Raw genomic sequence first — 56,424 nt, 5'->3', positions numbered from 1 at the left:
GCTGGGTTCGCACAATCGGGTGCTGAGCTTCGAGGCGTCACTTTGCGAAGAGGCGACGGCAATTTCAGTGGCTGCGCCGAAAACGGCATGGCCTTCCTTTCTACCGGAATTCAGGGTCGAATCCGAGCGAACTGTCGCCGCGCCGGATATCGAGCAGGTCGAACAGCTCCTGCCTAAGTTGAAGCAGGATTTTCCAAACATCTATCCCTGGCTGGCAGCGCTCGAACACCATGTGACAGGTCCTGCGCGTGAGCCTTCGCTGTTCCTGGCCGGGCGACGAGCTGGCGTATGGGTATACAAGCGCGACTACGCCCTGGATTCACCCTTGAGTCTGGGCGATGCGATCAAGCGTGTCGCCGTACCGGCTTTGCGGCAGATTGCTGAGATCGAGCAGCGCGGCGTGCATGTGCACGTACTCAATGGTCCCTTGTGCGCTGCGGATGGCCGTTCTGGTTGTCGCTTCTACGGCGGTTACCTGGAGGGCCTGCTGGGTGCGGCGGTGGCGGGCAAGAAAGTACGTGTGAGGCATCTCAGTTGCAGAAGTGCCGGTGCGGCGCATTGCAGCCTGGAAATCGCGCATTGACTTAGCGGTATCCTGCGCATCTTCGATGATGCTGGAAGGGGAACACCGTGGCGACCACGCGCGTACGCTGCCATTGGGCAGCCGATGGCGAATTGATGCAGGCGTATCACGACACCGAGTGGGGTGTACCGCTGCACGACGACCGGATGCTGTTCGAATTCCTGTGCCTGGAAGGCGCGCAAGCAGGTCTGTCGTGGCGCACTGTGCTGCACAAGCGCGATCACTACCGCCGCGCATTCCATGACTTCGATCTTGCCCGTGCCGCCGCATTGAAGGATCGCGATCTGGAAAAGCTGCTGCTCGATCCGGGCCTGATCCGCAACCGCCTCAAGATCACTTCCGTGCGCGACAACGCCAAAGCGGCCCTGGACGTGATCGACGAATACGGCAGCCTGGATGCGTACCTGTGGTCTTTCGTCGATGGCAAGCCGGTTCGCAATACCTGGCGTACCCGCCAGGACGTTCCGGCCAGCACGCCGGTTTCGGACCACATGAGCAAGTCACTGAAAAAGCGCGGCTTTCGTTTCGTCGGCAGCACCATCTGCTATGCCTTTATGCAGGCGACCGGCATGGTCAACGATCATCTGGTGGAGTGTTTTAGGCATAAGGCATGTGCTGCGAAGGGCTGAGGTGAGAGGCGCTCCGCCGCGTTAGAATGCCGCCATCCGTTGGCCTACCGAGATCCGCACATGAAGCCGTTTCCACTTCCCAGCAAACGTCGTGGCAGCGGTTCCGTGTTCCATCCATGCGTTGCGCTACTGCTGCTCCTGCCATGGGCAGCCCACGCCAAAACCGGTGACCGCAACCAGCCGATGAACACCTCGCAAGTCTCCGTCAACGGCTTCAACGCGCCCAATACCATCACCACCCTTACCGGCAATGTCGTGGTGACCCAGGGCACCATGAAGGCTACCGGAGACGTCGCACAGATTTATCTGGATGGGCAAAGCCAGGTCAGCCGCATCGTGATGAAAGGCCGTCCAGCACATATCCAACAGTTGGATGACAACGATCATCTGATGACCGGTGAGGCGCCCACGCTGGATTACGACAACATCAACGGCATCGCCGTGCTGCAACCGAACGCCGTGGTCACCCAGCAAGGCATGGGTGACGCGCATGCTGACAAGCTCACCTACAACACCAACACCACCTATTTCACCGGTACCGGCAACGTGAGCATGACCTACCTGCCCAAGCAGCGGCAGAACGCGAATGCACCGCAACCGGCACCCGCGCCGGCATCCACCACGGCGGCGCCGGCCAAGTAATCAGCGCCGCCGCGAGCCGCGTAGGCTGTCGATCGAGAAACTGGCTATCTCGCCGCCACCTTTTGCGCGGCGGGATTGGCCCGGTGCCGGGCCCCAGGCGTGGGCCGTCACGACTTCCCAGGTGGCGGGAATGCGGCTATCAACCCGCATCGCCTCGTACGCGGCCAGCATGGCCTGAAAGTGGCGTTTGCCGGTAAGGCCGCGTTCCCGGCCGCGATCGGCGTGGGTGGCGCCAAGGCCTTTCAGTTCGCGCAGCAACGCCTTCGGTTCGCTATAGGTCAAGGTAAAGCGATCCACATCCAGCACCGGATCGCGCAAGCCGGCCGTGATCATCGCGTCGCCGAGATCATGCATATCCAGAAACCGGCTCACGTGCGAATGCTGATCCACGGAGGCCCATGCTGCACGCAACTCACGCAGCGTGTCAGGGCCGAAGGTGGAGAACAGCAGCATGCCGCCGGGCTTCAACACGCGCACGCACTCGCCGAACAGTGCGGGCAGATCGTCGATCCACTGGAAGCACAGATTCGAATGCAGCACGTCTACGCTATGGTCGGGAAGCGGCAAGGAAGTCGCTTCGCCACACACGCGTGCGAACGGCTTAAGCCAGCTGGCGTGCGACTTGGCCGTGCGCAGCATCGGCAACGCCACATCCATGGCGATCACTTGCGCCTTGTTGTAGCGCTTCTTCAGCAGCGCGCTACCGCGGCCGGTGCCCGCGCCCACGTCAATGACGTGTTCGGGCTGCTGCAGATAGAAGTCCAAACGTTCCAGCAACAACTGTTGTACTTCGCGCTGCAGTGCATCGTGTTGCTCATACGTTCCGGCAGCGTGGCTGAAGTTGGTGCGCACGCGCTGCGCATCGATGTGGAAATCGCTCATGCGTTCTGCTCCAGCCATGGCCGCAGCGCTTGCGCGACGGCATCTGCATGGCTCAGGAAAGGCGCGTGTCCGGCACGTGCAATCACGTGGAATTCGCCTTGGCTGGCCTGTGCAGACCATTCCATCGCGGAAGGATGCACCAGCCGATCGAGACGGCCGGCGCTCCACCAACTGCCATGGGGTTTCAAATGTGAAAGGCCGGCGCGCAAATCGGTCTCGTCCAACAGGCGGATACCTTCCTGCAATACACGTAGATCCGGCTCGCCGCGTGCAAATACTTCGGCGCGCAGCTTGCGCAGTTCGCCACGTGGATCGGGGCTGCCCATCACCTCCAGCGCAAGGAAGCGCTCGATGGTGGCGTGGTAATCCGTTTCCAGATCGGTGGCGAGCTGGCGCACCAGTGAAGGATCACGCCCTTGCGGCCAGTCGTCACCACTCACGAAACGCGGCGTCGCGCAAAGCATGGCAAGACCGCGCACCTGCTGAGGAAAATCCAGTGCGCCCTGCAGTGCGATCAATCCGCCGAGTGACCAGCCCAGCCAGATCGCCGAAGGTGTGGCCTCGGCGATGGCGCGTGCGCACGCCTGCGGCTCCAGCGGCAGGCCACAATCGCGCGAAAAGCCATGGCCTGGCAGGTCCACCAGATACATCGTGCAGTGTTCGCGCAACACCTCGACCAGCAGGTTGAAGATGCCGCCGTGCATCGCCCAGCCGTGCAGCATGACCAGCGGGATCGAGCCGCTGCCTTGGGTTTCGATATAGAGGCTCATGCACGGATGTCTTCCGGAGAGGATTGCGGTGAGGGGGACGACCCGGAGGGGAGCAGCGCCTTATCTACGGCGCCACGTTCATCAAACACGAAGCAGTCGCCCTGCCAGTGCGTGCCGCCCACTTCCTCGAAGTACTTCAGAATCCCGCCTTCCAGCTGGAACACGCGTTCCATGCCGATGTCCTGCATATACAACGCAAACTTCTCGCAGCGAATCCCGCCGGTGCAGTACGACACGATGGTTTTCTCCGCATAGCGGGCACGATCGGCTTCCACGGCAGAAGGGAGTTCCGTGAAGCTTCCAATGCGATAATCCACGGCCTGCGGAAACATGCCGACATCTGTTTCGTAGGCATTGCGCGTATCCAGCAATACCACGTCGCGTCCCTCGTCATCATGTCCCTGGTCCAGCCAACGCTTGAGCGTGGCGGCATCCACCGCGGGCGCGCGGCCGCCTTCAGGACGAATCGTCGGATGACGCAGCGTGATGATCTCCTTCTTCAGGCGCACGCGCATGCGTTGGAACGGGACGTCGTCGGAGAGAGATTCCTTGCCCTGCAAGCCGGCAAAGCGTGGGTCGTAGTGCAGCCAATGCATGAAGGCATCCACCGCCTCACGCGAGCCGGCAAGAAACAGATTGATGCCTTCCGGCGCCAGTAGAATGGTGCCTTTCAGCGCCAGCGCATGGCATTGCGCCAGCATGCGCTCACGCAGCGCGGGCAGATCGTCCAGGCTGACGAAGCGATAGGCAGAGATATTCAGGGTCGACATAACAGGGAATAGGCGTGCGAGGCGCAATTATACCGGGGCACCAGCCAGCCGCAGGGACGCCAGCGCTTCCAGCAATTGGTCCACATGCGCTTCTTCATGGGCGGCAGACAGCGTAATGCGCAGACGCGCCTGACCTTGCGGCACGGTAGGCGGGCGAATGGCCACGACCAGCAGGCCTTTTGCTTCCAAGGCTCGCGATGCTTCCAGGGCGCGTTGCGCATCGCCGAGCAGCAAGGGCTGAATCGCCGTGCGCGAAGCCATCAGCGGAAGACCGAGTTGCTCGGCGCCCTGGCGAAAGCGCTGGATCAACGCGTTGAGTTTTTCGCGGCGCCAGTTTTCCGTGCGCGCAAGGGTCACGGCGCAGTGTGTTGCCGCTGCCAGCGCAGGTGGCATGGCGGTGGTGTAGATATACGTGCGGGCGAATTGAACCAGGCCATCGATCAAGCTGGCTGGGCCGGCGACGAACGCACCGCTGCATCCAAGCGCCTTGCCCAGGGTTGCCATCAGCACGGGTACATCGCGCTCGCTCAAGCCTGCTTCCGCCACGCTGCCGGCGCCATCGTCGCCAAGCACGCCAAGTCCGTGCGCGTCGTCCACCATCAGCGTCGCACTTTCGCGGGCGCACAACATGGCAAGCTCAGGCAGCGGCGCGATATCGCCGTCCATGCTGAATACGCCGTCGGTGGCGAGCAGGGCACAAGCTTCGTCATCGCTGTGCAATTGGCGCGCGGCGGCGTCGACATCGGCATGCGGATAACGCTTCAACGTCGCGCCAGCCAGTTGCGCGCCGTCGAGCAGGCAGGCGTGGTTGAGCTTGTCCTGCACACACAACTCGCCACGTTGCAGCAGCGCCTGCGTCACGCCGAGATTGGCCATGTAGCCGGTGGAAAACAGCAGTGCGCGCTCGCGGCCGGTCCATTCGGCCAGCGCCTCTTCCAGTTCGGCATGTTCGCGCCGATGGCCGCAGATAAGGTGCGCGGAGCCACTGCCGACGCCACTCTCATCAGCCGCCTGCTTCCAGGCGGCGATCAGGCGGGAATCCTGTGCCAGCCCTAGATAATCATTGCTGCAGAAAGCCAACAGGCGCTGCCCGTTGCTTTCGACACAAGGCCCTTCGACGCGGGTAATGGTGCGCAAGCGACGTTGTAACTGTGCCTGCGCGCGCTCCGCCGTTTGGACGGCTAATCGTTGGAGCAGATCAGGCCGCGGCACTGCAGCCACAGCCCTGCCCGCAGCCGCCCGCTTCCACTTCGAGAATATCCGCATGCACGGTGTCGGTATCTTCCGTGATTTCCAGTGCATGCAGGTCGAGACGACGGAACAGCGCGCGGTCGTGTTCCACATCCGGATTGCCGGTGGTCAACAGTTTTTCGCCGTAGAAAATCGAATTGGCGCCAGCGAAGAAACACAGCGCCTGCACGGCATCGTCCATCTGCTGGCGGCCGGCGGAGAGGCGCACCATCGATGCGGGCATCAGGATGCGTGCCACGGCGATCGTGCGCACGAACTCGAACGGGTCCAGTGCCTCGGTGCCGTGCAGCGGGGTGCCTGGCACCTGCACCAGCTGGTTGATCGGCACCGATTGCGGATGCTCTGGAAGATTGGCCAGCGTCTGCAGCAGACCAGCGCGTTGCCCGCGCGTTTCGCCCATGCCGACGATGCCGCCGCAGCAGGTTTTCAGGCCGACCTGGCGCACGTGTTCCAGCGTATCCAGGCGATCCTGGTACTGGCGCGTGTGGATGACCTCGCCGTAGAACTCCGGCGCGGTATCCAGGTTGTGGTTGTAGTAGTCGAGGCCGGCCTGCTTCAGCGTCTGCGCCTGTTCACCGGAGAGCATGCCCAGCGTGGCGCAGGTTTCCAGGCCCAATGCTTTTACCGCCGAGACGATTTCCGCTACCTGGGCCACGTCGCGGTCTTTCGGGCTGCGCCACGCGGCGCCCATGCAGAAGCGGCTGGCACCGGCGCTCTTCGCGGCCTGCGCGCGGGCGACCACGCTTTCCACCGACATCAGCTTTTCCGTCTTGACACCGGTGTGGTACCTCGCGGCCTGTGGGCAGTAGCCGCAGTCCTCCGGGCAGCCGCCAGTCTTGATCGACAGCAGGGTCGATACCTGCACCGCGTTCGGATCGTGATGCTCGCGATGCATGCTGTGTGCGCGGTGCAGCAGCTCGTTGAAGGGCAGGGCGAACAGGGCGACGACTTCGTCGCGGGTCCAGTCGTGGCGAAGGGCGGCTGCAGTCATGGAAAGGCTCCGGTAAACCGGCGACAGTGTGGGAGCCGTTCGACGGGCTGTCAACCTGATCCGCGGATGTATGGTTGACAGAGTGGATGAGCCCTGGACCCGTTAACATCCGCAGACCATCCATCGAAGGAGTCGATTCATGAGCGCAGCAGGTCAGGGCAGTGCCGGGAATGTCATCGCCGCCATCTGCAGCCTGTTCATTCCGGGACTGGGCCAACTGGTGCAGGGGCGTTTTCTGAAAGCCGTGCTGATGTTTGTGCTGGCTGGCGTGCTCTGGATTTTCTGGATGGGCTGGATCATCCATTTGTGGTCGATCCTCGACGCGGCGATGTTCAAGCCGAACCACTGAGCGGACACCTTGCGCATGGATGCGCCAATCCGCTGGGTCTCCAAACTCCATCACTGGCTGCTGCCATGGCGTTGCCTGTTGTGCGGCGACGCCGGTGCAAATGGCATAGACTTGTGCGCCGATTGTGCCGCTGAGCTGCCACGCAATACGTACTGCTGTCAGCGCTGCGCCTTGCCGCTATCGATCTCAACGCCGCTGTGTGGGCGCTGCCAGCGCAAGGCGCCGCCTTGGGATGCAGCTTGGGCACCTTTCCGTTATGCGTGGCCGCTTGACCGCTTGGAAACACGTTTCAAGTTCAGCCGCGACCTGGCCGCCGGGCGTGTGCTTGCCACGATGTGGCGCCGCGCGCCGCGGCCACGCGAGTTGCCGCAACTCATTCTTCCCGTACCGCTGCACCATCGCCGTCTGCGGGAGCGCGGTTACAACCAGGCGCTGGAGATGGCGCGACCACTTGCGAGCGTTCTCGGCATTCCTTGCCGGCACGACATTCTGCTACGCATGCGCCATACCGATGCCCAAACAGGACTGGACGCAGTCGAACGTCGGCGCAATCTTCGTGGTGCCTTTGCATTGCGTAACGCTGCCATATTGCCTGCGCATGTGATTGTTCTTGATGACGTGCTCACGACTGGCGCCACCCTCGCGGAGTGCGCTCGGACTTTGAAGCGTGCCGGCGTAGAGCGTGTGGATGTATGGGCACTTGCTCGCGCGCCCATTTCCGGCAATGGGATGTGAAGGCAGGCAAGATCGATCCTGTCTTATTGTTGATCGTACTTATCGTGGCACCGAGTCATTTCGAGTTTTCTGTTCCTCAGAAAATCAAATGATTCCTATGTAGGTGCAGTGTGTAGACATTACATAGTTGTGAGCTTTGCGACGCAAAGATGCAGCGCATATCGCAACACTCATATATGTAATCGTGGCCGTATGACTCCCAAAGCAAGATCAAAGACGTGCGCGTCATGCCACGCTCCGTGTGTGCTCGCCAAGTATCCAAGGCATCCGATATGGCGGAGTCAATCTAGAAGTGCATCATCGATTTGGTCTGCCAGGTCGTGGCCTCCTAGTGCACGCATGAACATCTCCGCCGGACAGCGATAATCCAAGGTTGCCCGAGGACGAAGGTTTAATCGACGTGCAATCGCATCCAATTGGCGCTGCATGTAAATCGATAGGTCTTCTCCTTTAGGCAGGTATTGGCGCAACAGACCGCTTGTGTTTTCGCAGATGCCACGTTGCCAGGGACTAGGGGGGATCGGCAAAGTAGATCGCCAAGCCGGTTCGACGCGACAGGGTTTTGTGCAGCGCCATTTCCTTGCCCTGATCGTAGGTCAGGCTTCGGCGTAACGAAGCGGGCAGCGGCGCGAACGCGCGGCTAAATCCTTCCAGTGCTTCCTGCGCTGAACTACCGTGCAATTTGACCAGCTTCAAGAACAGCGTCTGGCGATCCACGAGCACGCCAACCAGCGCCGTGCTACGCGTACCTTTGATCAGATCACCCTCCCAATGCCTTGGCAATAGCCGTTCATTCGCTTCGGGCGGTCAATCATGGATGCTCGGTAAATCGGGCATCTGGCCCCGCCGATCGCTCCCTTGGTCGCGAGGACGACGCGCGCATTTGTGGTGTCTAAGTAGCGCTACCAGGGCTTGGCGCAGATGCCCACGTAGCGCGGCATAGATGGCGGTGTAAATCGTCTCGTGGGACACGTGCCAATCCGGTTGACCAGGATACTGGTGTCGCAGTGTGCGGCTGATCTGTTGCGGGAACCAGCCCTTGCCTAACAGGCGTTCTACCCACCGCCACAGGCGTGAGGTCGGCGGCAATTTGCGCGGGCGCCGTGGCTTATGGCACATCCGCGCCGCTCGGTGGCGGGCACGTTGCGCGTCATACGTCAGACGCGGCCATCCCATGAACGGACCATCCATGAGCTCACGATGGGGCGTTTCGCGCCAATTCCCGTGAAATGGTGCCGGGCGAACGCCCCAACCAAGCCGCTAGCTGACGAGCGCTTTCTCCGCGTACTTTACCGACCATGATCGCGCTACGTTCTTCGGCACTCAAATGACTGTAACCACGTCCCATGCAGCACCTCATTCGAGGTGTTGCACTTGAGTCTAGAGATCGCCACGTTTCTATGTCACGAATGGCATACGCTTTGCGATAGTGCGCTCACTTGGCTGCAGGCTCGCTCCCACTGGCCGGCAAGACGAAGGACGAACCCACAAGCTGATCGACGATGGCACCGAAGCGTGCGAGGGGACATTCGAGCTGCCTGTCGCATGCCGGCAAACGCAACGGCGTCACGACTTCAGCAGTGGAATGTTCCACGTTGCCGTTGCGTAGGGCGGCAAGCGTCGGCTGGGCGACGAAGAGACGAACTGTGTACTGCCCATCGCGTTCCACCAACTGGTAGATGAGCGCACCCGCGGGAGGGTAATCGTCCGTCTGCGTGGCGTTATGCCAATCGAGTTGCAGCAGGCCGGCCGCGCTGGCGAGATCCGTATCGTGCCCAACCAGGATGATGGAGCGTTGGTGGCGCGATGCCAATGTCGGCAAGTCCGACTTTGCATGCGCTGCCGCACGCAGGGTCGCGGCAATGTGGGCCAGCATATTGCCACCACGCGCGGCGGCTGCATCGGGCACTTTGGCGGAGAAGGCAAAAGCATCGTTGTGCAGCGTGATCATCTGCGCCACGGCACTCGCATCCGCGCGTCCCCAACCCACTTGCGCCGGGGGCATGCCTTGCACGTATTCGAGCATCAGGTTTTCCGACAGCGTGCCGGCTTGCTTGAGCGCCTTGGCTGGTGGTTCAAGCAGCGGCACCTTCTTGCCTTGGGACTTCGCTTGCTCCAGGCACGCACGATCCGTGCAGCCAAGCAGCACGTTTTGCAGCGTTGTCATGGCAGACGAAGAAAAGGCCGGAGATCCATCGTCCGGCGCTTTCTTCTCCTTGCCGATGCCATGGAACAGCGGATCGGTCTGATCCGCTGCGAGTGCGTCATAGCCACTCGCGCAATCCGGAGCGAGTCCATGCATCAACGCCGCAGCGCTGTCGCGGTTGCGCGGCGTGCTGTCCGCCACAACGCGCAGGTTGTCGCACGTGAGCGTCAATCCTTCGGATGTCAGGCGCTGGCGATACCAAACACCCCAGGAGCGCATCAGTGCAACGCCATGCTCGGTGAGCTGGCCGGGTGCGACGTCCCATGCCGGCCATGCTTGCGATGCATAGACAGCAAGTTCCTCCGGCCCTGCGGTAGGTGAGCGGATGCCATGGCGCACCAGCACCACCTCCTGCACGACATGCGCCGCGCCGAAGGTGGCGTGGGCCATGGCAAGACGCGGCCCCGTCATGACGGTAAGACAGAACGCGGCGACAAGTAGCTGACGATGCATGGGAGCTCCTCGTAATCAGAATCGCGCCGCGGTGTACTCCCGCTTCCGCCTCACGCGGTTCTACGCAGAAAACATTTGTTCAACGGTGCGCGCTGCTCGGCGAACAGACGCAACAGACGGCGGTTCCCATGGCGAATGAACAGCCATGGGTATCGCAACCACTGGCCAGTGGCGGAACCTAGCGTGGCCGTGTGACGGTGATATGAAAAGGTGAAGCGAATCAGCGAACGGCCAGCGCCAGCGCAATGCCGATCCACAGCGACAAGCCTACCCAGTTGTTGTGCCGAAACGCCGCCAGGCAGGCATCGCGTTCGCGGTTGCGAATCAGCCATTGCTGCCAGCCGAACAAACCTGCAGCCGCCGCTACGCCCAGCCAGTACGGCCAGCCCAAATGCGCGCGCGTACCAATCATGACCAGGGCAACCGTAAGCGTGCCCATCAGTACACCAATGATCAGTAGATCGGCATCGCCAAACAAAATGGCGGTGGAACGTGCACCGGCTTTGATGTCCTCTTCGCGGTCGACCATCGCGTATTCGGTGTCATAGATCACCGACCATAGGATGTTGGCGATAAACAGCAGCCAGCCAACCGGCGGCACGGTGTTTTGCACAGCCGCGAAAGCCATCGGAATCGACCAGCCGAATGCGGCACCCAGTACCACTTGCGGCAGATCGGTATAGCGTTTGGTGAAGGGGTACAGCGCGGCCAGCGCGGCGCCGATGAAAGAAAGCTTGATCGTCAGCGTATTGGTCAGCAGCACCAGCAAGAAGGCAAAGACCAACAGGCTCGCAAAAACGATCAACGCTTCGCGCGGCGTCACGCGGCCGGAGGCAATCGGCCTGCCTTGCGTGCGGGCTACCTGCGGATCGAGATGGCGGTCGGCGTAGTCATTGATGGCGCAACCGGCTGCGCGCATGGCGAAGACACCCAGCGTAAAGATGAGCAGCGGTTTCCATGGCGGGAAATCCCCGGCTGCCAGCCACAGCGCCCACCAGGTCGGCCATAGCAACAGCAGGGCGCCGATGGGGCGGTCCATGCGGGTGAGCACCAGGAGGTCGTGCGCCTTCTGACGGTGCTGGTCGGGCAGTTTCTGCAGCAGCCAGTCCAGCACGCGTGCGGCACGGGTGGAGCTATCGGCCGGGCGTGCGGGCTGTACGCGCTGAGGGGGAACGGCGGCACGTGCGCGGTGCGGGACGGGTGCGGGAGACGTGCGCCGTGGGCGCTTGCGGGAAGTCGGGGCCATGGCGGCAAGTGTAACGTGCCGTCTTTACCCCGAAGCTATGCTCCACGCCTCGCGTCGGCACGTAGGTTAGGGGCAGCCCAAATCACGACGCTCCGGATGGATGGAAAAACATCCATTTCGCACAGGTAGTAAAGTGTTTGCCCCATGGGGGCAGTCCAGGCATGCGCAGCACAACGGGGGTAAGGTCGTTCATGGGCACATCTATCGGTCATATTGCTCTCATCGTGCGTGATCCCGCACGTACGGCGGAGCTGTTCGCCGGTGTGCTCGGCGCGCAGGTGGTCGCGGATTGTCCGGACGGTGGCGGGCATTCGCAAACGTTTGCAAAGTTCGGAGGCGTATGGTTCCTGCTGAGGCAAGGGGAAGGCCCATCGTGCCGCAATGGTGACCACATTGCGTTTGAAGTCAGCCGTGGCCAGTTGCGGGATTGCGCCGACAAGCTGGCCACCTTCGACGTCGAGCATTTCATGGCGCGCCAGGACACCGCGCTCTATTTCACCGATTACGACAACCACGTGTTCGAGCTGGATGCCGGTGGCACCATGGATGAAGCGCTCAGTGGCTTTCTACGCGCATAGCAGCAGGCGATAGGCGGGATTGTCGCTCTCATCCACATACGGATAACCCAGCGCCGCAAGAAAGTCCTGCAGCAACGCCAGCTCGTTCGCCGGCACCTGGATACCGACCAGAATGCGCCCGTAATCCGCACCGTGATTGCGATAGTGGAACAGACTGATGTTCCAGTCCGGATGCATGCGATCAAGAAACCGCGCCAATGCACCGGGACGTTCCGGGAAATCGAAGCGATAAAGCCGTTCGTCGCGCGCCAATGGCGAGCGGCCACCGATCATGTGGCGCAGATGCAGCTTCGCCAGTTCGTCGTCGGTGAGGTCGAGTACGCCAAAATCGTTGGCGCGGAACGCATCTGCCAGCGCCTCGCGTTCACCGCGCTTGGCCGTCTGTACACCGACGAAGATATGCGCGGCCTGCGCATCGCCGATGCGGTAATTGAATTCAGTGATCGAGTGCTGCCCCAGTGCAGCGCAAAAACGGCGGAAGCTGCCACGCTGTTCGGGAATAGTCACCGCGAACACGGCTTCACGCTGTTCGCCGACTTCCGCGCGTTCGGCCACAAAACGCAGGCGGTCAAAATTCATGTTGGCACCGGAAACGACAGCTACCAATGAACCTTCGCATGCCCCATGCGTGGCGACGTATTGCTTCAAGCCGGCCAGTGCCAGCGCACCGGAAGGCTCGGGAACGCTGCGGGTATCCTGATAGATGTCACGGATCGCGGCGCAAATGGCATCGGTATCCACGCGCAACACGCCGTCGAGGTACTGCTCACACAGGGAAAAGGTCAGCGCGCCCACCTGCTTCACGGCGGTGCCGTCGGCAAACAAACCCACTTCGTCCAGCGACACACGTTGGCCCGCCTCGAGCGCGCGCGCCATCGAATCGGCATCACTAGCTTGTACGCCGACTACCCGCACATCAGGACGGCGCGCCTTGATCACGGCCGCCATGCCGGCTGCCAGACCACCGCCACCGATGGGTACGAATACCGCATGCAACGGTCCCCTGTGCTGATCCAGCAATTCCAACGCGATGGTGGCCTGGCCGGCGATCACATCCAGATCGTCGAACGGATGCACAAACGTGGCGTCGCGCTCTTCGCGCAAGCGTTGCGCTTTGGTTTGTGCGTCGCTGTAGGAGTCGCCATGCAAGACGACTTCCGTATAAGCACCCCCGAAGCGGCGCACCGCATCAACTTTTACTTGCGGCGCAGTGACCGGCATCACGATGGTTGCCTGGATTTTCAGGCGCGATGCGGCCAGCGCCACCCCTTGCGCATGATTCCCGGCAGAAGCGGCGATGACGCCACGCGCGCGTTCCGCGGCATCAAGTTGTGCCATGCGGTTATACGCGCCACGCAGCTTGAACGAGAAAACCGGCTGCTGGTCTTCGCGCTTGAGCAGCACATCTGCGCCCCATCGGGCCGAGAGCAGCGATGCACGTTCCAGCGCCGTGTGTTCTGCCACTTCGTACACGCGCGCCACTTCGGCGCGCCGTAACACGGATGCCGCGGTCGGCGTCGATTCCTTGTCCGCCAGCTGCGCGTTCATACGTGAGTCGCGTGTTGAACCTGCAATACGTCCACCAATTTGCGCGTCTGCTGCAGAATCTGCGTGAGCGCGGCGTTGTCGCCGCGCACGGTGAGGATCAGGTGCGATACCGCCGGATCGGCCGTGGGGGCAACCGTCAGCGTGTCGATGTTGTGTCCGCGTGCGGCAAACAGGCCTGCGACGCGAACCAGGGCGCCGGCTTCGTTTTGCAAAAGAATGGATAGCGTGTGTTGCATGACCTGTTCCTGTGTAGCGGTGTTTTCAGCGTGGGGTGAATTCAGAACGCATCCGAGGCAGCGGCTTCGCCCGTTTGCGCTACCTTGCGCGCAGGAATGAAGTCGCCGGTGATCATTTGCGAGTAATTGGCGCCGGGGCCGACCATCGGATACACGCCGGCATCCGGATCGATCATCACTTCAAGAAACGCCGGTCCTTCGAATGCCAGGAATTCGGCGATGGTGGCGGCCAAGTCTTCACGGCGTTCCAGGCGGCGTGCCCAGCCAAAACCATCGGCCTCGGCGGCGCGCACGAAATCCTTGCGATGCAAGCTCTTGTCGGAAGAGGCGAAGCGCCCTTTGAAGAACAGCTTCTGCCACTGCCGCACCATACCGTCGCCGACGTTGTTCAACACCAGCACCTTCACCGGCAGGCCGTAGGTGGTGACGGTTTCCAGCTCGCCCAGGTTCATGCGGATGCTGGCATCGCCGTCCACGTCGATCACCAGCGCATCGCGCCGTGCGAATTGCGCGCCGACGGCGGCGGGCAGGCCGAAGCCCATGGTGCCCATCGACCCGGAGGTGAGCCAATGCCGTGGATCGCGGAAATCCAGGTATTGCGCCGCCCACATCTGATGCTGGCCCACGCCGGTACTGATGATGGCGCGGCCCTGTGTATGGCGGTTGATTTCCTCCAGCACGGCGTAGGGCTGAATGAATGAGCTGTCGCGGTCGTAATTCATCGCGTGCATGCGCTTCAGCGCAGCGATATGCGCGTGCCAATCGGCCAGCATCGGCTGATGGTCATGCGCCTTGCCGTACTGCATAAGACGCTGTAGCGCGCGATCCAGCGGGCCGACGTGATGCCAGTCGGCCGCCTTCACCTTGTTGATCTCGGCCGGGTCGATGTCGATATGCGCAATGAACTTCGCCCTGGGAGCGAACTGCGAGGGCACACCGGCAACGCGATCATCGAAACGCGCGCCCAGCGCAAACAGAAAATCGCAATCTTCCACCGCGTAATTCGCATACGCCGTACCGTGCATGCCCAGCATGTGCAATGCCAGCGGATGCGTCGTATCGACACTACCGATACCCATCAAGGTGGTGGTGACGGGCAGCTCGAAGCTTTCGGCAAAGTCGCGCAACAGCGTGGATGCACCGCTGGCGATGACGCCGCCGCCGGCGTAGATCAGCGGGCGTTTTGCCTGCAGCAGCGCCTGGAAGAACGCAGCGCAGTCGGCGTCGCTGAGCGTGGCCTGTTCGATGGCACGCAGGCGTGCACGATAGCCGGGTAGCGGTAACTCTTCCTTGCCGTCAAACACGACCATGGCGTTCTGCACGTCCTTGGGCACGTCCACCACGACCGGACCGGGCCGCCCGCTGCGCGCGATGGTGAATGCCGTGCGCAAGGTGGCTTCCAGTTTCTCCGCTTCGGTCACCAGGAACACATGCTTGGCACAGGAACTCATGATGTTGCTGATGGGTGCTTCCTGAAAGGCATCGCTGCCGATGGCTTGCGTCGCTACCTGGCCGCAGATCACCACCATCGGGATCGAATCGGCGGTGGAATCGCGCACCGGTGTCACCATGTTGGTGGCGCCCGGACCGGACGTGACGATGGCCACGCCAACCTTGCCAGATGCACGTGCAAAGCCTGCCGCCATGAAACCGGCGCCTTGCTCGTTGGCCGGCACGATCAACGGCATCGGTTCGCTGCCATCAGGCCGCAAGTGCTCTGCGTTATGCCGGAACACCGCGTCGTAGACGGGCAAAATAGCACCACCGGAATAGCCAAAAAGTACCGCTACACCTTCATCCGCCAGCACTTGTACGACGACGTCCGCACCGCTCATGGCAGTACCTGCCAGCGGATGGTGCGCGATGGCCTGTTCGGCCTCGGCGACGGGTGTTGGTTTCAGCAATGGCATGTTCACGTCGATCCTTGGTGATATTTGAAGCGTGTGGTGCGGTGGTAAGCGAAAGGGTCTTCAGGAGATGGGCCGATCAAACGCCGACGGGCACGCCGTACATCTCCACGATGCGTTCGTCCTGCGCCTTGGCGGAAAAGAGTTCCCACTCGATGCCATTCACGTCCGGTGTGCTGGTGAAGCCTTCCGCGCCGTCGTCCTCGAAGCCGATGTGTCGCAACTGGCCGGCACGTTCGGCGTTTTGATTGATCGAGAAATTCAGCAGATCGGTGCGCCACATGGCGTACTTGCCCTCGACCACGACAGTCGGTTGCTGGCCGAGGCGCACGCTGTAGTCGGCGATGGACGTGCCGAGGTCACGCACTGCAAGAGCGATGTGGAAACGTTTCATGGATACCTTCCTGTAAGGAACCATGCGGCGCTCACTGGCCGGAGCAGGGGGAGAGGAGTGAGCGCCGCATGGTGTTTAACCGACCTTCTTCAGTGCCGGCTGAGCCTTGGCACCGGTCTGCAGCCAAGCCATGCGCGCGCGCAACTTGGCGCCGACCTGCTCGATCGGGTGATCAAGATCGGCCTGCTTCCACTTCTTGTAGTTCGGCAGGCCGGCCTGGTATTCGGCAACCCAATTGCGCGTGAAGGTGCCATCCTGGATGTCCTTCAGCACCGCCTTCATGCGCTCCTTGGTGCCGGCATCGATCACGCGCGGGCCGCTGACGTAGTCACCGTACTGCGCGGTTTCGGAGACGAACTCCAGCATCTTGGTGATGCCGCCCTCGTAGAACAGGTCAACGATCAGCTTCAGTTCGTGCAGCACTTCGTAATAAGCGATCTCGGGCTGATAGCCGGCTTCCACCAGCGTTTCGAAGCCCTTCATCACCAGCTCGCTGGCGCCGCCGCACAGCACTGCCTGTTCGCCGAACAGATCCGTTTCGGTCTCTTCCTTGAAATCGGTCTTGATCAGCATCGCGCGCGCGCCGCCCAGGCCTGCGGCGTAGGCAGTGGCCTTTTCTTCGGCGTGTCCGCTCACGTCCTGGTGCACGGCGTAGATGCAGGGTACGCCGCGGCCGCGTTCGTATTCAGTGCGCACCAGGGCGCCCGGGCCCTTCGGCGCGACCAGCACCACATCGATGTCGGTGCGCGGTTCGATCAGTTTGAAGTGCACGTTCAAGCCATGCGCGAACAGCAAGGCTGCGCCGGACTTGATGTTGGGCTCGATCGATTCCTTGTACAGCGTGGGCTGCACCATGTCCGGCGTCAGCACGGCGACCAGGTCGGCATCGCGCACGGCTTCGCCCGGCTCGACTACGTGGAAACCGTCAGCAACGGCCTTGTGCCAGGTGGGACCGTTCGGGCGCAGGCCGACGACGACATCCAGGCCGGAGTCTTTCAGATTGAGCGCGTGGGCGCGGCCCTGGCTGCCGTAGCCAAGGACGGCGATGCGCGCCTTGGCGAGCGTTTCGGTGGTGGCGGTGGTGCTCATGCGGTGACTCCTGCGTCGGTATGGGATGGCGTGGATGATTGGGTTGTGCGTGTGGAAGGGTGCGTGGTGGCGCCCTCGGAGGCGGAGCCCACCAGCTGTGCGTATTTGGCGAGTGCGCCGCGCGTGACTTTCGGTGCCGGTGGCTGCCAGCCGGCGCGGCGTGTCGCGAGATCGGCGTCGGTGGAAATCGTGCGCGACTGTGCGTCGATCACGATGCGGTCGCCTTCGTGCAGCAAGGCGATCGGTCCGCCGCGCGCCGCTTCCGGTGCGATATGGCCGACCATGAAGCCGTGCGTGGCGCCGGAGAAACGGCCGTCGGTGATCAGCGCGACGTCATCACCCATGCCGCGGCCGATCAGTGCAGCGGTGACGCCCAGCATTTCGCGCATGCCGGGGCCACCGGCGGGGCCTTCGTTGCGGATCACCACCACGTCGCCCTTTTCCAGCTTGCCGGCTTGCACGGCGGCGAAAGCTTGTTCTTCGCTTTCGAACACACGTGCGCGTCCTTCGAAATGCGTGGCACCTTTGCCGGCAAGTTTCAGAATGCAGCCTTCCGGTGCGAGATTGCCGTAGAGAATCGAATAGCCGCCGCGTGGTTTCAGCGGCTGGCTGACCGGATGCACCACGTCTTGCTGCGCAGCACGCGGTGCGGCAGCACATTCTTCGAACAGGCTGCGGCCGGTGACGGTGGGAATGTCTTCCAGCATGTTCGATGCGATCAATTCTTGCGCGACGCGTGCGCTGCCGCCCGCGCCGAACAGTTCCACGGCGGTGTAGCGACCGCCCGGCAACAGATCGGCGATCACCGGCGTGTGCACGGAAGCCGGTTCGAAATCCTCGATCGTCCACGGCACATTCGCTTCGCGCGCGATCGCCAACATGTGCAATACGGCGTTGGTCGAACCTGCGGTCGCGGCGACCATGCGCGCCGCATTGCGGAACGCTGTCTGGCTCAGGATATCCAACGGTTTGCGCTGCTCACGCAGGCAATCCATCACCAGCTCGCCGCAGCGATACGCCGCATGCGCTTTCGCCGGATGCGTGGCGGGAATGTCGTTGAAGCCCATCGGCGACAGGCCCAGCGTTTGCAGCACCATCGCCATGGTGTTGGCGGTGAACTGGCCGCCGCAGGCGCCGGCACCCGGGCAGGCATCCTTTTCCACCGCGGTCAGCTCGGCATCGTCGATCTTGCCGGCGCCATGTGCGCCGACGGCTTCGAACACCTGCTGGATGGTGATCGGGTGATTGTTGTGATTGCCGTGCGCAATGCTGCCGCCATACAGCGCGACAGCAGGAATATTCAAACGCGCCATCGCCATCGCGGCAGCGGGAATGGTCTTGTCGCAACCGCACAGCACCACCATCGCGTCGAGGCAGTGGCCGTCCACGGCCAGCTCGATGGAATCGGTGATCACCTCGCGGCTGATCAGCGAGGCGCGCATGCCGGGCGTGCCCATGGCAATGCCGTCGGTGACGGCAATGGTGTTGAACTCGATCGGCGTGCCGCCCGCCGCGCGGATGCCTGCGGAAACGTGTTCCGCCAATTCGCGCAGATTGAGGTTGCACGGGCTCACGTTGGACCAGGTATGCACCACGGCCACCAGCGGCTTGGTGATATCGCCATCCTGCAGGCCGGTGGCGCGCAGCATGGCGCGCGCCGGGGCGCGGTCGGGGCCGGTTTTGATCAGATCGCTACGCATCATGCCCTCGCTCAACCGCACGCACGCAGGCCGCACAGAAAGGCGGGCGTGGCAACGTCATCAAGCGCTGCGATCACGGCATCGCGGATCTCTGCGGTACCGCTCTTGCCACCGATGTCTCGGCTGTGCGGACCGTTGCTCAGCACGTGATTCACCGCCGCTTCGATGGTGGTCGCTTCGATCTCCAGGCCCAGCGAGTGGCGAAGCAGCAGTGCGGCGGACAGGATCGCACCGACCGGATTGGCAACGCCCTGGCCGGCGATATCGGGTGCCGAGCCATGAATCGGTTCGTACAAACCGACCTTGCCTTCGCCCAACGACGCGGACGGCAGCAGGCCCAGCGAGCCGGCCAGCGCGGCGGCTTCGTCGGTGAGAATGTCGCCGAACAGGTTTTCGGTGACGATCACGTCGTAGCGCGAGGGCTGTGTCAGCAGCAGCATCGCCATCGAGTCGACCAGTTGGTGCTCCAGCTTCACATCCGGATATTCGGCAGCGATACGCGTCACCGTGCTGCGCCACAGGCGCGAGGTTTCCAGCACGTTGGCCTTGTCGACGGAAGTGACATGCTGACGGCGTTCGCGCGCGAGTTCGAACGCGCGGCGCGTCACCCGCTCGACTTCGGCGACGGTGTATTTGCACTCGTCGGTGGCGGTATCGGTGGTGCGCGTCTTCGCACCGAAGTACGCGCCGCCAGTCAGTTCGCGCACGAACAGCACGTCGACGTTCTTCAGCTTTTCGTTCTTCAGCGGGGATAGCGAGGCCAGCGCCGGATGTACTTGTAGCGGACGCAGGTTGGCGAACACGCCTAGCGCGGCACGAATGGCGAGCAAGCCTTGCTCGGGACGTACTTTCGCCTGCGGATCGGACCACTTCGGCCCACCCACCGCGCCAAGCAGCACGGCGTCCGCCTTCTTGCAGGCTTCCAGCGTGGCAGCCGGCAGTGGTTCGCCGGTGGCGTCGATGGCGCAACCGCCGATCAGATGCGATTCGAATTCAAAGGTGTGGCCGGCGCGTTCGGCGACGGCTTCCAGTACGGCAACGGCCGCGTCGAGAACTTCCGGACCTACGCCGTCGCCGGGCAGGGTAACGATGCGCGCCTTCATGCCGCCTTCTCCTGTTGATGTTCGTAGTGAGTGATTGCGTCGTTGTGTTGGAGCAGGAAACCGAGCTGATCGACGCCGTTGAGCAGGCAATGCCGCGCGAACGGTTCGAGCTGAAAGCGGATGCGTCCGCCATCCGGCAGTTCGATCGCCTGTTCGCGCACATCGATGGAAAGCTCGACGCCGGGGTTTTTCAGCAGCCAGCGGTGCTCGGCTTCGTCCAGCACGATGGCCAGCAGGCCGTTCTTCAGCGCGTTGCCGCGGAAGATGTCGGCGATCTCGCTGCACAACACGGCCTGGATGCTGTAATCCAACAATGCCCACGGTGCGTGTTCGCGCGAGGAGCCACAGCCGAAGTTGCGGCCGGCAACAAGGATCGAGCAGCCCTTTGCTTCCGGCTTGTTGAGCGGGAAATCCGGGTTGTCGCTGCCATCCTGGCGATAGCGCCAGTCGTTGAAGCAGAACTTGCCGAGGCCAGCACGCTCGGTGGTGGTCAGGAAGCGTGCGGGGATGATGCGGTCGGTGTCGATGTTTTCGTCCAACAGCACGGCGGTGCGCGAGTGGATGCGGGTTACCGGCTTCATGCAGCCACCTCCGTCAGATATTCGCGTGGGTCGGCGATCGCGCCGGCAATCGCCGACGCGGCGGCGGTAGCGGGGCTGGCCAGCACGGTGCGTGCCCCTTTGCCCTGGCGACCTTCGAAGTTGCGGTTTGACGTGCTCACCACCAGCTGACCCGGCTGCGCCAGATCGCCGTTCATGGCGATGCACATCGAGCATCCGGGAATGCGCCATTCCGCACCGGCAGCCAGGAACACTTCGTGCAGGCCTTCCTTCTCCGCGTCGCGACGCACGGCTTCGGAGCCTGGAACGACCAGCACACGTACGCCCTTGGCAACGTTGCGGCCGCGCATGACATTGGCGGCTTCGCGCAGATCCGACAGGCGCGAGTTGGTGCAGCTGCCGATGAACACCACGTCCACGGCGGTGCCCTGCATCGGCTGGTTGGCCTTCGCCTGCATGTAATCCAGCGCGCGTTGCTCGACGGCATTGCGCGCAGCGGGCACGGGCTTGTCCATGGCGATCGCCATGCCCGGATGCGTGCCGTAGGTGACGGTGGGACGGATCTGGCTGGCGTCGAAGCGCACTTCGCGGTCGTACTTGGCGCCTTCGTCGCTGCGCAGCCCGCGCCAACGCTGCACCGTGGCATCCCATGCGGCACCTTGCGGCGCACGCGGCCGACCTTTCAGCCACGCAAACGTGGTTTCGTCCGGTGCGATCAAACCGGCACGCGCACCGGCTTCGATCGACATGTTGCACACCGTCATGCGCTCTTCCATCGACAGCGCTTCGATCGCTTCGCCACGGTACTCGAGCACGTAGCCGGTGCCGCCGTCGACGCCGATCTCGCCGATGATGTGCAGGATCAGATCCTTCGCGCCGACACCGCGCGGCAGCTTGCCGTCGACGTGGATGGCGAAGGTTTTCGGCTTGCGCTGCAGCAGGCACTGCGTGGCCATGACGTGGCCGACTTCGGTGGTGCCGATACCGAACGCCAGCGCGCCAAACGCGCCGTGGGTGGAAGTGTGGCTGTCGCCGCAGACGATGGTCATGCCCGGCTGCGTGGCGCCCAATTCGGGGCCGATCACGTGCACGATGCCGCGGTCGCTGCTGTCCCAGCCATACAGCTGCACACCAAATTCGCGGCAATTCGCTTCCAGCTGTGCGACCTGCGCTTTGGCTTCGGCATTCGCATACGGGCGTTCGCCATTCGGCGCAGCCGGCAACGTGGGCGTGGAGTGATCCAGCGTCGCCAGCGTGCGATCCGGACGGCGGAGTTGCAAACCGCGCGAGCGCAGTTCGCTGAAAGCCTGCGGCGAGGTGACCTCATGCACGAGATGCAGGTCGATGTACAAAACTGCCGGCGTATCGGCGCTTTCGGGCGCTACGACGTGAGCGTCCCAGATCTTCTCGAATAACGTGCGGGCGCTCATGCCGCCTCCTTTGCGGTAGTGGTTTCAACGTGGGTCAGCCAGCCGTAGCGGTCTTGCGTGCGACCGTCGAACAGGCCGAAGAAGGCATCGCGTAGCGTGCGCGTGATCGGGCCGGGCGTGCCGTTGCCGACCGCTTTGCGATCCACCGAACGCACCGGCGTGATCTCGGCGGCGGTGCCGGTCATGAATACTTCGTCGGCGCTATACAGTGCTTCGCGCGGCAGGTCGCGTTCTTCGACGACGTAGCCCATGTCGTTGGCGAGCGTGATCACCGAGTCGCGCGTGATGCCGGCCAGGATGCCGGCGCTCGACGGTGGCGTGAGCAGCTTGCCGCGCTTGATCAGAAAGAGGTTTTCACCGGCACCTTCGCTCAGTAGGCCGTTGTAGCCCAGTGCAATGCCTTCGTCGAAACCGCCGCGGCGCGCTTCCATGCCGATCAGCTGGCTGCTCAGGTAATTGCCACCCGCCTTCGCCCAGCTCGGGAAGGTGTTCGGTGCAGGGCGATTCCACGAGGACACGCATACATCTGCGCCACGCTCGGCAGCTTCGCCCAGATAGGCACCCCATTCCAAAGCCATGATCGCGACGTCGACGGGCGCGCCGTCCCTGGGGAGAACGCCGAGCCCGCCGGCGCCGCGAAAGACAATCGGTCGTACGTAAGCGGATGCCATCCGATTGGCGCGTATGACTTCCAGACAAGCTTCGTTGATCTGTTCTTCGCTGTAGCCGATCTCGATCTCGTACACGCGTGCCGATTCGAACAGGCGGCGCGTGTGCTCAGCGAGGCGGAAATAGGCAGGCCCTTCCGGTGTTGCATACACGCGCTCGCCTTCGAATACGGACGAGCCGTAGTGCAGGGCGTGCGTGCTGACATGAACGGTGGCGTCGGCCCAGGGCTTGATGCGGCCGTTGTGCCAGAGGAATGCAGTGCTCATGCGGAAGTCTCCTGTTGCACGCGTCCATGCGCGCGACGATCAGGATGCAGCCCTCCATGGCTGCGTTCTGCCGTAAAGGAATGTTGTGGGTGTTGCTTGGGAACCTGGCGCTCGATGCGATTGATGATGGCGAGCGCAGCGTGCGCGGTGGCCTCGATGATGTCGGTGCTGACGCTGCTGCCGTTCCATTCGCGCTGGGCATGGCGCGCGGTGAGCTGCGCCTGGCCTTGGGCATCGCCGCCTTCGCTGATGGCACGCACGTGGAAACCGGTGAGTTCCATGTCGGTGCCGGTGGCGCGTTCGATCGCGCGCAGTACCGCGTCGACCGGGCCATCGCCGATGGCGGCTTCGCCGACCTCGCGGCCGTCATCGTGACGCAGCTTCACCGCTGCCGTGGCATTGCTGCCCAGGTGCGAGCTGGTGTTGAGGTGGGTGAGGTGCCAGGGACCCGTGGCGTCCGGGTCTTGTCCCAGGGCCAGCGCTTCCAGATCCTCGTCGCGAATGTCGCGTTTGCGGTCGGCCAGCGCCTTGAACCGTTTGAACACGCTGTCCATGGCTTCGTCATCCAGCTTGTGCCCCAACGCTTCCAGGCGCTGGCGCAGTGCATGCCGGCCCGAATGCTTGCCCAGCACCAACGTGGTCTCGGCAATGCCGACATCCTCAGGCCGCATGATTTCGTAGGTGTTGCGATGTTTGAGCATGCCGTGCTGATGGATGCCTGACTCGTGCGCGAAGGCGTTGTCGCCCACCACGGCCTTGTTGCGCTGTACCGCCTGGCCGGTGACCTGGCTCAGCAAGCGCGAGGTGGGATACAGCTTGTGCGTGTCGATGTTGGTGCGCAGACCGAAGCGTGGTGCACGCACTTTCAGTGCCATCACGATTTCTTCCAGCGCAGCATTGCCGGCACGTTCGCCAATGCCGTTGATGGTGCATTCCACCTGGCGCGCACCGCCGCTGACGGCGGCCAGGCTGTTGGCGACAGCCATGCCCAAGTCATCGTGGCAATGGGAGGAAAACACCGCCTTGTGCGCATCGCGCACGTGTTGGCGCAGGTAGGTGAACAGCTCGTAGATCTCGGAGGGCGTGGTATAGCCCACGGTGTCCGGAACGTTGACGGTGGTGGCGCCGGCGGCAATGGCGGCGCTGAAGACTTCGACCAGGAATTCCGGCTCGGTACGCAGTGCGTCTTCGGCGGAGAACTCGACATCTGCGCAGTATTTGCGTGCGTGCAGGATGGAGGCGACGGCAGTGTCCAGTACTTGCTGCTTGCTCATGCCCAGCTTGTGCTCGCGATGCAACGGACTGGTGGAGAGAAACAGATGAATACGCGATCGGTGCGCACGTTCCAGTGCGCGTGCGGAGGTGTCGATATCGCCGGTTTGACATCGCGCCAAGGCACACACGGTGGTGTTGCGCAAACTTCGCGCGATTTCCTCGACGGCGGCGAAATCATCCGGCGAGGCTTGTGGAAAACCGGCTTCCAGGACGTCCACACCGAGCGATTCCAGCGCTTGTGCCATGCACAATTTTGCGCGCCTATCCATGGAAAATCCGGGGGCTTGTTCGCCGTCGCGCAAGGTCGTGTCGAAAATGCGTACGCGATCTTCGGCGCTTTCCGTACTTTCTCCGGGGTCATTCGGTTGTGCTGTTGCAGAGGTCATGGCCTGGCTCCGTTTAGGTGATGACGAGGGCGATAAAAAACCCCGCATCCTGGTGGGTGCGGGGTTCTTTGGGGTATCTAGGTTAGTTTTGCTTTACCTTGACACGCGCCCTCAGCCCGCACCTCCGTTGGTAATGAGGAGTACGAGTACAAGGGAAATAAGAAGGAGGCCGGTAAGCGGCAGCATGTCGATCAACGTCGGTGGACGGATCGCAGCGATGTATTCGCGGTGGCTGTTGCGTTGCGGCATGTCGTCGACCGTACGGCATGCTACGCGAACGTGTCAACTATTTTTTTATGAGAAATTTTCCAAATTGTCGATTCGCGCGTGTATGGATGGCTAAACGTCCATATGTATCAAGCACTCGCGCCGCGTTTGGTTTCATGCGCAACCAAGAGTTGTTGCATTGGAAACTAAAATGCGAAGCGCATTTATCGGCATAAGAAGGCAGCGAAGCGATCTCGCTACATCGCTATCGGCGTCACGATGAAGGATTCAGGCAGGCACGAAGCTTTCATCGGATACCGGCGATGGACACGGATCGGCGCGAATTTTGCCTACCTGAGCATCAATCCGTTGCCTATATGCTCCCCTCTCCCACATCGACGGAGCGAACCATGGCAACGAATCTCAAAAACAAAGTGGCCTTCGTGACCGGGGGCGCCCGCGGCATCGGCGCGGCCATCGTGCGCCGCCTTGCACGCGAAGGCGCGGTGGTTGCATTCACCTATCGGGGCTCGATCGACCAGGCGACAGCGCTGGCGGCCAGCATCAAGGAGGCGGGCGGGCAGGCCTTGGCGATCCAATCCGATGCAGGCGATGCCGCTGCACTGAAACAGGCGATCCATCAAGCGGCAAGCCACTTCGGCAAGATCGACATCCTGATCAACAACGCAGGCGTGCTGAAGTTTGGCCCCATCGATACGTTGTCGCTGGAAGATTTCGACCAGACGGTCGACGTGAACGTGAGGGCGGTGTTCGTCGCGAGCCAGGCGGTGCTGCCGCACATGGGCGCAGGCGGAAGAATCATCAATATCGGCAGCACCAACGCCGACCGCATGCCGTTTTCCGGTGGCGCCGTCTATGCGATGAGCAAATCCGCCCTCAAGGGTCTCGTGCAAGGCATGGCGCGCGATCTTGGGCCGCGCGGCATCACGGTCAACAACGTGCAGCCCGGCCCGGTCAACACCGACATGAATCCCGAAGAAGGCGATTTTGCGAAGGAGCTCCACGGCATGATGGCGCTGCCGCGTCATGCCGAAGCGGACGAGATCGCAGGCATGGTGGCGTATGTCGCAAGCCCGGAGGCAGGGTTTGTCACCGGGGCCAATCTGATGATTGATGGCGGGTTCAGTGCCTGAACGTCCTGCGTTCCGTAGGTTGGGTTAGCGCAGCGTAACCCAACAAATGCCGCCAGAAATGTTGGGTTACGCTGCGCTAACCCAACCTACGGTTGCCGCATTCAGTTTTACTGTGCGCTCAACCGCGCTAACCGCATATCCAGCCAGCGCTGCACATCGGGCCATTCGCTGGCAATGATGGAGTAACACACCGTGTCACGCAGCGTGCCATCCGGCCGGCGCTTATGGGCACGCAAGACACCATCCTTGTGCGCACCCAGGCGCTCGATGGCCCGTTGCGAATCCTGATTTCGGCCATCGGTATGGAATTCCACCGCCACGCAGCCAAGCGCCTCGAAGGCGTGCTTCAGTAGCAGGCGCTTGCAGGCGGTGTTGAGATGGCTCTTCTGCCAGCGCTTCGCGTACCAGGTGTAGCCGATCGCGATGCGCGGCAGCTCCGGTGCGAAGTCGTAGAAGCGGGTGGTGCCGATGATCTGGCCACTGGTCTTCTCGCGCACCGCAAACGGCAGCATGGCATTGGCCACCAGGCCGGCGAGCGCCTTTTCGATATACGCCTTGGCCCCGCCCGGCGCCGGCGCACTGGTGAACCACAGGTTCCACAACTCACCGTCCGCCGCCGCGGCTTCGAGGTCGGGTGCGTGGAGCAGGGCGAGAGGCTCGAGCAGGACGTGATCGTCCTGGAGCGTCGTCGTGGCGAGGTTCATCAGGCGTCCAGATCGGGAATGAGCTTGCTTTCCAGTCGCGCAATGGCGTCCTTCAGCAACAGCTTGCGCTTCTTCATGCGGGTGATCTGCAGCTCATCGCAGCCGATCGAGTTGGACATTTGCTGGATGGCCACGTCCAGGTCGCGGTGTTCCTGGCGCAATTCGGCCAGCAGATGGGCGATCTGGGCGGGGTCCTGGGCCTGCATGGCGGCGTTGCACGGGCGGCGGCGAAAGAAGCTGCAATTGTAGCGCGCCCGGATATGACCGGCAGGATGGGTACAATACGCGTCTGCCCGCCGTATCCCTGTGCCGCCCATGTCCGCCCATCCCGAGGCTGTTCCCGATCTTGCCCGCAAGCAGGCCTATGAGGCTGCCAAGCTGGCCAAGCGCCTGCGCCATCAAGTCGGCCAAGCCATTGCCGACTTCAACATGATCGAAGACGGCGACAAAGTGATGGTGTGCCTGTCCGGCGGCAAGGACTCCTACACCATGCTCGACATCCTGCTGTCGCTGCAGGCCAAGGCGCCGGTGCGCTTCGAGCTGATCGCGGTGAATCTGGACCAGAAGCAGCCGGGCTTCCCGGAACACGTGCTGCCGCAGTATCTGGCTGAGCGTGGCGTGCCGTTCCACATCATCGAGCAGGACACCTACAGCACGGTCACCCGGGTGATTCCGGAAGGCAAGACCATGTGCAGTCTGTGCTCACGCCTGCGCCGCGGAGCGCTATATAGCTGGGCGGCGCAGAACGGCGTTACCAAGATCGCGCTTGGTCATCATCGCGACGATATTCTCGCCACGTTCTTCCTCAACCTGTTCCATCAGGCCAATCTCAAGGCGATGCCACCCAAGCTGCGCTCGGACGACGGTCGCCACGTAGTGATCCGTCCGTTGGCGTACTGCAAGGAAAGCGACATCGCCGAATATGCCGAACACAAGCAGTTTCCGATCATTCCCTGTAATCTCTGCGGTTCGCAGGAGAATTTGCAGCGCAAGGCGGTCGGCCGCATGTTGCAGGATTGGGAGCGTCAGTTTCCTGGGCGCAGCGAAACCATGTTTCGTGCACTGGGCAACGTGTCGCCCTCGCAATTGGCGGATCGCAAGCTGTTCGATTTCGCTTCGCTGGGTTCGCGTGACGGCGCCAAACGCGCCGACGCGCATGGCTGGCTGGCGGGAACCGAAGGCGATAGCAACTAGCTCAGGCGGACGTTTGGACGTCCATATCCCTTTCCTCATTTTTGTAGTCGAGTAGACCCGTGTCCCATTTCGCATCCGTAGAAATGACCCCAGGCGATCCGATCCTGGGCCTCACCGAAGCTTTCGTGGCCGATTCGCGTCCCGGCAAAGTCAATCTGGGCGTGGGCATTTATTACGACGAAACCGGCCGCATCCCCGTGCTGCGCGCGGTGCGTCAGGTGGAGGAGGCGCTGGCGAAGGAATCGCTGCCGCGCGGCTATCTGCCCATCGACGGCTTGCCGGCCTACACGCAGGCCACGCAGAAACTGGTGTTCGGTCCGGAGTCGCCGTTGCTGGCGGCTGGCCGTGTAGCCACCTCGCAGACCATCGGCGGCAGCGGCGCCCTGCGCGTGGGTGCGGAGCTGCTGAGGAAGGCACTCCCCAACGCCAAGGTGGCGATCAGCAGTCCGAGCTGGGAAAACCATCGCGTGGTGTTCAACGCGGCCGGTTTCGACGTGGTGGATTACGCCTATTACGACGCCGCCACCAACGGCCTGGATTTCGCCGGCATGCTGGCGGATCTGAACAAGTTGGAGCCGGGCACCGTAGTGCTGCTGCACGCCTGCTGCCACAACCCCACTGGCGTGGATCTGTCGTTCGAGCAGTGGAAGCAGGTCGTGGCGCTGGTGAAGGATCGCAATCTGCTGCCCTTTATCGACATGGCTTACCAGGGTTTCGACAAGGGCATCGATGCGGATGCCGCGGCGGTGCGTTTGTTTGCCGAATCAGGCATCGATACCTTTGTGGTCGCGAACTCGTACTCCAAGTCGTTCTCGCTGTATGGCGAGCGCGTGGGTGCGCTGTCGGTGGTTGGTGCGACGCGTGAAGAAGCGCTGCGCGTGCAGTCGCTGGTCAAGCGCATCATCCGCTCCATCTACTCCAGCCCGTCCACGCACGGTGGCGCGTTGGTGGCCGGCGTGCTCAACAGTGCCGAATTGCGTGCGCTGTGGGAGCAGGAGCTCACCGAAATGCGCGAGCGCATCCATGCGATGCGTGCTGGCATGGTGGATAAGCTCGCTGCGAACGGTGCGCCGCAGTTCGGTTTCATCCAGAAGCAGGCCGGCATGTTCTCGTACTCGGGGCTCAGCAAGGCGCAGGTGGACCGTTTGCGCGAAGAGCACGCGATCTATGCGATCGGTACCGGCCGCATCTGTGTGGCGGCGTTGAACCGCAACAACCTCGACAACGTGGTTGCGGCAGTCGCTGCGGTGATTCGCTGAGCTCAGTCGTGCCGATAGCCGCTCCCTCCCCTTCGTGTAGCAGGGGAGGGTTGGAGTGGGGTGTTGTAGCCCCCACGCTTGCGGCAAGTCCCAACAACCCCCTCCCAACCTCTCCCTGCAAGCAGGGGGAGGGGCATATCTATCGGACCAACGCATGTTTTTCCGCAACCTCACGCTGTTCCGCTTTTCCCCCTCCGTTGCCGAAGACCTGGCCCGCCTCGATGAAGCGTTGAACGATCATCGCTTGCGCCCCTGTGGCCCGCTGGAAATGGGGACGCGCGGTTTCGTACCGCCCGTCGGCCGTGGCGACGATGCACCGATGACGCACGTGGTGAAGGCGTGCACGCTCGTCACTGTCGGTAGCGAAGAAAAGCTGCTGCCTTCTGCCGTGGTGAACGATGAACTGCAGCGCAAGGTGCAGAAGATCGCTGACGAAGAAGGCCGCAAAGTTGGCGGACGCGAGCGCAAGCGGCTCAAGGAAGATCTGCTGACCGAGTTGCTGCCGCGCGCTTTTGTACGCAGCTCGCGCATGTCCGCCTATGTCGATCGCAAGAACGGCTGGCTGGTGCTCGATACCAGCAGCCGCAAGAGCGCCGAGAATGCGCTCACACAGGTGCGCGAGGCGCTCGGCAGTTTTCCCGCGGTGCCGCTTGCACCGGAAGAAGGTCCGCGCGTGCTGATGACCGACTGGCTCGCCAGCGGCAATCTGCCCGGTGGCCTCGTGCTGGGCGACGAGTGCGAACTGCGTGATCCGGCGACTGCCACGGGCGCGATCGCACGCTGCCGCCGTCAGGATCTCGATGCCGAAGAAGTGAAGGAACATCTGCGTAACGGCAAGCAGGTATTCCAGCTTGGCCTCGTATTCGATGAGCGCATCAGCTTCGTGCTTGGCGAAGATCTGGTGGTACGCAAGCTGAAGTTTCTCGATGCGGTGGTGGATGAGCTGGGGGATAGCCAGCAGGACGCCGCTGCGGAAATGGATGCACGCTTTGCACTGCTGACGCTGGAGCTGGAGCGGCTGCTGGGCAAGCTGGAAGAGTGGTTCGGGTTGCCGCGGCCGGAGTAAGCAACCTCACCGATTTGTAGGTTGGGGTGCAAACCCCAACGTCGCCGCGCCTCTGGAGGTAGCAATGCTGGGGTTTGCACCCCAACCTACGCGGCTAGGAGGCGGCAGTTTCTGGCGAGCCCCGGCCCTTCACCCCGAAGGGAAGGGCGGGTAAAGACCGTCCCACACCCCCTGAGACGCGCGCCAGATCGCGCTTCCTGCCGATGGGTCAAAAAAGCCCTTGCGCGCAGCCCCGGCACCCCACATTCTGGCTGTACCCAGGCCCTCCCCGTTGGCCTCGGGGGCAGTATTGAAAGGCTTAAATCATGGCGTATCTCGACGGCGACTGGCTGGAGCTGGCGACACCCAGCGGCAACACTATTCGTGTGCTCAAAGCTTCGCATCCACGGGCGCGGCGGCTGCGCTTGACGGTATCGACGAAGGGTGCACGCATCACTTACCCGCAGGGTACGCATCCCTCGCAGGTCAATGCGTTTTTGCGTCACAACGCCGACTGGCTGGAGCGGAAGCTCGGCGAACTCAATCTTGTGATCGAACCGTTGCCGCCACTGCGTGTCGGCACGCCGATCGAATTCCAGTTCCGCGGCGAAGCAACCGCGCTGGATTGGGCCGAAGGCGCCTACCCGCGCGTGGTCGCCCATGACGGTGGCATCACGCTGGAAATCCCGCGCCCGCACAGTCGTGCGTTACCTGTTGCGCGCGGCTTGCTGGCGTCATATTTCGAAACGCAGATCCGCCGCGACGTGTCGCGCTGGCTTGCCGGTTATGTCCCGCAACTCGGGTTGGCGCCGACGGCATTGCGCATCCGTCCGATGAAGAGCCTGTGGGGCAGCCTGGATACGCGTGATCGCATCAACCTGGATCTCGCGCTTGCCCTCGCACCTCCCGCCGCGTTGCGCTACGTGCTGGCGCACGAGCTGTGCCATCTGAAAGTGCGCAATCACTCGCCGCGTTTCTGGGCGCATGTGGAATCGATCTTTCCAGACTGGCGCGAACAGCGTGATTGGCTGCGCCAGAACGGCGCCTTGTTGAAAGCGGAACTGGATCGCCTGATCGCCGACGTCGCCGACTGAGGAAGGCCATGCGCCACTTCTTCTGCAAATTGCATGGCCCGCGCGCCACCTTCCCCGCCGACATCACGCCCGAGGAACGGGCGCTGATGAAAGAGCATGCCGATTACTGGCGCGAACAAATGAGCAAAGGCTATGCCGTCGTCTTCGGTCCCGTGATGGACCCCGCAGGAGCGTACGGCATTCTCGTCATGCAGCTGCCCGACGACATGGCGCCGGAGCCGCTGGTCGATGGCGATCCAGTGATGAAAGCCGAGCGCGGATTCCGCTTCGAAATCCACCCGATGCATGCCGTACTTCCGCCGCCGGCATAACGCGCGATGCCGAGCTCGCCCGCGCAATGGATCAATGTTGCATGGGTGCTATGGCTGGCCTATTGGGCCATCAGTGCACTGCGGGTGAAACCTGCCGTACGTGTCGAATCAACCGGCTCACGCTGGGGAAGGCATGTGCTATGGCTGATCCTCGCCGTGCTCATGTTGCGTCGATACCCGTCGCTGGATGGCACATGGCTCAATCAACGCTTCGTACCGGATCAATGGTCGGTAACGTGGCTGGGTTTGGGCGTGACGGTGCTGGGTTTGGGCTTTGCCTGCTGGGCACGCGTGATATTGGGGCGTAACTGGAGCGGCATCGTGCAGCTGAAGCAGGATCACGAACTGATCGTGCGCGGGCCGTACAGCTTGGTGCGGCATCCGATCTACACCGGTTTGCTGCTGGCGTTTTTCGGCACGGCGCTTGCGATCGGCGAGTGGCACGCGCTTATCGGCGTGGTCCTGCTCGCCGTTGCGTTCTGGCGCAAGTTACGGCTTGAAGAATGCTGGCTGTGCGAATTATTTGGCGAGCAATATCGCAACTACATGCGGCACGTCAAAGCGCTCGTGCCCTGGGTGATTTGACACGTTTGCAACTTCACCCTCGCTCCACGGCTATATCCGTAGCGTTTCGTCATTGAATGGTGATTCGTCTGCATGGCGGATGCCACATCGACGCAAAGTCCGGTGATGAACAAGCAAACACTTGCAAGCCCGCGTATCAGACCTGCCGGCGTCGCGCCTGCCGATACGCTGACGCCAGCGGACCGCTATCAGGAATTGTTCGTCGATGTGCAAATGACCCACGTGTTTGCCGACAGCAAGACCTTCGTCGACTGCGCACCGGTGGGTGAGCCCGAACATATTCTCGCGATCTACCGTGAACAGCGCGGCCAGCCGGATTTCGATCTGGCCACCTTCGTCCATGAGCACTTCGAAGTGCCTGTGATACACGCCAGCCACTATGTGTCCGTGCCCGGTCAATCATTGCGCGAACACATCGATGGCCTGTGGGACGTGCTGTCGCGGCATCCCAACCTGCACCCCCACAAGTCTTCGTTGTTGCCTTTGCCAAATTGCTACGTGGTACCGGGCGGACGTTTCACCGAGCTGTATTACTGGGACTCGTATTTCACCATGCTTGGTCTGGCGGAAAGCGGGCGCCACGATTTGCTCCATGACATGGCGAACAATTTTGCGTACTTGATCGACGCCTATGGCCACATTCCCAACGGCAACCGTACCTATTACCTGAGTCGCTCGCAGCCGCCGGTGTTCGCCTTGATGGTGGGGCTGTTCGAGCAGCATGGCGTGAGCGAAGCGATCGAGTGGCTGCCGCAACTGTGCAGGGAATACGACTATTGGATGGAAGGCGCCGAAGCACTGCGTCCCAACGATGCGTATCGCCATTGCGTGCGCCTGGATGATGGCAGCCTTCTCAATCGCTACTGGGACGATCGCGATACGCCTCGTGAAGAGGCGCATCTGGAAGATGTGATGACGGCACGCCGCAGTACGCGACCCAGCATGGAGGTGTATCGCGAACTGCGTGCCGGCGCCGCATCAGGCTGGGATTTCAGTTCGCGCTGGTGCGACGAAGGCAGGCTCGAAACCATCCGTACCACGGCGATCCTGCCGGTTGATCTCAATGCCTTCATCTATTACCTGGAGCGCCAGATTGCCGTGCTCAGCCGTGCCGATGGACAACGCAAACAGGCCGATGCCTTCGAGGCGCGCGCACAGCGCCGTCACGATGCGATCAACCGTCTGCTATGGAACCGCGCCGCCGGCAGTTTTCTCGATTACGACTGGCAGCGCCATGCGCCACGCGAAGCGATCAACGCGGCGGCGAGCGCGCCGTTGTACGTCGGCCTTGCCAGCCCAGATCAGGCGCTGCAGGTGGCAGAAGCCTTGCGCAGTCAGCTGCTGGAGGAGGGTGGCCTGGGTGCGACCGCGGAGGAAACTGGCGAACAATGGGACAAGCCGAATGGCTGGGCGCCGTTGCAATGGCTGGCGATTTGCGGCCTGCGCCGTTACGGCTTGCATGATCTGGCTGAAGACATCGCGCATCGCTGGCTGCAAACCGTGGGCAGCTTGTACGAACGCGAAAGCAAGATCGTTGAAAAATACGTACTGATGATGCCGTCAGGCGGTGCAGTCGGCGGCACAGGCGGCGAATATCCGTTGCAGGACGGTTTTGGCTGGACGAATGGCGTCACGCGACGTCTACTGCATGAGAAGCCGGAGCATCCGGCAAACGAAGCGTGTGCCGCAGCGACGGCGTAGATTCCTGACATCGTTCCCGCTTATGCGAGAACGATGTTGGTTGGCCTCAGATCGCTCGTGGACCTGGCCATTCCGGCCGGGCTTCCGCATCCTCGATCGTCATCGTGGCACCCTCCGCGGCACGTACGGACACCGCGGCTGGATCGAAGCCTTCCAGGCAAAACACGTTGACGCCATAGTGGTCGGGCGCGGCGCGCTTGCGGTGAAATACGTAAATGCCGCAATGCTTGCAGAAATAGTGCTTCGCCCGCCGCGTATTCCATTGGTACAGCGTGAGCGCCTGCTCGCCTTGCCGTATCAGCAATGCATGTTCCGGCACCTTGAGCATCAACGCGTTACGCATCTTGCACAAGGAGCAATCGCAGGTCGTGAGTTCCGTGACCGTTGCCGTCACGCGGAATCGCACTGTGCCGCAATGACAGGAGCCCTCGAAGGTCTGCATGGCTAATGCGCCAGCATGAAATTCGTCAGCACCTGCGCGAAGGCCTGCGGCTTTTCCATCTGCGGCATATGGTTGCAGCCGTTCAAGATGCTGGTGCTGATCGACGGCGTATTGGTAAGGCCGGTGCGCAGGCTCTCGAGCGCGGAGATGTCGATGATTTTGTCGTCGTGGCACCACATGCCGAGTACCGGCATGGTGAGTTTGTCGAGCCGCGTCTGCAATGACAGTACCTGCGAGTTCTCGCGCAGTTCATTGAAAGTGCTGTCGATGAAGGCGCGGTTCTTGATGTTTTCCTGCACGAACACGTCGATGAATCGGCCCGGGATAGACGGTACGTGTTCGAATGCCCACGCATTGGCGCTCAGGAAACCGGCGCGGTCGTTGTAGTCGAAGATGTTCTTGCCGCTCATCACTTCCTTGGCGAATGCGTTTTCCTTGAACTTCAGGCCGAGCGAATCGACCAGTGCCAGCTCCGCAACGTCCTGCGGATGCTCGGCGGCATACACGCCGGCAACGGCGCCGCCCATCGAATGGCCCACGATCAGCGAGTGCTGCAGATGCAGGGTCTGAATGAAGTCATTCAGGCGCTCGGCCTGGTTGTCGATGTTGTAGCTGGCACCGGGATTGCGCGATGACTCACCCCAGCCAGGAAGGTCCGGAATCACCACATGGAAATGCGCAGTGAGCAACGGCGCCACGGGCAGCCATACTTCCTTGTTCGCCGCAAACCCGTGTAGCAGCACGATGGTGGGACCCTGGCCGCCTTCGTAATACACCCAGCGCGTGTCGCCGGCTTGAACGGCTTTCTTCTCCAGCTGTGCCGCGGTCGCTTGGCGCCAGAAGTTGGCTTGCACCAGCCATTGCGGTGCAAACAGATAGCTGCCGCCGCCCACGACGATGATAAGCAGCGTGATGATGACGATGAATTTCAGGCGACGGATCAGCAGGCGTTGCCAGAGGGGGCGGGTGGTGCTGGTGCTCATTGGACTCATATCCGAACCATGCAAGAGACATTACCCCCTTCCCCTGCATGGCAGGGGAGGGAGCCATTCACGGCAAGTTTGAGGCACGCGCTAGCGTTTTCCAGCCTTCGCAAACAATGCCTCCACCGCCTGCTGCGTCAGCGGGTGGTAACCGTTCTTCGCCCTCGCATACACCTGCTCGGCAAAGGCCAGGCCATCCGGCGTTTTGCTCAGCGCGCGGTAGACCGGCATGGTGAGATACAGGCGGCCGATGCGTGTCATATGTTCCGCGGCAGCTGGCCAGGTGGCTTTGTCGCCGGCAGCGATGGCGTGCACGTACCAGCGCATGCCGATTTCGGCGTTGGGCGTGCCGGTGAGGTGCCAGGCGGAATCGAGTTCCTGCATCTTGGCGAGCGGCGGCGTGTCCGGCAGGCCATCCAGGAAGTACATCCACTCCTGCGTATTCCAGTCCTTCGCATCGAGCTTGTCCGCGCTCAGGGTGCCGGCGAGGAAGGCGGTGCGCTCCTTGTCGATCGTGTCGAAGCGCGGTGAGTCGGGGATCGGTGCGTTCTTGGGCACACCGGTGCCGTACACCCATGCCTTCACGTCGTCCCAGCTCATCTTGCCGGGGTATTTGTCGATCAAGTTCGGCTTCAGATAGTCGAGCATCTGCTCGGTGGTGATGCTCTGGAAAGCGAAGTGATCGAAATAGCCCTTCAGATAGTTGTCGAAGGTTTCGCGGCCAAAGCGTTGCTCCAACGTGCGCAGGAACCATGAGCCCTTGCTGTATGCCACGTCGGAAAGCGTGTCATCCGCATCAATGTTGCCGGGCTTGGGTGCCAGGCGCTGCGCATTCTCCGGCATCTCGCCGAGTTCGCGCTGCAGCGCATGGATGCTGAGCAAATCTTCTTCATCGGCCTGGCGCTTGCCGTACAGCGCTTCGGTGATGCGGCCCTGGACATAGGTGGTAACACCTTCGTTGAGCCAGATGTCGCGCCATGATGCCGCCGTGACCAGATTGCCGGACCAGGAATGCGCCAGCTCGTGCGCCACCAGCGAGACCAGGCTCTTGTCGCCCACCAGCACGGTCGGCGTGGCGAAGGTCATGTTCGGATTTTCCATGCCGCCGTAGGGAAAGCTCGGTGGCAGCACGAGCAGGTCGTAACGGCCCCAGCGATACGGACCGTAGAGTTGCTCGGCCGTGGCAATCATCTTTTCAGTGTCTTCGAATTCATGCGCAGCCTTGCCGACCACGGAAGGCTCCGCATACACCGCCGAACGTGGACCGGTTTCCTTGACTGAAAGATCACCGGCAGCAATCGCCAGCAAATAGGAAGGAATCGGATGCGTTTGCTTGAAGGTGAACTCGCCATCCAATGGATGCTGCGGATCATTCGGCGCGCTCATCGCCACGCGCATGTCTTTCGGTGCCGTGACTTGCGCATCGTAAGTAAAGCGGATGGCCGGCGAATCCTGCAGCGGCACCCAGGAGCGCGCATGGATGGATTCGGATTGCGAGAACATGAAAGGCAGTTTCTTGTCCGCGGTTTGCGCGGGCGGCAACCATTGCAGGCCGCTGGCATTCGGTGAGGTGCTGTACGCGATGCGTATTTCGTGCGGATGTTGCGGCGTTTGAATCGTGAGCTTGCTGCCGAGCTGCTTGTCGCGTGGCGCCAGCGCGTATGTCAGCGGCGCCGTCTTGCCGGCGGCATCGACCGATTCAACACTGGCAATGCTCAAGTCGCGCGTATCCAGCACCAGCACGGCGGCCTTGGGATCCTTCCAATTCAACGTCAGCGTGGCTTCGCCCTCCAGCTTGCGCTGCGGAAATTCGATCTTGAGCTTCAGGTCGAGATGGGTGACGCGAACCTCATCCGGCTGTGCATAGGAGTAGGGGTCGTTGGCATAGGCGGCCACCGGCAGGACCAGCGCACCAAGGGCCAGGGTACGAAGCGGAGACATCGTGCGGCTTCCAGGGGAATCGGGAGCGGCGAGTATGCCACCGCTCCCCCGTCCCGGCCCATGGCGGAGGTTGGTTAGGGCAATTCCTTGGCGCTATGCGGATCTTCCGAATAAGGATGCATGGTGGCCAGGTGCCCGGGCTGCGATTTCACCCGCTCGATCCACGCACGCACGTGTGGATAGGTTTGCAGCGAAAAGCCCGCCTCCTCCGCGCGGCTGCCATAGGCAAACACCGAGATGTCCGCGATGCTGTAACCGTGTTCGGTGAGGAACGGGCGGCTTGCCAGTTCGCGATTCAAAATATCCAGCGAACGTTCGCCCGTGCTGCGCTTCATCTCCACCAATACCAGCGCACGTTTTTCCAGTTTGCCTGTGAGTGTCCAGTAGCGCAGCGAGCCGATCACCGACTCCACCCGCTCCTGCTCAAAACTCAGCCATTGAAGCACTTTTGCCCGGCCAAAAGCGTCATGCGGCAGGTACGGCGTATCCATCGCCAGATAAAACAAAATGGCGTTCGATTCCGCCATCGTGCGTCCATCGTCCAGCTGGATCGCCGGCACGGTGCCGGTGGGGCTGATGCGCTGGTATGCCTCGCTGCGGCCCTCGCCTTCAAAGATGTTGACCGTCACGGTGAGATAGGGGCGCTGAAGGTGCTGCAGCAGCTGGCGTACTTTCCAGGCGTTTTCGGAAGGTGCGTAGTCGAATAGGGTGAGCATCGAACATGACCTTTGAAGGGGAGCGACCCACTATGTCGAAGAGTTTTCGCGACGAATATCCGTTCCTTGTTCGCTTCGATCAGCAATAGCGATCGGCCAGCCGATCCGTCGCCTGCACCAGGACATCCACAATGGCCGGTTCCGACGCCGCATGCCCGGCCACGACGATATGGAACTCCGCTTCCGGCCAAACTGCCGCCAGATCGACGGCGTTTTTTACCGGGCAAATGATGTCGTAGCGGCCGTGCACGATGGTGGTGGGAATGTGGCGCAGCTTGGCGACGTCACGCAGCAGCTGGCCGGATTCGAGGAACGCGTGATGGCGGAAATAGTGCGCTTCGATGCGTGCGAGACTCAGCGCAACGTCCGGTGCGGCAAAGCTTGCTTCGGTTTCCGGGCTTTCTTCCAATGTGATGCCGCCGCCTTCCCATGCACCCCAGGCCTTGGCCGCTTCGAGCCTTACCTTTTCATCGCCGCTGGTCAGCCGCTTCCAATAGGCTTCCAACATCTGGCCGCGTTCTTCGGCGGGTATCGCCGCCGCATAACGCGCCCATTTTTCCGGCAGGATCCACGATGCGCCGCCCTCTTCGTAATACCAGCGGACTTCTTCCGGACGGCACAGAAAAATACCGCGCAATACCAGGCCCAGCACTCGCTCGGGATGCGTTTGCGCGTAGGCGAGCGCCAGCGTGGAACCCCAGGAGCCGCCGAACACCACCCAGCGTTCGATACCCATCTGCTCGCGAATGGCCTCGATATCCGACACCAGATGCCAGGTCGTGTTGTCGGTAAGGTCGGCGAATGGCGTGGAACGTCCCGCGCCGCGCTGATCGAACAGCACGATGCGATAGCGTTGCGGATCGAAGAAGCGCCGGTGATACGGCGACAATCCCGCACCGGGACCGCCATGTAGAAAAATCACTGGCAAGCCTTGCGGATTGCCGCATTCTTCGACATAGAGCGTATGCCGGCCATCCACCGCGATGCGATGCGTGCGATAGGGTTCGATCTCGGGATACATCGTGTGCATGATGGGGAATGTCCTTGGGAGTGCGAGGCACTCAGTCTGCCGAAAGCGCGCGTGCCGTATCCCACATGCCGCGTGTGATGGGGCGATTCGCGTGCGGTGTCTGCAAAACGATCAGCGTGGTAGTGCTGACGCTTGAGTGAATTTTCAACAAGCGGTCGAGCACGGATTCCAGATGCGTGATCGACATGGCCACCACGCGCAGCAGTGCGGAATCTTCGCCGGCAAGACGGCGGCAATCCAATACTTCCGGAATGTCGGTAACGAGTTTGCCGATGCGCGAGCAGATACCGCCATCGCAACGCACACGCACCATCGCTTCGATGCCAAAACCCATGCGCTTGGGCTCGATCACCGCACGATAGCCGGCGATGATGCCGGCTTCCTCCATGCGCTTGATGCGCTCGGCCACGGCTGGCGCGGAAAGCCGCACCTTGCGGCCCAGTTCGGCGTAGCCCATGCGGGCATCGTGCTGCAAGGCTTCGAGTAGCTGCCAATCCTTGGCGTCCCAATCAGGTTTCGATTCGTAGGTCATAAGCCTGGATTGATACTTTGATCGATGGCGAAACATGGGGGATGACTTCGGATGCATTATTCATCAGCAGCCGGCCCAAGACTAGGATTTATCCCATTCCTGCTCCCCTTATGCACGGATCGACCCATGAACAGTACCGAACGCCTTGATGGGCGTGCGCTCGTCTACATTGCCATCGCGCTGCTTACCTGGTCGTCCGCCTATGCGGCGATTGCGTATGCGCTGGCTTCCTTTACACCGGGCGAGGTAGCGCTCGCGCGACTTGCCATCGGTTCGTTCTGTTTCGTCGCGCTGCTGTGGATGCGGGGCGCCGCGCTGCCTCGGCGCAGCGATTGGCTGCAGCTGGCCGTGCTCGGTGTATTCGGCCTTACGGCTTATCACCTGTGCCTCAACTATGCCGAAACGCGCATCGCCAGCGGTACGGCGTCGATCCTGATCTCATTGGTGCCAGCGGTAACCGCTGCGTTGTCGGCGTTCTGGATCGGTGAGCGCATTAGTGCACGCAGCGCGATGGGTCTGGGTGTGGCGCTGATTGGCGTCGTGCTGGTGGTGCTTACCAGTGGCAAGGAAGTTCGTTTCCAGCCGATGGCGGCGCTGGTGCTGATCAGCGTGCTTGCCTCGGCGGTGCTGTTTGTAGGACAGAAGCCGCTGTTTGCGCGTAACGACATGATCGGCGTGACGACATTCGGTTTTCTTGCCGGCACGCTGGGTGCAGTACCGTTTGGTCTCGGATTGCCACACGCGTTGGTGGTGGCACCGTGGTCGCACATTGCCGCGCTGATATGGTTGGGTATCGCACCAACCTTCGTGGGCTATCTCACTTGGAATGCCGCGCTGAAACGCGCGCCGGCTTCGCAAGTCACCAGTTTCATCTATTTTTCGCCACCGATCGCGGTGCTGATCGGCTGGGTGTGGTTGGGTGAGCAACCCGGTTGGCTGACCTTGCTGGGCGGCGCGATCACCATCGGCGGCGTTGCACTGGCCAATGCCAGGCGTCGCGCACCGGTTGCCGCGATACCGGTCGCTGCCAAGGAGTGTTGAATCGTGACGTATCCTGCAGGGATCATCGGCGCCTGATCGAACCACTTCCGGGAGACAGAGGATGTATACGCTCTACATCGCCAACAAGAATTATTCCTCCTGGTCTCTGCGCCCGTGGGTATTACTGACGGAGCTGGGCATTCCGTTCGATGAAAAACTGGTGCCGTTCCTGGGCGGCACCTCGTCAAGCTGGGATGCGTTTCGCAACTTTTCCCCCACCGGCAAAGTGCCGTGTCTGCACGATGGCGATACGGTGGTGTGGGAATCGCTGGCTATTGCCGAGTACATCGCGGAAAGCCACCCGCGTGTGTGGCCGTCTGATGCACGCGCTAGAGCCTGGGCGCGTAGTGCGGCATCGGAGATGCATGCCGGCTTCCAGTCATTGCGCTCGCAGTGCCCCATGAACTGCGGCATCCGCATGCGTTTGCGCGAGATATCACCCGCGTTGTTGCGTGATGTCGACCGCATGCAGGAGTTGTGGAACGAGGGTTTGCAGCGCTTTGGCGGGCCGTTTCTCGCCGGCCATGCGTTTACCGCCGTGGATGCGTTCTATGCGCCGGTGACGTTCCGTATACAGAGTTATCAGCTTTCCATCGACGGTGTTTGCGGAGCTTACGTGCAGCGCATGCTCGCTTTGCCGTCGATGCGCCGCTGGTACGACGATGCGCTGGGAGAAACCTGGCGCGATGCCGATCACGAGCGAGAAACATTGCAGCAGGGCGTACTGTTGGAAGATCTGCGCGCAGCGTGAGGTCCGCTGTTTTGGCTTGATTTAATGCATCGCTGCATTTGCCCAATCAGGGAGAGACGATGCTGGTGGGCGGTATGACGTTCTAATCTGAGCGACGTGCTTAGAGCAGCTAACAAAACTATCGCGTGTCGATAGCACTCACCTGACGACCGCGCTACGTTTTGTTAGAACTTGTATCCGCGATGGATCGCCACGATGCCATTGCTCAGATTGCGCACTTCCACGCGTTCGAAACCCGCGCTTTCCATCATGCCCTTGAGCGTGTCCTGATCCGGATGCTTGCGAATCGACTCGGCCAGATATTGATAGCTGTCCGCGTCGCGGGCGAACAACTGGCCCAGCCGCGGCAGCACCTGGAAGGAATGGAAGTCGTACAGCTTGCTGAAAAGCTCGTTGCGTACCTTGGAAAATTCCAGCACCAGTGCGCGACCACCGGGTTTGAGTACGCGGCAGATATCGGCCAGCGCCTTGTCCTTGTCGGTGACGTTACGCAGGCCGAAGGCCATGGTCACCGCGTCGAAGCTGTTGTTGGGAAAGGGCAGTGCCTCGGCGTTCAACTGTGCCCAGCGCAAACCGGAGACTACGCCGCGGTCGGTCAGGCGGTCGCGGCCGACGTTGAGCATGGCTGCGTTGATGTCGCCCACGACCACATCGCCCTTGTCACCCACGACGGGTTTGATCAGTGCCGCGATGTCGCCTGTGCCGCCGGCCAGGTCCAGCACCCGGTCGCCGGGGCGCAGGCCACTGATGCTTACGAAGTAGCGCTTCCACACGCGATGGATGCCGAACGACATCAGGTCGTTCATCAGGTCGTAATTGCGGGCGACCGAGGTAAATACCTGGCCGACCAGCTTTTGTTTTTCCGTGACCGGCACGTCGCGGAAACCGAAATGGGTAGTGGGCTGTTCGCTCATGCGCGCATGGTACAGGATGCGTGCAGTGAATAAATCGGCCTTATCTGTCATATAGACAACATGAAGTAGCCTGATGACGCCGGCCGGCGTAGCCTTCGTGCCGACTTCACGACAGGACGAGAACATGAAGCCCTCGATTTCGCTGTTCTGCAGCATCAGCCTGCTCGCTTGCACTGCCGTTGTAGCTCAGGGTGCAGCACCGCAAGTCATCACCGCGGCCGGTAATTACCATCCATTGCCCAAGGCGGCCTATCAGCCCGATCCGGCCAATACGTACAAGGTGGTGTTCTCGCTGACCAAGGGCAGCGAGAAGCCTGGTGAGGTCAACCCGGCGCTGGAGCGCGTCGCACGCACGGTGAACCTCTACGCCTCAGCGGGTGTGCCGCTCGATCATCTGAAGTTCGTCGCGGTGGCGTATGGCCCGGCGACGCCGATCGTGCTCGACGACGATCACTACAAGGCCCAGTTTGGCGTGGCCAATCCCAACCTTCCGGTGATCGCGCAATTGCACAAGGCAGGCGTGGACGTCGCGGTGTGCGGCCAGGCCATGGCCGAGCATCACTATCCGAATGAGTGGGCGGCGAAAGACGTGACGGTCAGCCTCTCTGCGCTCACCACGATTACCGAGCTGGAACAGCAGGGCTATGCCCTGATGCCGCTCTAAGCCGGGGTATCGATATGTCGTTGTGTTGCAGAAAGCTGTCGCTGGCGGCGCTGCTGGCGGTTGCCTGCGGTGTTGTGTACGCCTCCCAGCCGGATTACCTGCCACCGTGGAATCCACCACCGACGGGTGGTGTCTCATTCGCGGTACCGCCGTTCGACGCCATTGCCGACCTGCATGGCGACATCGTCGATCCGCAGTTGACGGTGTTCTTTGCCGGTAACCAGTTCATGGTGGTGCACGATCTGGTGGAAGCGTTCAAGCAACGCTATCCGCAGTATCAGCGTGTATTCGTGGAGACCTTGCCACCGGGCATTCTGGCCAAGCAGATCGAAACCGGCTCGCTGGTGATGGGCAATCTGCGTATTGCACTGAAGCCGGATATCTTCACCAACGGCAAGGGTTCGATTGCTGAATTGCAAAAGCAGCACCATTGGTTTGCCGATACCGTCGATTATGCGCGCAATCCGCTGGCGATCATGGTGGCGCAGGGCAATCCCAAACATATCGAAGGCTTGAAGGATCTCGGCCGAGCCGACGTGCACGTCAGCATGCCCAACCCGCAGTGGGAAGGCATTGCCAAACAGATCGAAGCCAGTTATCGCAAAGCCGGTGGCGATGCGTTGGACCAAGCCATCATGGCTAACAAAGTGAAGGACGGCAGCACCTATCTCACGCGCATCCATCATCGCGAATCGCCGTTGCGTATCCTGCAAGGCGAATCGGATGCCGCGCCGGTGTGGTCGACCGAAGCGTATTTCCAGCAGCAAATCCTGCATCGTCCGGTGGAAACGATCACGATACCGGTGCAGCAGAATGTCACGGCCACCTACACCGCGGCGCGCATGAAAGACGCACCGCATGCGCAGGCGGCCAGGGATTTTCTGAGCTTTATGGCTTCCGCCGAGGTCCAGGGAATCTATCGCAAGTACGGCTTTCAGCCACCGCAGCCATGAGCGTGTTTCGCATGGTTGTGTTTGCGTGCTGCGCGCTAATGATGAAGAGCGCGTTTGCGGATACGCCGGACGGCGCCGCCATCGCCAGGCAAGGGAATGCTCGCGGTGTTGCGCCATGCATGGCTTGTCATGCTGCCGATGGCGGCGGACAGGCGGCAGCTGGTTTCCCGCGCCTGGCAGGATTGCCTCAGGCCTATTTGCGCAAGCAGCTGGATGATTTCGCCCATGGCTCGCGCGTCAACGCCACCATGCAGCCGGTTGCAAGTGGATTGAGCGATGCCGAGCGCGATGCTCTCGCGGTGTATTACAGCAAGTTGCCGGTGCCGTCCGCAGCGCCAGCAACACCACCATCGGGGGATAGCGCAACGCTCGCGCAATCGCTCGCTAGCCGTGGGCGCTGGTCGAAAGACATGCCTGCCTGCGAGCAGTGCCATGGTCCTGGCGGTATAGGCGTCGGCGATCACTTTCCGCCATTGGCCCGGCAGTCGGTGCTTTATCTCAGCAATCAGCTGCATGCCTGGCAGCAAGGCGCGCGGCGCAATGATCCCTTGCAACTGATGCAAACCGTCGCCGGCAAATTGGATGATGCGGACATCGCGGCGATCAGTGCATGGTATGCCGCGCAACCGGCAACGTTGATGAAGGAGCCGCAGCCATGATGCGGTGGCGATGGATATGGGTTACGGCATCGCTTGCACTTGCGGCGTGCCATCAACCGGAACAACAGGCGGCTCCCGTCGTGTCTCACCCACCCGCCGCGGCAACTTCCGCACCAAAAGCGGCCAGCCACTTCGAGCCGCCGCCGGATTCATCGATTCCCCAAGATGATTTCGGCAAGCAGATAGCACTGGGCCGGCAGATCTTCACGGATACCGGCCGCTACGCCAAAGCCTATGTCGGCAACACGTTGAACTGCGAAAACTGCCACCTCGATGCCGGCCGTCTCGCACACAGCGCGCCGATGTGGGGCGCCTATCCCATGTATCCCGCCTATCGCGCCAAGAATCGCCACGTCAACACGTTTGCCGAGCGCTTGCAGGGCTGCTTCCAGTACAGCATGAACGGCAAGGCGCCACCATTGGGCGATGACGTGCTGGTTGCGCTGGAAGCGTATGCGTATTGGATGTCGAAAAACGAACCTATCGGTGTAGCACCGCCGGGACACGGCTATCCGAAATTACCCAGGCCAACACAAGCGCCCGATTACGCACGCGGCGAAGCGGTATTCAAGCGCGATTGCGCGCTATGCCACGGCGACAACGGCCAGGGCCAGCGTGTTGCAGACCGCACGGTTTTCCCCCCGCTATGGGGCGCGCAATCGTTCAACTGGGGTGCCGGCATGGAGCGGCTCGACAACGCTTCCGGCTTCATCAAGGCCAACATGCCATTGGGCCGTGGCAATACGCTTACCGACCAGGATGCATGGGACGTGGCGTATTTCATGAATGCGCACGAGCGCCCGCAGGACCCGCGCTTCAAGGGTTCCGTCACGGAGACGCGGAAGGCGTATCACGACACGCCGGATTCGCTGTATGGCGTGACGGTTAACGGGAAGGTGCTGGGCGAGTGATCCCGGACTCCGGTTTGCTCCGCCTGATTGAGCATCGTGAAGACCAGGCTGTCGCGAAAACGGGACTTTTCATGGAATCTCCTCGGCTCAAGGTACGAGGAGATTCGACTTCTTGCGTCAGCTATTTTGCGTGGAACCATCGGGATGCTGCAGATGCCATTCGCCATCCGCGCCCATTGCGTAAGATTCACCTCTAACCCAGTTTCCTGTTACTGAAAAAATATTGTCAGTGCGTAAACTAGGCTTTCCATCACGATATGTTATCGTCTCTTCCTTCGCGACATTGGGGTATTCATTGTAATAATCTGCCAACGATTTGGTTGGATTGCCATTTTTGTCTAGTTCTGTTCTGGTTAATATCTTTGGTTCACCATTAATAAGATCGTATTTAGTCTCAATTTTTCCTTCGCCTCCATAAGGTTGGTCAGACATTTTGCTATAGGTAACGTAAGGTGGATGGTCTGTTTGGCGCGTCCACTCGCCATTTTGGAAATCGGGAAGGCTTTCCTGAGAACTGCCGCCACCAAAAATTCTGATAATAGGCGCGGTGAGCCAGTCCCAGAAGTTTCGTGGGTCACGATTGTCACCCCACTGGTCATTATTTGTTTGAGTAAAATTGGTCGGATTATGCGGTTCTAATCTTGTATCGGGAGACCCGGTGCCTTGCTTAGTCGACGACGGCGGTTGCAATGTTGTATCCACAAGGGAGGCGATGTGAGGGTTTTCTGGGATTTGCATAATATTATCCGTGTAAGAATGCTGAAAATTAATCTGATTTAATAAGCGTTATTTTAATTCCTGTGCCTATTTGGATGGATGGAATCATATAAATTCAATTTATGGTGGTGGCTGTAACTATTTGCCCCCGTTTTGGCAATTTGCGCCTGGTCACCGGCGATGGTCCGTATGAGTGATCCAGCGAAGCTGCGACGGAAACCTAATATGACGCTCGCGCTACGGATCCAAAGACAGTGCGGCGTCACCTTGGAAACCCGGGTTGCGATCAAGAATCCGCCGGCGTCTTCGCCGTGCATTAGATAAGTAACGCTTGCCTACTGGTCGCGCAGTGCAAATAGCGCAAAGACTTACAACAAAATACGACGAAAGCGCGCGCAAAAATCGTCTTTCGTTGCTTTTGTGTGTTGACGCAATCTGGTCGCGGGGAATCCTTCCACTCTGTCGAGGACGCACCATGTCTGTTCTTTCCCGCCATCCTGCCCGTAAAACGATCCTCATTGCCGTAATGGCCTTGAGCATGACCACGCTCGCTTTCGCACAAGAGGCTGCACCTGCTACCGGACTGGGGCAAGCGTGGCCGAATGCCACTGACGTCAGCACCAATGCGCACTATCACGTGTACCGGTTTGAGCGCGATGGCGTTAAGTACATCCAGGTCAACGATCTGCAAGGGCAGGTACGTGCCGCCGTCGCCATCACCCAAGACGCCATGTTCGCATTACCGGTGGGCACCGATGCTCAGCATGTCACCATCCTTACCCAACCTGCACCGCAAGATTCAACGCAAGTGGTTTACCAGGACAGCAATATGGCCGTGGCAGCGGTTCCTCAGGAGGATGGGAGCGTAAGCATCATGGCGATGATGGCGGACTGTACCGATCCTGGGCAGTGCACGTTGAATCGGGTGGCTCAGTAATGGTCCGGTGCACAACGCTTCATGCCCCTCATCTGGCCCACAGTCGAACGGGTGCCATCTTGGCACTCTGACTCAAGTCTCGTGAGGTGATATCGCTCAGCAATGCGGTAAAGCGGACCCCTGAAGCCGTCGTACGAAAACGTGCATCTCCGTGGAACAAACGCGCCAACAGTCGTAACTCGCTATCGGTTTTGATCCCAGCCCCCAGTTTCGACGCCACGTTTTGACGCGCCCTCGCTTGCAGAATGCCATACGCCGCTTGCGATGCCTCCAGCATGCCATCCATACGCAAGGCCACCCACGGGGCGCCATGATGCCGTCCCGTGCGCAGGGCGAGATGGACACCGATGCAGGCAGGCGAGGCGCTCATCGTCGCCGCCGCTTCGCAGGCCATGCGATATAACACGGCCTGCAAGGCTTCGCTCAGAAAACGCAGCCGGCGCCCCGGCGTGTCGCAGGAATAGGAGATACCCACCTCACGCAACGCGTTGCCAATGGTTTCCTCCAGGGCCGCCGCCAGCCCGCGCTCCCGCCATGCGCTGGGGTGAATGCTTTCGGCAAGCTGGTAGACCTCCCGCTGCACGTTCCAGAAGTCCTGGCTGTAGTCGTCGCGCAGCGCTTCCGGGATAAAGCGCTGCATGATGCGGGTGTAATCCATACGCAGGATGCCCACGACGCACTCCAAGGCTTGCGAGGTTTGCTGCAAGCGATCTTCACCGGATGCCAGGCTCCTCTTCGCGACCTGTCGGGTCTGCAGGGTTTCGTGCTGAAGTTGTTCGAACATCCACATTTGCGTGGACAGGCGCGCGCCAAACACGTAGAGGCCGGTGATAGCGAAAGCGAGTACCGCTTGGATCTGTTGCACGCCGGGATCTGGCCGCCACTCCACGAGCAAACAGATACTGATAAGACAAAGCGTTGCTCCAAATACACAGGCTCGCCATCCGTGCTTGAGCGTCAATCCCAGAGCTGGGAAAAAGAGCACCAGCATCACGGCAGGTTTGATAGCTTCATCGACAACGCGATGCAGCATCGTCAATACCACGAACAAAGCGGCGGCGATGGCAACATCCCGCATCGCCGAATTTGTTGCGATTACTCGCCATGAAGGCAACGGACGTAACGCTTCACGTGGATGAATCCGAGCTATGACCACCCATGGCGCCACCATAAGCAAGGCCATATAGAAATCAATAAAGAGCGAAAAGGCGATGCCTGTCGGAATGCGATACTGACCGCTTCGCAAATGAACCGTGGAGACGATTGCAGAGCCTGCTGCTGCCCACAGCAGAGACAATAAAATTATGCAATAGAGAAGCTTTTTGATATCCACCAAATCAGGGCGAGGGAAAAGTACGGCGCGCTCGCGGAACCACCATATCACTGGCATGGCCAGCATGATTGGTGGCACCGAAGCGAGCAGCGCCCACGTCAATCCAAAATCGTCCACATGCGCAAGGCAGCGATAAGCGAGCGGTACCAGTTCACCCGCCACCAACGCAGGCCAATAGCGATAAGGCACCAGCAGAAGACAGGCGATACGCAGCCCCGACGCGAACGACCAGGGCGCGTTCGCCAGCGTTGTCGTCACGATCAGATACGCCAACGCGTAACCCACTGCTACCCCGATATGAACGAGCCAACGATGGTTCTGCCACTTTTCCTCGATAACGCTGCTCAGCATGTTTCCCTTGCCCCCAACGAAGCCATGTCACGTGTGATGTGCTCCCCCGGCATGGTGTTTGGACCATGCGATGGCACAGCCAGAACGGGCTGTGATCATTTTTCAAGCATAAGGCGCCCATGAGGTGCCGTCTTGTCGACGTAGGCTTTCGATATGTCGGTGAGGGCCGATCATTTATCAGCGAAGGCTGGCAATGTTTATGTCCACGGGCCGATTCCGTTTTTTAAGGCCAACATCCAGCATCTCTACCACTTCCGCTTGGCCGCTGCATGCGCACTTCCTCCCGGCCGTGAGGCCCGGCGCGCTGCGGCTTAAAAATGAACATACCTACTTCACTTCTCTCTTGTACATCAGTACAAAACTTCTCTGCCGCGCGCTGACCAAGCGGAAGTCTCGCCTTCAAGAACACGTTGGCAAGATGCGATTTATCCTATGCCCCCCCTGTACGCCTCGTCTTAATGGTGTGATGTTGGTCAGGCGCTCAGCCTGTCGAAGCAACCCAAGGATGATCGCCGCACATGGCGTCATCGATCACGCTGGCATTGGCTCTCCCTTACTGGGTTCGCCACGCTCTCGCCCGTGGCTTTCGGGCAGGAAAAGGCCTCACGCTCGACGAGCAACAACAACGTCTGCGCACGCAACAGCAGGCGCAAGAACGTTCCATGCGCACGCAAGCGCAGGATGTGCGCATCGGCCAGCGCGCCGCTGCAATTTTCGTAGCACCGAACTGCTGACGGAGACACCGTGCTTTGAATTGAAGCAGATTCGCCTCGTCGGCGAACACAGCGACGCTTTCAGCTTCGTGCAGCGCTATCTCGATCGCTACGCTGGCTCGGCGTGGGCTTGAATGCCTCGCTGGACAACCAATGGTCTTGGTTCCTCAACCTGGATGGCCAAGTCGCCGGCGGTGGTACCAAGGCGGCGGTGTTCAGCGCTGGCGCAAGGTATCGTTTTTGATTTAATGCAATGAGCCCGCGCACGAGTGCCTCCACTCGTGCGGGGCGACGCGGTCACTCTTTGTGAGCCCGCTCATGCTCGTGATGTTCAGTGGTTACATGCCGCTCGTGCAGTTCTTCGCTGGTATTCATCGGCTCGGATGACTCAGGCGGTTGCTCAGGTGCTGTCGGAGTCTGCTCCGCTTCCGACACGGCACGAGGCGTTTCTTTTTCTTCGCTGCCGGTGATCTTCAGAATCGCATGGCGCATCTCGCGAGCGAGAATCACGCGTGCATCGCGCACCATATCTTCCAGCGCGCTGTCGTAATCGAGCTTGCCATTAGCGTCGGTCCACACCACGCGGCGTTCGCGCAATTTCTGGATAAAACCGCGGAACAGGGCCTTGTCGAAGAATTCCGGCGCGAGCGGTTCGCTGAGCAGGCTCAGGCGCTGGGCAGTGAGGGTGCAGACGTTTTCCAGCTCCGCGCCGGTGATGGTGTGCGGGCCATTCTTGGCCAGCGCGGCAATGGTGATGTAGTAGCGCTCGAACGCCTGGATCAGGCTGCGTGCAATCACGCGCAGCTGATAGGCCGCATCGTCCTGGCCTGGGCCGCGCTCAATCACCCGGCCTTCGCCGACGGCTTCCAGCAGTCCGCGGCGCACGAAGAAATCGACGGTGGCCTGCAAGTGGGCACCGAAGCCTTCGGCATCCCACGGCAGGAACAGCTCGCTCTGGATGAAGGGGTAGATGATGCGCCCCAGCCGAAGGATCGAGGCCCGCGACATGCGCCGGTTGTTGAGAAAGCAGCAGGCGACCCACGCAGCAGCAGCGGTGAGGTGCAGCACGTTGTTGCGGAAGTAGCTCAGTAGGACCGCCTGGTCGCCTTCCAGCGTGAGCACGTCGCCGAGTGGATGGCGCACGCGCGTGATCCAATTCATCTGCTCGCCATAGGCGATGATGGCATCGGGTGCCAGTGGCGTGAGTGTCATGCGATCCGAATACGGCAGTTCTTGCAGCAGCGCCTTGAGCAATTCCAGCTGGGCGAGCAGGTCGTTTTCCGCCATCGCGTGCTTGGGCGTGGACAGCAGCGCGAGCGCTAGCAAGTTGATCGGATTGACGTCCGCCGCACGATTGATGTTGACCTGGATTTTTTCGGCCAACTGATCGACGACCGAACTCAGCCATTCCGGCTTGGTGTTCGGGTCGCTGGTGGTTTCGCGCCAGTGGCTGCTGGCGGCATCGAGCAAGGGCGTGAGTTCGATCGGCTCGCCGAAGTTCAGCGCGACGTGGCCATAGCGCTGACGCAATACGCCAAGACCGCGGATCAGGCCGAGCAGTGATTCTTTCTCCTTGGGCTTGCCGGAGAGTTCGCCGATGTAGCTCTTGCCTTCCATCAGCTTTTCGTAGCCGATGTACACGGGCTGGAACAGCACCGGGCGACGCGGTGCACGCAGGAAGGCGCGCACGGTCATCGCCAGCAGGCCAGCGCGCGGCGCGAGCAGTCGGCCGGTGCGTGAGCGTCCGCCTTCGATGAAGTATTCGATCGGCACGCCGCGGTCGATCAACTGTGCGACATATTCATTGAACACCACCGAATATAGCGCGTTGCCCTTGAAGCTGCGGCGCAGGAAGAACGCGCCGCAGCGGCGCAGGATCGGGCCAATGACGGGCAGGTTGAGGTTGACGCCAGCGGCGATGTGCGGCACCACTACGCCGGAATCGTGTAGTTGGTATGACAACAGCAGGTAATCAGCGTGGCTGCGATGGCTGGGTACGTACACCACTTCGTAGCCAGGCGCCGCAGCGCGGGCTTTGTCGAAGTGGTGCATGGTGATGCCGTCGTAGAGCTTGGTCCAGAAGTTGCGCAGCAGGAACGACGCGGAGCGCACCACCGGATGCGAATAGTCCGCTGCGATTTCCATCATCATCTTGTGCGCGCGCTCCCACGACTTCGCGTAGGTGATGTTTTCCTTGGCGGCGGTGGAGGTGATGACGGCGCGTACTGGCTCGGCGTTGAGCACGGCATCGACCACGGTGCGGCGGTGCGAAAGATCCGGCCCGATCACCGCTGCGCGGATGCGGCGGAAGTGCGTGCGCATCACGCGCGCCATCTTGCGTGCAAAGCGCTCGGGACGTACGTCGCCTTCCTCGTTCAACACCGTGCGCAACGAAACCGGTGCGGAGAAATGCACCACGGTGTCGCGGCCGTTGAGCAGCAGTGCCAGCATGCGGCGGAAGCGGCCGACAACCACCCAGTTTTCCGAAAACAGCACGCTGAACCAGCCGGACTCACGCGTGGGTGTGCGGCCGACATAGATGGAAACGGGCACGATCTGGATGTCGCGATCCGGAAAACCTTCCAGCGCACGCACCAACTGGCCGAACGGCTCCGTGGGCGAGCGTTTGCGATTGCGGCCGAACAGCCAGCCGTCGCGACGCGCGAGCGCGAATACCGAGCGGCGGCGGCGGGTGAAGGGCAGCGGCTGCATGGGGCTGGGCAGGCCGGCTTCGCGGCAGGCACGGTCCAGGATCAGCGCATCGGAAAATCCGTCGCGCTCGATGACGTAGCAGACGGGCGCATCGCCTTGCAGCAGGCTGGCAGGTTCGGCTGGATCGCGGCGAATGCGCATCCAGGGCTCGAGCAGGTGCCCGGCGAGGTTGAACCACCAGGGGGCGCGGCTGCGGTAGCTTGGTTCCGCGGTCGTCATAATCGGCATCTGCATAGTGTAGCGGTGGGCCTTAGGTGCGGCTTAGGGCTTCGCCGCCAATGTCGTGCCGGTGGAGCCGCTGCTGGCCGGTGGCTTTGCTGTGCTGGCGGGGGCTGGTGCTGTGCCGCTGCTGGCGGGTGCGGGCGGATGCATGAGCTGTTCGTGCTGTGCACGCTCGCCGTCGATCAGATCCTTGTTGTACCAGCGGCCATCTATCAGCTCCAAATGCGAGTCGGCGCTCAGCGGCTTGCCTAGCAAGGTGTAGTCGATCTTCACGTGCGCCAGGCCATGGTCGATGCCAAGGGTGCTGACTTTTACCGAATCGAGCGTGTCGTTGACCGAAAGGCCGTAGATCGACAGCAGCTGTTTGAGACCTTGGTACGTCGTGGCGTACTTCTTCATGGCGGTATCGAAATCCATGTTCTGGATCTGGTCCGGACTCTTCAGGTCAAGCTGGCGTGCCGTGGTCACCACGACGCCCACGGCTTGCTTGGCCTTGTCCTGGTCGAACCAGGGCGTCTGCTGCGCCCACGGCAGCAGCACGTTGAGCGCATCGCGCATCTGCTGTTTCTGGTCTTCCGTCATCGCCTTGTTCTGGGCGATGCCCGTGGTGAGGATGGCCTGGCCGATGCCGATCATCACCGGCAGCTGGTCGTGATACTGCTGCTCCATCTGCGCCAGCTTGGGTTTGAGCTGGTCATACAATGTGGTTTCCGCATTGGGAGCGGTGAGTTGCTTGACAGCCTGGTCGAAGCGGGCGCGATCTTCATCGGTGATCGGGCGCTGGTTGGGGCGTGGATGCGTCCAGTCGACGCGCAGGTTGTCGTAATCGGCTGGGGGTAGGGCGTGTTTCCAGAAGCCGGCGAAATCGCCAGCCTTGATCAGCGTCACGGATTCCTGCACAGCTGCCTCGGGCGTGGCGCCGCCGGGCGCCGCGGCGTTTTCTTCTTTCTGATGACAGGCGGCCAGCGCAAACAGCGCCAGGACCAGTAGGCAATGCCTAAGTGTTTGAAAGCGCATGAATTCTCTCACGTGGAGGGCGGTAGCTTGCCGTCCGGGCAAGGGGCAAAGGGCGGCGCCATAACGGCGGGGCGCGGTGCATCTTACTTAAAATCTCAAAAAGAAAACCCCGCGGGCGTTGGGCCTCGCAGGGTCATGCCGGCAGCGCCGGAAGGGAAATGGCCTTGCCCGCAGTAGTTGGAGGTCAGCAGGGTCGGCGGGGTCATGATACGGCCCCTTTTCACTTCAGGCAATACTTTAAGTGGCATTGGATAAGTAATTGATTTTACGTCAATCACTATGCAGGGCTTGGATCTTGAGCTGGCGACGTTGATCGCGCGGCGTGCTCCACTCATTGTTGAACAGAGCCGGTTCCCACGAGCCGTACGTTGGGTTGGGAAGCACGAACCAGCGGCTGCCGATCCAGTCCTTATAGGGTGCCATGGCCTGGGCGCGGCCGGTTGGCGTATTGCTCAGCACGGTGACGAAATCGCCAAGCTGGTCGCCGAACTGCATGAGCACGCGGTAGTGCTGACTGACTCGCTGGCGACGGCAGTTTTTTTCCGTGCCGACTTGGTCGCAGCCCGGCAGGATGGTGCCCAGTCCCAGAAAGGCGTCCGGCCCGGACACGGGCAGGCCGACCTTGCGCAGATTGTCGATCGTGGCGGTGTCCAGGTCTTGCGCTCGGTTGGAGATGTAGATCACCGCGATGCCGTGCTGGGCTGCGAATTGGGTGAAGGCCATGGCACCCGGCAGGGCGCGTGCGCGTTCCTCCTTGCACCATGCTGCCCAATCGGCCTCGTTGAACTCGCCGCCTTTGCGAATCAGGCGCGCCTGATAGGGCGAGTTGTCCAGCACCGTTTCATCGATATCCAGGATCACGGCTGGCTTCAGGTTTTTGTACGGCGCGATGCGATCGTCGGAAGGCAGCGCATCCCAGTGCTTGTCCTTCAGCGCGGCGAGCAGCTGAGATTGCGCGCTGCGGAACGTCTCCTGATAGATCAGGTCATGCTCTAGCGCCGTTTGCGTCCACGCCACCGCATTGAGGTTGTCATCCGCAGGAACGGCAGGCGCTGCGACGGGCGTAGCCGCGGTGGATGGAGGTGTAGCGGAATGCGGGGCTTGGCTGGCGCAAGCGCCAAGCAGAAGCGTGCCCAACAGCGTGGGCAGGAACTTGGTCATGAAGCACCCTGTAGGCGTGAAGATGTTCCGCGAGGATCGCGCAAGTTTATGACAGACTTGCCAGGATCGCGTTTTTCCCATGGACCGCCCCGTGTACGCAGCCCTTTCCTCCGCCCGCGGCATTCGCACGACCAGCTACATCCTGGCCACCTTGGCATTGGTGCTGGTGTTGCGCCTGCATCTGCTGCCGGCGCTGCTTGCGGGTTTGCTGGTGTACGAACTGGTGCACGCTATGACGCCGCTCTTGGGTCGGCGCATTTCCGGTGAACGCGCGCGCCTGGTGGTCGTCACGGTGCTGGGTGTGATCGTGGTGGGCTTGATCACCGTGCTGATCGTGGCGTTGATCAGCTTCTTCCGCAACGAGATCAACAATCCCGCGATGTTGTGGGAACAGCAACTGATGCCGTTGGTAGAGAAGGCGCGCGCGCAACTGCCGACGTCGCTCACGAACTGGTTGCCGGACAGTGTCGACGAATTGCGCGTGATGGCACTGGAACTCACTCGCAAGCATGCGATGAGCTTGCAGAATGCGGGCAAGGAAACGGCACGCGTATCGGTGCACATCATTCTTGGCTTGGTACTGGGTGCGCTGGTGGCGCTGAACCGCGCACGCCCGTCGCATCAAGTGGGCCCTCTAGCGGCGACGCTGGGGGAGCGTTGCCAGCATCTGGCGGCAGCGTTCCGCAGCATTGTGTTTGCGCAAATCAAGATTTCGCTGATCAACACCATCGCTACCGCCATCTTTCTGCTTGGCGTACTGCCGCTGATGGACATCCATGTGCCGCTGGCCAAAACGCTGGTGGTGGTGACCTTTCTCGCCGGCCTCCTGCCGGTGATCGGCAATCTCATCTCCAACACGGCGGTGACGATCGCAGGTTTGTCAGTGTCGATATGGGTGGCGGCGGCCTCACTCGGCTTCCTGATCGTCATTCACAAGCTGGAGTATTTTCTCAATGCACGCATCATCGGCGGACAGATCCGTGCGCGTGCGTGGGAGCTGCTGGTGGCGATGCTGGTGATGGAGGCGGCGTTCGGTTTGGCCGGCTTGATTGCGGCGCCGATCTACTACGCGTATCTGAAGCGTGAGCTGGAGCAACAAAGGTTGATTTGATACTGCCCAGGGCATTTACGCGCGGTAGGTTGGGGTACAAACCCCAACATCCTTATCGCTATGGATATGACGATGCTGGGGTTTGCACCCCAGCCTACACGTCGCGCAAGGCCGACAGCAGTGCGTCGTTTTCCACGGGGTTATCCCACATATTCGCGTGAAGCAGTTGTTCCAGCGGCAACCGCGAACGCCAGCCTGCCATTTCCAGTTCCGGTCGCGGCAGGAATTCGCTGACGTAACCGAGGCATAAATAAGCCAGCGGATAGACCTGCGCAGGTAACTGCAAGGTTTCCGCCAGCCGTGCCGGCTCGACGATGCTCACCCAGCCCACGCCGATACCTTCGGCGCGCGCCGCCAGCCACAGGTTCTGCACGGCCAGGCAAGTGCTGAACAGATCGGTATCCAGCATCGTGTTGCGGCCGAGTACATGCGGGCCGCCACGTTGGCGATCGCAAGTGATGCACAGGTTGATCGGGCTGTCGACGATGCCTTCCAGCTTCAGTCGGCGATATTGCGTGGCACGGTCGCCGTCGTAGTTGCTGGCCGCGTCGGCATTGGCTTGTTCGTAGAGCGCCTTCACCGCGCGCTTCACGTCGAGACTGTCGATAACGATGAAATCCCACGGTTGCATGAAACCCACCGACGGCGCGTGATGCGCAGCCTTGAGCAGGCGCGCAAGCACATCCGGTGCGATGGGGTCGGGCAGGAACT

General features: G+C 61.3%; 56 protein-coding genes and 1 pseudogene (2 of these 57 running past the window's edge). 23 read left to right on the top strand and 34 right to left on the bottom strand.

Annotated features, from left to right (window positions below; genetic code table 11):
• The 3 genes in view from IEX75_RS21855 to lptA are tightly spaced (at most 60 nt apart) and all read left to right on the top strand, a layout consistent with a single transcriptional unit that may run on beyond the window.
• Positions 1–583, top strand: the 3' portion of a protein-coding gene (locus IEX75_RS21855) for a hypothetical protein (RefSeq protein ID WP_188797737.1). The gene continues 185 nt to the left of window position 1, outside the view; the window shows 583 of its 768 coding nt (coding positions 186–768); its start codon lies beyond the left edge, outside the window; its stop codon occupies positions 581–583.
• A 47-nt stretch (positions 584–630) separates the two neighbouring features.
• A complete protein-coding gene (locus IEX75_RS21850) occupies positions 631–1,212 on the top strand; it encodes a DNA-3-methyladenine glycosylase I (RefSeq protein ID WP_268236501.1) in 582 nt (193 codons plus the stop codon).
• A gap of 60 nt (positions 1,213–1,272) precedes the next feature.
• The gene (lptA, locus tag IEX75_RS21845) at positions 1,273–1,854 is read left to right on the top strand and encodes a lipopolysaccharide transport periplasmic protein LptA (RefSeq protein ID WP_188797735.1); all 582 of its coding nucleotides are present in this window, start codon (positions 1,273–1,275) and stop codon (positions 1,852–1,854) included.
• Here lptA and bioC read toward each other — a convergent pair whose 3' ends face one another.
• The 5 genes from bioC to bioB are packed head-to-tail and all read right to left on the bottom strand — an operon-like array spanning position 1,855 to position 6,518.
• Positions 1,855–2,736 carry a malonyl-ACP O-methyltransferase BioC gene (gene bioC / locus IEX75_RS21840; RefSeq protein WP_188797733.1) on the bottom strand — a complete coding sequence of 294 codons (882 nt, stop codon included), beginning with the start codon at positions 2,734–2,736 and terminating at the stop codon, positions 1,855–1,857.
• Positions 2,733–3,506, bottom strand: coding sequence for a pimeloyl-ACP methyl ester esterase BioH (gene bioH / locus IEX75_RS21835; RefSeq protein ID WP_188797731.1), 774 nt, complete (start codon positions 3,504–3,506; stop codon positions 2,733–2,735). The genes bioC and bioH overlap by 4 nt, the downstream gene beginning before the upstream one ends.
• Positions 3,503–4,276 (bottom strand): sulfurtransferase, encoded by a 774-nt coding sequence (locus IEX75_RS21830; protein ID WP_188797729.1) that lies wholly within the window; start codon positions 4,274–4,276, stop codon positions 3,503–3,505. Before IEX75_RS21830 ends, bioH begins: the two co-directional genes overlap by 4 nt.
• 27 nt (positions 4,277–4,303) lie before the next feature.
• Entirely contained in the window at positions 4,304–5,488 is a 1,185-nt protein-coding gene (gene bioF, locus IEX75_RS21825) for an 8-amino-7-oxononanoate synthase (RefSeq protein WP_188797795.1), read from the bottom strand.
• Positions 5,475–6,518: a biotin synthase BioB gene (gene bioB, locus IEX75_RS21820; protein WP_188797727.1), complete on the bottom strand. Its 1,044-nt coding sequence runs from the start codon at positions 6,516–6,518 to the stop codon at positions 5,475–5,477. The genes bioF and bioB overlap by 14 nt, the downstream gene beginning before the upstream one ends.
• A gap of 139 nt (positions 6,519–6,657) precedes the next feature.
• Here bioB and IEX75_RS21815 point away from each other — a divergent pair, with 139 nt between their 5' ends.
• Together IEX75_RS21815 and IEX75_RS21810 are read left to right on the top strand one after the other, a co-directional pair.
• Positions 6,658–6,867 carry a hypothetical protein gene (locus tag IEX75_RS21815; protein ID WP_188797725.1) on the top strand — a complete coding sequence of 70 codons (210 nt, stop codon included), beginning with the start codon at positions 6,658–6,660 and terminating at the stop codon, positions 6,865–6,867.
• 15 nt (positions 6,868–6,882) lie between these two features.
• Positions 6,883–7,602, top strand: a complete 720-nt coding sequence (locus tag IEX75_RS21810; protein WP_188797723.1) for a ComF family protein — start codon at positions 6,883–6,885, stop codon at positions 7,600–7,602.
• Positions 7,603–7,883: 281 nt separating this feature from the next.
• Here the strand turns inward: IEX75_RS21810 and IEX75_RS21805 are convergent.
• The 3 genes and pseudogenes from IEX75_RS21805 to ubiA all read right to left on the bottom strand — a co-directional run bounded on the left by IEX75_RS21805 (position 7,884) and on the right by ubiA (position 11,375).
• Positions 7,884–8,950, bottom strand: a pseudogene (locus IEX75_RS21805) (IS30 family transposase).
• An 87-nt stretch (positions 8,951–9,037) separates the two neighbouring features.
• Positions 9,038–10,261, bottom strand: a complete 1,224-nt coding sequence (locus tag IEX75_RS21795; RefSeq protein ID WP_188797719.1) for a histidine-type phosphatase — start codon at positions 10,259–10,261, stop codon at positions 9,038–9,040.
• 220 nt (positions 10,262–10,481) lie between these two features.
• Positions 10,482–11,375, bottom strand: a complete 894-nt coding sequence (gene ubiA / locus IEX75_RS21790; RefSeq protein ID WP_229721021.1) for a 4-hydroxybenzoate octaprenyltransferase — start codon at positions 11,373–11,375, stop codon at positions 10,482–10,484.
• Positions 11,376–11,698: 323 nt separating this feature from the next.
• Between ubiA and IEX75_RS21785 the strand changes: the two genes are divergently transcribed.
• On the top strand, positions 11,699–12,085 hold the full coding sequence (locus tag IEX75_RS21785; RefSeq protein WP_188797717.1) for a VOC family protein: 387 nt from the start codon (positions 11,699–11,701) through the stop codon (positions 12,083–12,085).
• On the opposite strand, the gene ilvA is transcribed toward IEX75_RS21785, so the two are convergent.
• The 11 genes from ilvA to IEX75_RS21730 form a co-directional block, all read right to left on the bottom strand.
• On the bottom strand, positions 12,074–13,633 hold the full coding sequence (gene ilvA, locus IEX75_RS21780; RefSeq protein ID WP_188797716.1) for a threonine ammonia-lyase, biosynthetic: 1,560 nt from the start codon (positions 13,631–13,633) through the stop codon (positions 12,074–12,076). The two genes, IEX75_RS21785 and ilvA, sit on opposite strands and share 12 nt — an antisense overlap.
• Entirely contained in the window at positions 13,630–13,869 is a 240-nt protein-coding gene (ilvN, locus tag IEX75_RS21775; protein WP_188797715.1) for an acetolactate synthase small subunit, read from the bottom strand. The genes ilvA and ilvN overlap by 4 nt, the downstream gene beginning before the upstream one ends.
• 41 nt (positions 13,870–13,910) lie before the next feature.
• Positions 13,911–15,779, bottom strand: coding sequence for a biosynthetic-type acetolactate synthase large subunit (gene ilvB, locus IEX75_RS21770; protein WP_188797714.1), 1,869 nt, complete (start codon positions 15,777–15,779; stop codon positions 13,911–13,913).
• 76 nt (positions 15,780–15,855) lie between these two features.
• Positions 15,856–16,170, bottom strand: a complete 315-nt coding sequence (locus tag IEX75_RS21765) for a VOC family protein (RefSeq protein WP_188797713.1) — start codon at positions 16,168–16,170, stop codon at positions 15,856–15,858.
• A 75-nt stretch (positions 16,171–16,245) separates the two neighbouring features.
• Complete coding sequence (gene ilvC, locus IEX75_RS21760) at positions 16,246–17,259, bottom strand: ketol-acid reductoisomerase (protein ID WP_188797711.1); 1,014 nt, start codon at positions 17,257–17,259, stop codon at positions 16,246–16,248.
• On the bottom strand, positions 17,256–18,959 hold the full coding sequence (gene ilvD / locus IEX75_RS21755) for a dihydroxy-acid dehydratase (protein WP_188797793.1): 1,704 nt from the start codon (positions 18,957–18,959) through the stop codon (positions 17,256–17,258). Before ilvD ends, ilvC begins: the two co-directional genes overlap by 4 nt.
• An 11-nt stretch (positions 18,960–18,970) precedes the next feature.
• The gene (leuB, locus tag IEX75_RS21750; RefSeq protein WP_188797709.1) at positions 18,971–20,062 is read right to left on the bottom strand and encodes a 3-isopropylmalate dehydrogenase; all 1,092 of its coding nucleotides are present in this window, start codon (positions 20,060–20,062) and stop codon (positions 18,971–18,973) included.
• Positions 20,059–20,643 (bottom strand): 3-isopropylmalate dehydratase small subunit, encoded by a 585-nt coding sequence (gene leuD, locus IEX75_RS21745; protein WP_188797707.1) that lies wholly within the window; start codon positions 20,641–20,643, stop codon positions 20,059–20,061. The genes leuB and leuD overlap by 4 nt, the downstream gene beginning before the upstream one ends.
• Positions 20,640–22,052, bottom strand: a complete 1,413-nt coding sequence (leuC, locus tag IEX75_RS21740; protein ID WP_188797705.1) for a 3-isopropylmalate dehydratase large subunit — start codon at positions 22,050–22,052, stop codon at positions 20,640–20,642. The genes leuD and leuC overlap by 4 nt, the downstream gene beginning before the upstream one ends.
• Complete coding sequence (locus IEX75_RS21735) at positions 22,049–22,987, bottom strand: branched-chain amino acid transaminase (RefSeq protein ID WP_188797703.1); 939 nt, start codon at positions 22,985–22,987, stop codon at positions 22,049–22,051. The genes leuC and IEX75_RS21735 overlap by 4 nt, the downstream gene beginning before the upstream one ends.
• A complete protein-coding gene (locus IEX75_RS21730; RefSeq protein ID WP_188797701.1) occupies positions 22,984–24,648 on the bottom strand; it encodes a 2-isopropylmalate synthase in 1,665 nt (554 codons plus the stop codon). Before IEX75_RS21730 ends, IEX75_RS21735 begins: the two co-directional genes overlap by 4 nt.
• A gap of 617 nt (positions 24,649–25,265) precedes the next feature.
• On the opposite strand from IEX75_RS21730, the gene IEX75_RS21725 reads away from it, so the two are divergent.
• Complete coding sequence (locus tag IEX75_RS21725) at positions 25,266–26,009, top strand: SDR family oxidoreductase (RefSeq protein WP_188797699.1); 744 nt, start codon at positions 25,266–25,268, stop codon at positions 26,007–26,009.
• Positions 26,010–26,116: 107 nt separating this feature from the next.
• Here IEX75_RS21725 and IEX75_RS21720 read toward each other — a convergent pair whose 3' ends face one another.
• Both IEX75_RS21720 and IEX75_RS21715 read right to left on the bottom strand, forming a co-directional pair.
• Complete coding sequence (locus tag IEX75_RS21720) at positions 26,117–26,713, bottom strand: GNAT family N-acetyltransferase (protein ID WP_188797697.1); 597 nt, start codon at positions 26,711–26,713, stop codon at positions 26,117–26,119.
• Positions 26,713–26,919 (bottom strand): YdcH family protein, encoded by a 207-nt coding sequence (locus IEX75_RS21715; protein ID WP_188797791.1) that lies wholly within the window; start codon positions 26,917–26,919, stop codon positions 26,713–26,715. The genes IEX75_RS21720 and IEX75_RS21715 overlap by 1 nt, the downstream gene beginning before the upstream one ends.
• A gap of 109 nt (positions 26,920–27,028) precedes the next feature.
• Between IEX75_RS21715 and ttcA the strand changes: the two genes are divergently transcribed.
• From ttcA to treF, 7 genes are all read left to right on the top strand, one after another.
• Complete coding sequence (gene ttcA, locus IEX75_RS21710) at positions 27,029–27,907, top strand: tRNA 2-thiocytidine(32) synthetase TtcA (RefSeq protein ID WP_188797695.1); 879 nt, start codon at positions 27,029–27,031, stop codon at positions 27,905–27,907.
• Between the two features lie 59 nt (positions 27,908–27,966).
• Complete coding sequence (locus IEX75_RS21705) at positions 27,967–29,166, top strand: amino acid aminotransferase (RefSeq protein WP_188797693.1); 1,200 nt, start codon at positions 27,967–27,969, stop codon at positions 29,164–29,166.
• A 154-nt stretch (positions 29,167–29,320) separates the two neighbouring features.
• On the top strand, positions 29,321–30,232 hold the full coding sequence (locus IEX75_RS21700; RefSeq protein WP_188797691.1) for a recombination-associated protein RdgC: 912 nt from the start codon (positions 29,321–29,323) through the stop codon (positions 30,230–30,232).
• Positions 30,233–30,537: 305 nt separating this feature from the next.
• Positions 30,538–31,305 carry a M48 family metallopeptidase gene (locus IEX75_RS21695; protein ID WP_229721015.1) on the top strand — a complete coding sequence of 256 codons (768 nt, stop codon included), beginning with the start codon at positions 30,538–30,540 and terminating at the stop codon, positions 31,303–31,305.
• 8 nt (positions 31,306–31,313) lie between these two features.
• Entirely contained in the window at positions 31,314–31,616 is a 303-nt protein-coding gene (locus IEX75_RS21690; protein WP_188797689.1) for a YciI family protein, read from the top strand.
• Positions 31,617–31,622: 6 nt separating this feature from the next.
• On the top strand, positions 31,623–32,201 hold the full coding sequence (locus IEX75_RS21685) for a methyltransferase family protein (RefSeq protein ID WP_188797687.1): 579 nt from the start codon (positions 31,623–31,625) through the stop codon (positions 32,199–32,201).
• A gap of 105 nt (positions 32,202–32,306) precedes the next feature.
• The gene (treF, locus tag IEX75_RS21680) at positions 32,307–33,902 is read left to right on the top strand and encodes an alpha,alpha-trehalase TreF (protein ID WP_188797685.1); all 1,596 of its coding nucleotides are present in this window, start codon (positions 32,307–32,309) and stop codon (positions 33,900–33,902) included.
• A 46-nt stretch (positions 33,903–33,948) separates the two neighbouring features.
• Here the strand turns inward: treF and IEX75_RS21675 are convergent, their stop codons facing one another.
• The 6 genes from IEX75_RS21675 to IEX75_RS21650 form a co-directional block, all read right to left on the bottom strand.
• Complete coding sequence (locus IEX75_RS21675) at positions 33,949–34,344, bottom strand: GFA family protein (protein ID WP_188797683.1); 396 nt, start codon at positions 34,342–34,344, stop codon at positions 33,949–33,951.
• Between the two features lie 2 nt (positions 34,345–34,346).
• On the bottom strand, positions 34,347–35,327 hold the full coding sequence (locus IEX75_RS21670; RefSeq protein ID WP_229721014.1) for an alpha/beta fold hydrolase: 981 nt from the start codon (positions 35,325–35,327) through the stop codon (positions 34,347–34,349).
• A gap of 90 nt (positions 35,328–35,417) precedes the next feature.
• Positions 35,418–37,268 (bottom strand): M1 family metallopeptidase, encoded by a 1,851-nt coding sequence (locus IEX75_RS21665; protein ID WP_188797681.1) that lies wholly within the window; start codon positions 37,266–37,268, stop codon positions 35,418–35,420.
• 74 nt (positions 37,269–37,342) lie between these two features.
• Positions 37,343–37,984, bottom strand: a complete 642-nt coding sequence (locus IEX75_RS21660; protein ID WP_188797678.1) for a glutathione S-transferase family protein — start codon at positions 37,982–37,984, stop codon at positions 37,343–37,345.
• A gap of 79 nt (positions 37,985–38,063) precedes the next feature.
• Positions 38,064–39,014 (bottom strand): prolyl aminopeptidase, encoded by a 951-nt coding sequence (gene pip, locus IEX75_RS21655; RefSeq protein WP_188797676.1) that lies wholly within the window; start codon positions 39,012–39,014, stop codon positions 38,064–38,066.
• Between the two features lie 31 nt (positions 39,015–39,045).
• Positions 39,046–39,546, bottom strand: coding sequence for an Lrp/AsnC family transcriptional regulator (locus IEX75_RS21650; protein WP_188797674.1), 501 nt, complete (start codon positions 39,544–39,546; stop codon positions 39,046–39,048).
• A 126-nt stretch (positions 39,547–39,672) separates the two neighbouring features.
• Between IEX75_RS21650 and IEX75_RS21645 the strand changes: the two genes are divergently transcribed.
• Together IEX75_RS21645 and IEX75_RS21640 are read left to right on the top strand one after the other, a co-directional pair.
• Positions 39,673–40,587: a DMT family transporter gene (locus IEX75_RS21645; RefSeq protein ID WP_188797672.1), complete on the top strand. Its 915-nt coding sequence runs from the start codon at positions 39,673–39,675 to the stop codon at positions 40,585–40,587.
• Positions 40,588–40,648: 61 nt separating this feature from the next.
• Entirely contained in the window at positions 40,649–41,338 is a 690-nt protein-coding gene (locus tag IEX75_RS21640; RefSeq protein WP_188797669.1) for a glutathione S-transferase family protein, read from the top strand.
• 164 nt (positions 41,339–41,502) lie between these two features.
• Here IEX75_RS21640 and ubiE read toward each other — a convergent pair whose 3' ends face one another.
• A complete protein-coding gene (ubiE, locus tag IEX75_RS21635; RefSeq protein ID WP_188797667.1) occupies positions 41,503–42,252 on the bottom strand; it encodes a bifunctional demethylmenaquinone methyltransferase/2-methoxy-6-polyprenyl-1,4-benzoquinol methylase UbiE in 750 nt (249 codons plus the stop codon).
• A gap of 124 nt (positions 42,253–42,376) precedes the next feature.
• Here ubiE and IEX75_RS21630 point away from each other — a divergent pair, with 124 nt between their 5' ends.
• From IEX75_RS21630 to IEX75_RS21615, 4 genes are all read left to right on the top strand, one after another.
• Positions 42,377–42,916, top strand: coding sequence for a DsrE family protein (locus IEX75_RS21630; RefSeq protein WP_188797665.1), 540 nt, complete (start codon positions 42,377–42,379; stop codon positions 42,914–42,916).
• A 14-nt stretch (positions 42,917–42,930) separates the two neighbouring features.
• Positions 42,931–43,869, top strand: coding sequence for a substrate-binding domain-containing protein (locus IEX75_RS21625; protein ID WP_188797663.1), 939 nt, complete (start codon positions 42,931–42,933; stop codon positions 43,867–43,869).
• A complete protein-coding gene (locus tag IEX75_RS21620; RefSeq protein WP_188797661.1) occupies positions 43,866–44,528 on the top strand; it encodes a c-type cytochrome in 663 nt (220 codons plus the stop codon). Before IEX75_RS21625 ends, IEX75_RS21620 begins: the two co-directional genes overlap by 4 nt.
• Positions 44,529–44,608: 80 nt before the next feature.
• Positions 44,609–45,439, top strand: coding sequence for a c-type cytochrome (locus tag IEX75_RS21615; RefSeq protein ID WP_229721013.1), 831 nt, complete (start codon positions 44,609–44,611; stop codon positions 45,437–45,439).
• Positions 45,440–45,556: 117 nt separating this feature from the next.
• Here IEX75_RS21615 and IEX75_RS21610 read toward each other — a convergent pair whose 3' ends face one another.
• Entirely contained in the window at positions 45,557–46,177 is a 621-nt protein-coding gene (locus IEX75_RS21610) for a hypothetical protein (protein ID WP_188797659.1), read from the bottom strand.
• A 454-nt stretch (positions 46,178–46,631) separates the two neighbouring features.
• Between IEX75_RS21610 and IEX75_RS21605 the strand changes: the two genes are divergently transcribed.
• Complete coding sequence (locus IEX75_RS21605) at positions 46,632–47,093, top strand: hypothetical protein (RefSeq protein WP_188797657.1); 462 nt, start codon at positions 46,632–46,634, stop codon at positions 47,091–47,093.
• A 28-nt stretch (positions 47,094–47,121) separates the two neighbouring features.
• Here the strand turns inward: IEX75_RS21605 and IEX75_RS21600 are convergent, their stop codons facing one another.
• Positions 47,122–48,777, bottom strand: coding sequence for an MASE1 domain-containing protein (locus IEX75_RS21600; protein WP_343213852.1), 1,656 nt, complete (start codon positions 48,775–48,777; stop codon positions 47,122–47,124).
• Positions 48,778–49,295: 518 nt separating this feature from the next.
• Here IEX75_RS21600 and IEX75_RS21595 point away from each other — a divergent pair.
• Positions 49,296–49,511 carry a hypothetical protein gene (locus tag IEX75_RS21595; RefSeq protein WP_188797652.1) on the top strand — a complete coding sequence of 72 codons (216 nt, stop codon included), beginning with the start codon at positions 49,296–49,298 and terminating at the stop codon, positions 49,509–49,511.
• 276 nt (positions 49,512–49,787) lie between these two features.
• Here the strand turns inward: IEX75_RS21595 and plsB are convergent, their stop codons facing one another.
• From plsB to IEX75_RS21580, 3 genes are all read right to left on the bottom strand, one after another.
• Entirely contained in the window at positions 49,788–52,430 is a 2,643-nt protein-coding gene (plsB, locus tag IEX75_RS21590) for a glycerol-3-phosphate 1-O-acyltransferase PlsB (protein ID WP_188797786.1), read from the bottom strand.
• A gap of 33 nt (positions 52,431–52,463) precedes the next feature.
• Positions 52,464–53,441, bottom strand: coding sequence for a hypothetical protein (locus IEX75_RS21585; protein WP_188797650.1), 978 nt, complete (start codon positions 53,439–53,441; stop codon positions 52,464–52,466).
• 270 nt (positions 53,442–53,711) lie between these two features.
• The gene (locus tag IEX75_RS21580) at positions 53,712–54,602 is read right to left on the bottom strand and encodes a 5'-nucleotidase, lipoprotein e(P4) family (RefSeq protein ID WP_188797648.1); all 891 of its coding nucleotides are present in this window, start codon (positions 54,600–54,602) and stop codon (positions 53,712–53,714) included.
• A 79-nt stretch (positions 54,603–54,681) separates the two neighbouring features.
• On the opposite strand from IEX75_RS21580, the gene IEX75_RS21575 reads away from it, so the two are divergent.
• A complete protein-coding gene (locus IEX75_RS21575) occupies positions 54,682–55,713 on the top strand; it encodes an AI-2E family transporter (protein ID WP_188797646.1) in 1,032 nt (343 codons plus the stop codon).
• 94 nt (positions 55,714–55,807) lie between these two features.
• Here the strand turns inward: IEX75_RS21575 and bluB are convergent, their stop codons facing one another.
• A protein-coding gene (gene bluB, locus IEX75_RS21570; protein WP_188797644.1) for a 5,6-dimethylbenzimidazole synthase crosses the window boundary here: on the bottom strand, positions 55,808–56,424 show its 3' portion. 79 nt of this gene lie beyond the right edge of the window; the window shows 617 of its 696 coding nt (coding positions 80–696); its start codon lies beyond the right edge, outside the window; the stop codon is at positions 55,808–55,810.

Origin of the sequence: Dyella nitratireducens, from assembly GCF_014642835.1 — a bacterium.
Classification (GTDB): domain Bacteria; phylum Pseudomonadota; class Gammaproteobacteria; order Xanthomonadales; family Rhodanobacteraceae; genus Dyella_B; species Dyella_B nitratireducens.
This window is presented reverse-complemented; position numbering and strand designations above follow the sequence as displayed.

Coding starts and splice junctions, on each gene's coding strand:
- IEX75_RS21720 (WP_188797697.1), bottom strand. CDS start 26,713: ATGAACCTCGCCACGACGACGCTCCAGGACGATCACGTCCTGCTCGAG.
- IEX75_RS21700 (WP_188797691.1), top strand. CDS start 29,321: ATGTTTTTCCGCAACCTCACGCTGTTCCGCTTTTCCCCCTCCGTTGCC.
- ilvB (WP_188797714.1), bottom strand. CDS start 15,779: ATGCCATTGCTGAAACCAACACCCGTCGCCGAGGCCGAACAGGCCATC.
- bioB (WP_188797727.1), bottom strand. CDS start 6,518: ATGACTGCAGCCGCCCTTCGCCACGACTGGACCCGCGACGAAGTCGTC.
- IEX75_RS21730 (WP_188797701.1), bottom strand. CDS start 24,648: ATGACCTCTGCAACAGCACAACCGAATGACCCCGGAGAAAGTACGGAA.
- IEX75_RS21725 (WP_188797699.1), top strand. CDS start 25,266: ATGGCAACGAATCTCAAAAACAAAGTGGCCTTCGTGACCGGGGGCGCC.
- IEX75_RS21695 (WP_229721015.1), top strand. CDS start 30,538: ATGGCGTATCTCGACGGCGACTGGCTGGAGCTGGCGACACCCAGCGGC.
- IEX75_RS21715 (WP_188797791.1), bottom strand. CDS start 26,919: ATGCAGGCCCAGGACCCCGCCCAGATCGCCCATCTGCTGGCCGAATTG.
- bioH (WP_188797731.1), bottom strand. CDS start 3,506: ATGAGCCTCTATATCGAAACCCAAGGCAGCGGCTCGATCCCGCTGGTC.
- IEX75_RS21645 (WP_188797672.1), top strand. CDS start 39,673: ATGAACAGTACCGAACGCCTTGATGGGCGTGCGCTCGTCTACATTGCC.
- IEX75_RS21585 (WP_188797650.1), bottom strand. CDS start 53,441: ATGCGCTTTCAAACACTTAGGCATTGCCTACTGGTCCTGGCGCTGTTT.
- ilvA (WP_188797716.1), bottom strand. CDS start 13,633: ATGAACGCGCAGCTGGCGGACAAGGAATCGACGCCGACCGCGGCATCC.
- IEX75_RS21735 (WP_188797703.1), bottom strand. CDS start 22,987: ATGAGCACTGCATTCCTCTGGCACAACGGCCGCATCAAGCCCTGGGCC.
- pip (WP_188797676.1), bottom strand. CDS start 39,014: ATGCACACGATGTATCCCGAGATCGAACCCTATCGCACGCATCGCATC.
- IEX75_RS21650 (WP_188797674.1), bottom strand. CDS start 39,546: ATGACCTACGAATCGAAACCTGATTGGGACGCCAAGGATTGGCAGCTA.
- IEX75_RS21595 (WP_188797652.1), top strand. CDS start 49,296: ATGGCGTCATCGATCACGCTGGCATTGGCTCTCCCTTACTGGGTTCGC.
- IEX75_RS21670 (WP_229721014.1), bottom strand. CDS start 35,327: ATGAGCACCAGCACCACCCGCCCCCTCTGGCAACGCCTGCTGATCCGT.
- leuB (WP_188797709.1), bottom strand. CDS start 20,062: ATGAAGGCGCGCATCGTTACCCTGCCCGGCGACGGCGTAGGTCCGGAA.
- IEX75_RS21675 (WP_188797683.1), bottom strand. CDS start 34,344: ATGCAGACCTTCGAGGGCTCCTGTCATTGCGGCACAGTGCGATTCCGC.
- IEX75_RS21785 (WP_188797717.1), top strand. CDS start 11,699: ATGGGCACATCTATCGGTCATATTGCTCTCATCGTGCGTGATCCCGCA.
- ubiE (WP_188797667.1), bottom strand. CDS start 42,252: ATGAGCGAACAGCCCACTACCCATTTCGGTTTCCGCGACGTGCCGGTC.
- IEX75_RS21685 (WP_188797687.1), top strand. CDS start 31,623: ATGCCGAGCTCGCCCGCGCAATGGATCAATGTTGCATGGGTGCTATGG.
- bioC (WP_188797733.1), bottom strand. CDS start 2,736: ATGAGCGATTTCCACATCGATGCGCAGCGCGTGCGCACCAACTTCAGC.
- IEX75_RS21690 (WP_188797689.1), top strand. CDS start 31,314: ATGCGCCACTTCTTCTGCAAATTGCATGGCCCGCGCGCCACCTTCCCC.
- IEX75_RS21815 (WP_188797725.1), top strand. CDS start 6,658: ATGAGCGCAGCAGGTCAGGGCAGTGCCGGGAATGTCATCGCCGCCATC.
- lptA (WP_188797735.1), top strand. CDS start 1,273: ATGAAGCCGTTTCCACTTCCCAGCAAACGTCGTGGCAGCGGTTCCGTG.
- IEX75_RS21830 (WP_188797729.1), bottom strand. CDS start 4,276: ATGTCGACCCTGAATATCTCTGCCTATCGCTTCGTCAGCCTGGACGAT.
- IEX75_RS21625 (WP_188797663.1), top strand. CDS start 42,931: ATGTCGTTGTGTTGCAGAAAGCTGTCGCTGGCGGCGCTGCTGGCGGTT.
- ilvN (WP_188797715.1), bottom strand. CDS start 13,869: ATGCAACACACGCTATCCATTCTTTTGCAAAACGAAGCCGGCGCCCTG.
- treF (WP_188797685.1), top strand. CDS start 32,307: ATGAACAAGCAAACACTTGCAAGCCCGCGTATCAGACCTGCCGGCGTC.
- IEX75_RS21665 (WP_188797681.1), bottom strand. CDS start 37,268: ATGTCTCCGCTTCGTACCCTGGCCCTTGGTGCGCTGGTCCTGCCGGTG.
- IEX75_RS21605 (WP_188797657.1), top strand. CDS start 46,632: ATGTCTGTTCTTTCCCGCCATCCTGCCCGTAAAACGATCCTCATTGCC.
- leuD (WP_188797707.1), bottom strand. CDS start 20,643: ATGAAGCCGGTAACCCGCATCCACTCGCGCACCGCCGTGCTGTTGGAC.
- plsB (WP_188797786.1), bottom strand. CDS start 52,430: ATGCCGATTATGACGACCGCGGAACCAAGCTACCGCAGCCGCGCCCCC.
- IEX75_RS21620 (WP_188797661.1), top strand. CDS start 43,866: ATGAGCGTGTTTCGCATGGTTGTGTTTGCGTGCTGCGCGCTAATGATG.
- IEX75_RS21630 (WP_188797665.1), top strand. CDS start 42,377: ATGAAGCCCTCGATTTCGCTGTTCTGCAGCATCAGCCTGCTCGCTTGC.
- IEX75_RS21660 (WP_188797678.1), bottom strand. CDS start 37,984: ATGCTCACCCTATTCGACTACGCACCTTCCGAAAACGCCTGGAAAGTA.
- IEX75_RS21600 (WP_343213852.1), bottom strand. CDS start 48,777: ATGCTGAGCAGCGTTATCGAGGAAAAGTGGCAGAACCATCGTTGGCTC.
- IEX75_RS21580 (WP_188797648.1), bottom strand. CDS start 54,602: ATGACCAAGTTCCTGCCCACGCTGTTGGGCACGCTTCTGCTTGGCGCT.
- IEX75_RS21575 (WP_188797646.1), top strand. CDS start 54,682: ATGGACCGCCCCGTGTACGCAGCCCTTTCCTCCGCCCGCGGCATTCGC.
- IEX75_RS21795 (WP_188797719.1), bottom strand. CDS start 10,261: ATGCATCGTCAGCTACTTGTCGCCGCGTTCTGTCTTACCGTCATGACG.
- IEX75_RS21765 (WP_188797713.1), bottom strand. CDS start 16,170: ATGAAACGTTTCCACATCGCTCTTGCAGTGCGTGACCTCGGCACGTCC.
- ilvD (WP_188797793.1), bottom strand. CDS start 18,959: ATGCGTAGCGATCTGATCAAAACCGGCCCCGACCGCGCCCCGGCGCGC.
- ttcA (WP_188797695.1), top strand. CDS start 27,029: ATGTCCGCCCATCCCGAGGCTGTTCCCGATCTTGCCCGCAAGCAGGCC.
- IEX75_RS21640 (WP_188797669.1), top strand. CDS start 40,649: ATGTATACGCTCTACATCGCCAACAAGAATTATTCCTCCTGGTCTCTG.
- IEX75_RS21810 (WP_188797723.1), top strand. CDS start 6,883: ATGGATGCGCCAATCCGCTGGGTCTCCAAACTCCATCACTGGCTGCTG.
- IEX75_RS21610 (WP_188797659.1), bottom strand. CDS start 46,177: ATGCAAATCCCAGAAAACCCTCACATCGCCTCCCTTGTGGATACAACA.
- ilvC (WP_188797711.1), bottom strand. CDS start 17,259: ATGAGCACCACCGCCACCACCGAAACGCTCGCCAAGGCGCGCATCGCC.
- leuC (WP_188797705.1), bottom strand. CDS start 22,052: ATGAGCGCCCGCACGTTATTCGAGAAGATCTGGGACGCTCACGTCGTA.